At 61.5% G+C, this 55,707-nt stretch carries 52 protein-coding genes and 1 tRNA gene (2 of these 53 cut by a window edge); 28 read left to right on the top strand and 25 right to left on the bottom strand.

Going from position 1 to position 55,707, the window contains the following annotated elements; all coding sequences use genetic code 11:
- The 6 genes from ACWHRL_RS16875 to ACWHRL_RS16850 form a co-directional block, all read right to left on the bottom strand.
- Positions 1-84, bottom strand: the 5' end (the start) of a protein-coding gene (locus ACWHRL_RS16875) for an RES family NAD+ phosphorylase (RefSeq protein WP_447894575.1). Its footprint begins 381 nt before the window's first position; the window shows 84 of its 465 coding nt (coding positions 1-84); it begins with the start codon at positions 82-84; its stop codon lies beyond the left edge, outside the window.
- Entirely contained in the window at positions 81-530 is a 450-nt protein-coding gene (gene parS, locus ACWHRL_RS16870; RefSeq protein WP_447894574.1) for a type II RES/Xre toxin-antitoxin system antitoxin, read from the bottom strand. Before parS ends, ACWHRL_RS16875 begins: the two co-directional genes overlap by 4 nt.
- A gap of 114 nt (positions 531-644) precedes the next feature.
- Positions 645-1,565 carry a metal ABC transporter permease gene (locus ACWHRL_RS16865; protein WP_447894573.1) on the bottom strand — a complete coding sequence of 307 codons (921 nt, stop codon included), beginning with the start codon at positions 1,563-1,565 and terminating at the stop codon, positions 645-647.
- On the bottom strand, positions 1,562-2,653 hold the full coding sequence (locus ACWHRL_RS16860; RefSeq protein WP_447894572.1) for a metal ABC transporter permease: 1,092 nt from the start codon (positions 2,651-2,653) through the stop codon (positions 1,562-1,564). Before ACWHRL_RS16860 ends, ACWHRL_RS16865 begins: the two co-directional genes overlap by 4 nt.
- A 3-nt stretch (positions 2,654-2,656) precedes the next feature.
- A complete protein-coding gene (locus ACWHRL_RS16855; protein ID WP_447894571.1) occupies positions 2,657-3,439 on the bottom strand; it encodes a metal ABC transporter ATP-binding protein in 783 nt (260 codons plus the stop codon).
- A 12-nt stretch (positions 3,440-3,451) separates the two neighbouring features.
- Complete coding sequence (locus ACWHRL_RS16850; protein WP_447894570.1) at positions 3,452-4,423, bottom strand: metal ABC transporter solute-binding protein, Zn/Mn family; 972 nt, start codon at positions 4,421-4,423, stop codon at positions 3,452-3,454.
- A gap of 238 nt (positions 4,424-4,661) precedes the next feature.
- Here ACWHRL_RS16850 and ACWHRL_RS16845 point away from each other — a divergent pair, with 238 nt between their 5' ends.
- Complete coding sequence (locus ACWHRL_RS16845) at positions 4,662-6,032, top strand: diguanylate cyclase (protein ID WP_447894569.1); 1,371 nt, start codon at positions 4,662-4,664, stop codon at positions 6,030-6,032.
- 19 nt (positions 6,033-6,051) lie between these two features.
- Here ACWHRL_RS16845 and ACWHRL_RS16840 read toward each other — a convergent pair whose 3' ends face one another.
- Both ACWHRL_RS16840 and ACWHRL_RS16835 read right to left on the bottom strand, forming a co-directional pair.
- Positions 6,052-7,428: a PepSY-associated TM helix domain-containing protein gene (locus tag ACWHRL_RS16840; protein WP_447894568.1), complete on the bottom strand. Its 1,377-nt coding sequence runs from the start codon at positions 7,426-7,428 to the stop codon at positions 6,052-6,054.
- Between the two features lie 95 nt (positions 7,429-7,523).
- Positions 7,524-7,856, bottom strand: a complete 333-nt coding sequence (locus tag ACWHRL_RS16835; protein ID WP_447894567.1) for a DUF2946 family protein — start codon at positions 7,854-7,856, stop codon at positions 7,524-7,526.
- A 440-nt stretch (positions 7,857-8,296) separates the two neighbouring features.
- Between ACWHRL_RS16835 and ACWHRL_RS16830 the strand changes: the two genes are divergently transcribed.
- The 7 genes from ACWHRL_RS16830 (at position 8,297) to ureG (ending at position 13,702) form a co-directional block, all read left to right on the top strand.
- Positions 8,297-9,178: an urease accessory protein UreD gene (locus ACWHRL_RS16830; protein ID WP_447894566.1), complete on the top strand. Its 882-nt coding sequence runs from the start codon at positions 8,297-8,299 to the stop codon at positions 9,176-9,178.
- A gap of 24 nt (positions 9,179-9,202) precedes the next feature.
- Positions 9,203-9,505 carry an urease subunit gamma gene (locus ACWHRL_RS16825; RefSeq protein ID WP_447894565.1) on the top strand — a complete coding sequence of 101 codons (303 nt, stop codon included), beginning with the start codon at positions 9,203-9,205 and terminating at the stop codon, positions 9,503-9,505.
- Between the two features lie 115 nt (positions 9,506-9,620).
- Positions 9,621-9,941: an urease subunit beta gene (locus tag ACWHRL_RS16820; RefSeq protein WP_447894564.1), complete on the top strand. Its 321-nt coding sequence runs from the start codon at positions 9,621-9,623 to the stop codon at positions 9,939-9,941.
- Positions 9,938-11,650 carry an urease subunit alpha gene (gene ureC / locus ACWHRL_RS16815; RefSeq protein ID WP_447894563.1) on the top strand — a complete coding sequence of 571 codons (1,713 nt, stop codon included), beginning with the start codon at positions 9,938-9,940 and terminating at the stop codon, positions 11,648-11,650. The genes ACWHRL_RS16820 and ureC overlap by 4 nt, the downstream gene beginning before the upstream one ends.
- 196 nt (positions 11,651-11,846) lie before the next feature.
- Entirely contained in the window at positions 11,847-12,374 is a 528-nt protein-coding gene (gene ureE, locus ACWHRL_RS16810; protein ID WP_447894562.1) for an urease accessory protein UreE, read from the top strand.
- Positions 12,364-13,047, top strand: a complete 684-nt coding sequence (locus ACWHRL_RS16805; protein WP_447894561.1) for an urease accessory protein UreF — start codon at positions 12,364-12,366, stop codon at positions 13,045-13,047. Before ureE ends, ACWHRL_RS16805 begins: the two co-directional genes overlap by 11 nt.
- Positions 13,048-13,069: 22 nt before the next feature.
- On the top strand, positions 13,070-13,702 hold the full coding sequence (ureG, locus tag ACWHRL_RS16800) for an urease accessory protein UreG (RefSeq protein WP_447530201.1): 633 nt from the start codon (positions 13,070-13,072) through the stop codon (positions 13,700-13,702).
- A gap of 281 nt (positions 13,703-13,983) precedes the next feature.
- On the opposite strand, the gene ACWHRL_RS16795 is transcribed toward ureG, so the two are convergent.
- The 8 genes from ACWHRL_RS16795 to ACWHRL_RS16760 form a co-directional block, all read right to left on the bottom strand.
- Positions 13,984-14,226 carry a formate dehydrogenase subunit delta gene (locus tag ACWHRL_RS16795; protein WP_447894560.1) on the bottom strand — a complete coding sequence of 81 codons (243 nt, stop codon included), beginning with the start codon at positions 14,224-14,226 and terminating at the stop codon, positions 13,984-13,986.
- Positions 14,202-15,053 (bottom strand): formate dehydrogenase accessory sulfurtransferase FdhD, encoded by an 852-nt coding sequence (gene fdhD / locus ACWHRL_RS16790; RefSeq protein WP_447894559.1) that lies wholly within the window; start codon positions 15,051-15,053, stop codon positions 14,202-14,204. The genes ACWHRL_RS16795 and fdhD overlap by 25 nt, the downstream gene beginning before the upstream one ends.
- Complete coding sequence (fdhF, locus tag ACWHRL_RS16785) at positions 15,050-17,935, bottom strand: formate dehydrogenase subunit alpha (RefSeq protein ID WP_447894558.1); 2,886 nt, start codon at positions 17,933-17,935, stop codon at positions 15,050-15,052. Before fdhF ends, fdhD begins: the two co-directional genes overlap by 4 nt.
- Positions 17,932-19,488 (bottom strand): formate dehydrogenase beta subunit, encoded by a 1,557-nt coding sequence (locus ACWHRL_RS16780; protein WP_447894557.1) that lies wholly within the window; start codon positions 19,486-19,488, stop codon positions 17,932-17,934. Before ACWHRL_RS16780 ends, fdhF begins: the two co-directional genes overlap by 4 nt.
- On the bottom strand, positions 19,485-19,979 hold the full coding sequence (locus ACWHRL_RS16775; RefSeq protein ID WP_447894556.1) for a formate dehydrogenase subunit gamma: 495 nt from the start codon (positions 19,977-19,979) through the stop codon (positions 19,485-19,487). The genes ACWHRL_RS16780 and ACWHRL_RS16775 overlap by 4 nt, the downstream gene beginning before the upstream one ends.
- 240 nt (positions 19,980-20,219) lie before the next feature.
- The gene (locus ACWHRL_RS16770; protein ID WP_447894555.1) at positions 20,220-21,482 is read right to left on the bottom strand and encodes a TRAP transporter large permease; all 1,263 of its coding nucleotides are present in this window, start codon (positions 21,480-21,482) and stop codon (positions 20,220-20,222) included.
- Positions 21,479-22,012: a TRAP transporter small permease gene (locus ACWHRL_RS16765; protein ID WP_447894554.1), complete on the bottom strand. Its 534-nt coding sequence runs from the start codon at positions 22,010-22,012 to the stop codon at positions 21,479-21,481. Before ACWHRL_RS16765 ends, ACWHRL_RS16770 begins: the two co-directional genes overlap by 4 nt.
- 6 nt (positions 22,013-22,018) lie before the next feature.
- Positions 22,019-22,981, bottom strand: a complete 963-nt coding sequence (locus ACWHRL_RS16760) for a TRAP transporter substrate-binding protein (protein WP_447896192.1) — start codon at positions 22,979-22,981, stop codon at positions 22,019-22,021.
- Between the two features lie 362 nt (positions 22,982-23,343).
- On the opposite strand from ACWHRL_RS16760, the gene ACWHRL_RS16755 reads away from it, so the two are divergent.
- The 4 genes from ACWHRL_RS16755 to ACWHRL_RS16740 all read left to right on the top strand — a co-directional run bounded on the left by ACWHRL_RS16755 (position 23,344) and on the right by ACWHRL_RS16740 (position 28,146).
- Positions 23,344-24,729, top strand: a complete 1,386-nt coding sequence (locus ACWHRL_RS16755) for an FAD-binding oxidoreductase (protein ID WP_447894553.1) — start codon at positions 23,344-23,346, stop codon at positions 24,727-24,729.
- A 598-nt stretch (positions 24,730-25,327) separates the two neighbouring features.
- Positions 25,328-25,404: transfer RNA gene (locus ACWHRL_RS16750), tRNA-Arg, on the top strand.
- A 267-nt stretch (positions 25,405-25,671) separates the two neighbouring features.
- Positions 25,672-26,529, top strand: a complete 858-nt coding sequence (locus tag ACWHRL_RS16745; protein ID WP_447894552.1) for an alpha/beta fold hydrolase — start codon at positions 25,672-25,674, stop codon at positions 26,527-26,529.
- Positions 26,530-26,958: 429 nt separating this feature from the next.
- Positions 26,959-28,146: a diguanylate cyclase domain-containing protein gene (locus ACWHRL_RS16740; RefSeq protein WP_447894551.1), complete on the top strand. Its 1,188-nt coding sequence runs from the start codon at positions 26,959-26,961 to the stop codon at positions 28,144-28,146.
- A gap of 15 nt (positions 28,147-28,161) precedes the next feature.
- Here ACWHRL_RS16740 and ACWHRL_RS16735 read toward each other — a convergent pair whose 3' ends face one another.
- From ACWHRL_RS16735 to ACWHRL_RS16720, 4 genes are all read right to left on the bottom strand, one after another.
- Positions 28,162-29,082 carry a YihY/virulence factor BrkB family protein gene (locus ACWHRL_RS16735; protein ID WP_447530190.1) on the bottom strand — a complete coding sequence of 307 codons (921 nt, stop codon included), beginning with the start codon at positions 29,080-29,082 and terminating at the stop codon, positions 28,162-28,164.
- Positions 29,083-29,440: 358 nt separating this feature from the next.
- Positions 29,441-31,066 carry a BCCT family transporter gene (locus ACWHRL_RS16730; RefSeq protein ID WP_447530189.1) on the bottom strand — a complete coding sequence of 542 codons (1,626 nt, stop codon included), beginning with the start codon at positions 31,064-31,066 and terminating at the stop codon, positions 29,441-29,443.
- Between the two features lie 258 nt (positions 31,067-31,324).
- Positions 31,325-32,299 carry a porphobilinogen synthase gene (hemB, locus tag ACWHRL_RS16725; RefSeq protein ID WP_447530188.1) on the bottom strand — a complete coding sequence of 325 codons (975 nt, stop codon included), beginning with the start codon at positions 32,297-32,299 and terminating at the stop codon, positions 31,325-31,327.
- Positions 32,300-32,504: 205 nt separating this feature from the next.
- Entirely contained in the window at positions 32,505-34,799 is a 2,295-nt protein-coding gene (locus ACWHRL_RS16720) for a TonB-dependent siderophore receptor (RefSeq protein WP_447894550.1), read from the bottom strand.
- A 104-nt stretch (positions 34,800-34,903) separates the two neighbouring features.
- Between ACWHRL_RS16720 and ACWHRL_RS16715 the strand changes: the two genes are divergently transcribed.
- From ACWHRL_RS16715 to ACWHRL_RS16705, 3 genes are all read left to right on the top strand, one after another.
- Complete coding sequence (locus ACWHRL_RS16715) at positions 34,904-35,662, top strand: winged helix-turn-helix domain-containing protein (protein ID WP_447894549.1); 759 nt, start codon at positions 34,904-34,906, stop codon at positions 35,660-35,662.
- 162 nt (positions 35,663-35,824) lie between these two features.
- Positions 35,825-37,204, top strand: coding sequence for an MATE family efflux transporter (locus ACWHRL_RS16710; protein WP_447894548.1), 1,380 nt, complete (start codon positions 35,825-35,827; stop codon positions 37,202-37,204).
- 43 nt (positions 37,205-37,247) lie between these two features.
- On the top strand, positions 37,248-37,892 hold the full coding sequence (locus ACWHRL_RS16705; protein ID WP_447894547.1) for a TetR/AcrR family transcriptional regulator: 645 nt from the start codon (positions 37,248-37,250) through the stop codon (positions 37,890-37,892).
- Between the two features lie 35 nt (positions 37,893-37,927).
- Here ACWHRL_RS16705 and ACWHRL_RS16700 read toward each other — a convergent pair whose 3' ends face one another.
- Positions 37,928-40,624: a glycoside hydrolase family 3 protein gene (locus ACWHRL_RS16700; RefSeq protein WP_447894546.1), complete on the bottom strand. Its 2,697-nt coding sequence runs from the start codon at positions 40,622-40,624 to the stop codon at positions 37,928-37,930.
- Positions 40,625-40,673: 49 nt separating this feature from the next.
- The gene (locus tag ACWHRL_RS16695; protein WP_447894545.1) at positions 40,674-40,961 is read right to left on the bottom strand and encodes a hypothetical protein; all 288 of its coding nucleotides are present in this window, start codon (positions 40,959-40,961) and stop codon (positions 40,674-40,676) included.
- A 535-nt stretch (positions 40,962-41,496) separates the two neighbouring features.
- Between ACWHRL_RS16695 and ACWHRL_RS16690 the strand changes: the two genes are divergently transcribed.
- From ACWHRL_RS16690 to ACWHRL_RS16630, 13 genes are all read left to right on the top strand, one after another.
- Entirely contained in the window at positions 41,497-43,194 is a 1,698-nt protein-coding gene (locus tag ACWHRL_RS16690; protein ID WP_447894544.1) for a GspE/PulE family protein, read from the top strand.
- Positions 43,194-44,393 carry a type II secretion system F family protein gene (locus ACWHRL_RS16685; protein ID WP_447894543.1) on the top strand — a complete coding sequence of 400 codons (1,200 nt, stop codon included), beginning with the start codon at positions 43,194-43,196 and terminating at the stop codon, positions 44,391-44,393. The genes ACWHRL_RS16690 and ACWHRL_RS16685 overlap by 1 nt, the downstream gene beginning before the upstream one ends.
- 9 nt (positions 44,394-44,402) lie before the next feature.
- Positions 44,403-44,825: a type II secretion system major pseudopilin GspG gene (gspG, locus tag ACWHRL_RS16680; protein ID WP_447894542.1), complete on the top strand. Its 423-nt coding sequence runs from the start codon at positions 44,403-44,405 to the stop codon at positions 44,823-44,825.
- Positions 44,826-45,266, top strand: coding sequence for a pilus assembly FimT family protein (locus tag ACWHRL_RS16675; protein WP_447894541.1), 441 nt, complete (start codon positions 44,826-44,828; stop codon positions 45,264-45,266).
- Positions 45,263-45,631 carry a type IV pilus modification PilV family protein gene (locus ACWHRL_RS16670; RefSeq protein ID WP_447894540.1) on the top strand — a complete coding sequence of 123 codons (369 nt, stop codon included), beginning with the start codon at positions 45,263-45,265 and terminating at the stop codon, positions 45,629-45,631. Before ACWHRL_RS16675 ends, ACWHRL_RS16670 begins: the two co-directional genes overlap by 4 nt.
- A complete protein-coding gene (locus ACWHRL_RS16665) occupies positions 45,628-46,227 on the top strand; it encodes a type II secretion system protein GspJ (RefSeq protein WP_447894539.1) in 600 nt (199 codons plus the stop codon). The genes ACWHRL_RS16670 and ACWHRL_RS16665 overlap by 4 nt, the downstream gene beginning before the upstream one ends.
- Positions 46,224-46,937 (top strand): type II secretion system minor pseudopilin GspK, encoded by a 714-nt coding sequence (locus tag ACWHRL_RS16660; RefSeq protein ID WP_447894538.1) that lies wholly within the window; start codon positions 46,224-46,226, stop codon positions 46,935-46,937. The genes ACWHRL_RS16665 and ACWHRL_RS16660 overlap by 4 nt, the downstream gene beginning before the upstream one ends.
- Complete coding sequence (locus tag ACWHRL_RS16655; RefSeq protein WP_447894537.1) at positions 46,934-47,971, top strand: PilN domain-containing protein; 1,038 nt, start codon at positions 46,934-46,936, stop codon at positions 47,969-47,971. Before ACWHRL_RS16660 ends, ACWHRL_RS16655 begins: the two co-directional genes overlap by 4 nt.
- Positions 47,955-48,566 (top strand): type II secretion system protein GspM, encoded by a 612-nt coding sequence (gene gspM / locus ACWHRL_RS16650; protein ID WP_447894536.1) that lies wholly within the window; start codon positions 47,955-47,957, stop codon positions 48,564-48,566. The genes ACWHRL_RS16655 and gspM overlap by 17 nt, the downstream gene beginning before the upstream one ends.
- Positions 48,563-49,078: a hypothetical protein gene (locus tag ACWHRL_RS16645; RefSeq protein ID WP_447894535.1), complete on the top strand. Its 516-nt coding sequence runs from the start codon at positions 48,563-48,565 to the stop codon at positions 49,076-49,078. The genes gspM and ACWHRL_RS16645 overlap by 4 nt, the downstream gene beginning before the upstream one ends.
- Positions 49,075-51,345 (top strand): type II secretion system secretin GspD, encoded by a 2,271-nt coding sequence (gene gspD / locus ACWHRL_RS16640; protein WP_447894534.1) that lies wholly within the window; start codon positions 49,075-49,077, stop codon positions 51,343-51,345. Before ACWHRL_RS16645 ends, gspD begins: the two co-directional genes overlap by 4 nt.
- Before the next feature lie 319 nt (positions 51,346-51,664).
- Positions 51,665-53,293: a putative bifunctional diguanylate cyclase/phosphodiesterase gene (locus tag ACWHRL_RS16635; protein WP_447894533.1), complete on the top strand. Its 1,629-nt coding sequence runs from the start codon at positions 51,665-51,667 to the stop codon at positions 53,291-53,293.
- 37 nt (positions 53,294-53,330) lie between these two features.
- Positions 53,331-54,158, top strand: coding sequence for an alpha/beta fold hydrolase (locus ACWHRL_RS16630; protein ID WP_447894532.1), 828 nt, complete (start codon positions 53,331-53,333; stop codon positions 54,156-54,158).
- On the opposite strand, the gene ACWHRL_RS16625 is transcribed toward ACWHRL_RS16630, so the two are convergent.
- From ACWHRL_RS16625 to ACWHRL_RS16615, 3 genes are all read right to left on the bottom strand, one after another.
- Positions 54,137-54,613 (bottom strand): LabA-like NYN domain-containing protein, encoded by a 477-nt coding sequence (locus tag ACWHRL_RS16625; protein ID WP_447894531.1) that lies wholly within the window; start codon positions 54,611-54,613, stop codon positions 54,137-54,139. The genes ACWHRL_RS16630 and ACWHRL_RS16625 overlap by 22 nt on opposite strands.
- Before the next feature lie 62 nt (positions 54,614-54,675).
- Entirely contained in the window at positions 54,676-55,467 is a 792-nt protein-coding gene (locus ACWHRL_RS16620; protein WP_447894530.1) for an ABC transporter ATP-binding protein, read from the bottom strand.
- Positions 55,464-55,707, bottom strand: the end of a protein-coding gene (locus tag ACWHRL_RS16615; protein WP_447894529.1) for a FecCD family ABC transporter permease. It continues 794 nt past the right edge of the window; only the last 244 of its 1,038 coding nucleotides appear in the window; its start codon lies off the right edge, out of view — the gene reads right to left on this strand; it ends in the stop codon at positions 55,464-55,466. Before ACWHRL_RS16615 ends, ACWHRL_RS16620 begins: the two co-directional genes overlap by 4 nt.

The following is a 55,707-nucleotide window of genomic DNA, read 5'->3' as shown; positions in this document are numbered from 1 at the left end:
GCCGTAAAGCCGTGCGCCCTCGCCATCGAAGGCGGTCTCCTGGTACTTGCGCTTGACCAGCCTGTACGCCTGAACCTCGCTCACGCGGTCACTCCGTGCTCCAGCCGGCCAATCAGGTTCAGCACCGTTTGGTACTCGGCGGAGGTCGCGCTCATCTCCACCGGCCTGCGCCCGCCCAACCCTACATTGGGTTTGAGCAGCCAGGCGCGGGCGCTCTCGGCGTCACCTTCGAACAGATCCAGCGCCGCCTTGAAGAGTTCGGCAAAGCGGTAAAGCCGGTCGCTTTCCGCCATCTTGAAACGACCCGATTTGGCGCGGCGGCTCAGCGTGGCCGGGGGGATATCCACATAGCCTGCCAAGGCCTTTTGCTCGATACCCGATACCCTGGCAAGCTGAGGGTAAACCCGGTATTCCACGCCTTCATGCAACAGCTCATGCAGCTTGCGACCACGGGCGGGCAGGCCAACCTGCTGCCAGAAACCGGCAGCGAGCGCTTTGGGGGGCTGGTATTGGGTAAAGGACGTAGCCATTGGGTTTTCACTTGATATGTCTGTGGACTATCAAATGGTATAGGCGTGAACGTCGTTGCTGTCAAGCGATAGGCTTTGATCGCTCTGCCTGGCGCTTGGCGTTCCTGCCGTCTTTTATGAGGTCGGCGGCGGCTCCACCGGTGCTTGGCGCGCTCGGCGGCGCTTGAGCACTTGGGTAATCAGGCCATAACGCGGCCCGCCCAGAAAGGCGAGGATCAGAAACATGCCGGTCATCACCGCCATCATGCCGCCGATCGAGACGTTGAAATGCACGGCCAGGTAATAGCCGCTAATGCTCGAGGCGATCGAGATCAGCGCACCGATGACGAACATCATCCACAGGCGGTCGGTGAGCAGGTAAGCAGCCGATGCGGGCACGATGGCAAAGGCGATAAACAGCACCGCGCCCACGGCATCGAACGCCGCCACGGCGGTGGAGCTGGTCAGCATCAAAAGACCATAGAACAGGATCGTCGGCATGAAGCCAAAGGTTTTGGCCAGCGCGGGATCGAAGGTGGCGAGCTTCAGCTCCTTATAAAAAACACCGATAAAGGCATAATTGAGCAGCGTCATCACGCTCATCGACACCAGCGCCTGGGGAATGGGCAGCCCAAACATGTCGACGGTATCCAGCCAAACGAAGCCGATCTCCCCCAGCAGTACCGTGTGGGTGTCGATGTGCACGTCGTGGGCGTAGATATTGAGCAGCAGCACGCCGATCGAGAACAGCGCCGGGAACACCAGGCCGATGGCGGCGTCCTGCTTTACGCGTTTGGTGTTGGCGAGCGCCTCGGTGAGGAAGACGGTCAAAAGCCCGGTCAGCGCGGCGCCGATGAGCTGCACCGGCCCGCTTTGCTGCTTGGTGAGTATCCAGACGATGACGATGCCGAACACGATCGAATGGCTGATGGCATCCGACAGCATGCTGTTGCCGCGCAGCACCAAAAAGGTGCCCACCGCCGAAGAGGCGATGCCCACCATGGCGCCGACCAGAATGATCGGCAGGGCGGTGCTGTCGAGTAGCGCCTCGATCATGGAGCGACCTCCTCGAACGTGGCGACCACCTGCCGGGCCTTGGCTTGGCCGGAAGCGGTCAGCCCCCAGCCCGCCTCATCTTGCGAGTGGGCCAGATACCCTTGGCGCTTGAGCCGGGCAAGCGTTAGCCACGCGCTCAAGGACAAACGGTGTGGCGCGGGTCTGGCCGGGTGTTTATAAAGCGTGTAGAGCAGCTGCTGCTGTTGCAGCTCGGTTTTCTGGCGGTAGTGTTTCATCATTCCCCACAAAAGACCGCGGCCCGGGGCCAGTGCAAGCGACAGCAGCACGATGGCCGTAGCGGTCAGTACGATCAGCGGGCCGGTGGCGAGCCCGCGGGACAGCGTGCTGATCGTCGCCCCGGATACGCCGCTGACGATGCCCACCCCCGCGGCAATCGCCAGCATCGTGCCCAGGTGGCGGCTCCATTGCCTTGCCGCCGCTGCCGGGGCGACGATCATCGCCGCCATCAGAATCACCCCGACCATCTGCAAACCGACCACCACGGCGAGTGCCACCATGGCGGTGAGCGTGGCCTCGATGGCCGTGGCGGGCATCCCCAGCGTGCGGGCGTACTCGGCATCGAAGGTGACCAGCTTGGCCTGCTTCCAGAAGGCGGCGAGCAGTGTGAGAGTCGCCAGCGTTACGCCGCCCATCACCCAGAGATCCGAGCGCAGCGTGGCGGCGGCCTGGCCGAAGAGAAAGGCCTCGAGCCCGCCCTGGGAGGCGTTGCTGGTGCCCTGAATGTAGGTGAGCAGCACGATGCCGACGGCAAAAAAGAGGCTTAGGCACACGCCCAGGGCGGCGTCGGTTTTCAAGCGGCTTTTGCGGGTGAGCAGCAGCATGATGAGCGCGGCGAGCGAGCCGGTGGCAAGCGAGCCCAGCATGATGCCGCCGATGTCACGGCTGCCGGTGATGATGAAACTCAAGCATATGCCCGGAAGCGCGGCGTGGGAGATGGCGTCGCCCAAAAGGCTCTGGCGGCGCAGTACCGCAAAGCAGCCCAGCGGCCCGCTGATCAGGCCCAAGAGAGATGCGCCGATCACCACGTTTTGAAAGGTGTAGTCCGATAAGAGCGCGAGCCAGTCCATGGGTCAGGTCACTTTCGAGGCGGGAAACATCAATGATTCGCTGTCGCCCAGCAGGGCGATCTGGCCGCCGTAGGTCTGGCGCAGGTGGTCGATCTTGAAGACTTCGTCGGCCGGGCCGGCGGCGATCACCCGCACGTTCAAAAGCAGTAGCCAGTCGAAGTAGCTGCTCACCGTTTGCAGGTCGTGGTGGACGACGATCAGGGTTTTGCCCGCGTCTCTCAAACGGCGCAGGATATCGATGATCGCCCGCTCGGTGGTGGCGTCCACCCCGGCCATGGGTTCGTCCAGAAAGTAGACATCCGCCTGCTGCACCAGCGCCCGGGCCAGAAACACCCGCTGTTGCTGGCCGCCGGAGAGCTGGCTGATCTGGCGGTGGGCAAGCTCGCTCATGCTCACCATCTCGAGCGCCTCCATCGCCTCCTGGCGCTCTCTACGGCCCGGGCGCTTGAACCAGCCCAGGCGCCCGTAAAGGCCCATGGTCACGACATCCAGCGCGGTGGTGGGGAAGTCCCAGTCCACACTCGAGCGCTGGGGCACGTAGCCCACCCGCTTGCGCTGGGCCGCGTAGGGCTTGCCGTGCACCTTCACCTCGCCGGAAAGCGACGGCACCAGCCCCAAAAGACTCTTGATCAGCGTGCTTTTGCCCGCCCCGTTGGGGCCGACGATGCCCGCCATCACGCCCGCCGGGATATCCAGATCGATATCCCAAAGCACGGGCTGGTTGTGGTAGCTCACGGTCAAGTTGTTAATGCTGAGGGCCGGCTCAGCGCTTGCGGGTATTGCCATTAAGCGTGCCTTTTATCCCTGTTGGTCGAGCTGCCACTGGCTTGCCCACTCATCCAGCGTATCGGGCAGCGGGGCAAGGGTACCGCCCAGCGCCTCGACGATATGCTGGGTATTGCGGTAAAGCATGCCCATATAGGTGCCGTCGACGGTGCCCGTATCGCCCATGGCGTCCGAATAAAGCTCGCCGCCCACGCTCACCGTGTGGCCGCGCTGCTTGGCCGCGTCGATCACCGCCTGAATCGTGCGCGGGTTGATCGTGCTTTCGACGAACACCGCCGGCACGCCGCGCTCTACCACACTATTGGCCATGCTGCGGATATCGGCAATGCCGGTTTCGGTTTCGGTGCTGATACCCTGAATGCCTTCGACCTCGATGTCGTAGGCGCGGCCATAGTAGCTAAACGCATCGTGGGCGGTGACCAGCACGCGCTGCTGCTCGGGAATGCTGGCAATGCTCTCCTTGACCCATTCGTGAAGCGCCGAAAGCTCGCCCTGGTAGCGTTCGCTATTGGCCTCGATGGCATCACGACACTCAGGCCGTGCCTCTATCAAGGTGTCGCTCAGCGTAGGTACGATCTGCGCCCAGAGTGAGATATCCATCCACAGGTGCGGGTCGACGCCGTAGGCCCCCTGGGCGCTGATCAGTTGATCCTCGCTGATCGAGGCCGGGGCCACGGCCAAAGTCGGTGTGCGTTTGGAGAAGTTCTCCAGCACCGAGCCGAGCTGGCCTTCCAGCGAATAGCCGGAGTAGAGAATCTGCTCGGCGCCGCGCAGTAGCGCCACATCGCTGGCGCTGGCCTGGTAAAGGTGTGGGTCGACCCCCGGGCCCATCATGGCCTCGACGCTAACGCACTCGCCGCCCACCTGCTGGGCGACATCGGCAATCATGCCGATGGTCGCCACCACGTTCAGCGGCTCCTCGGCCAGGGCCTGCGAGCTTAGCGGCAAAAGCCCCAACGCCATGATCGCGCGTTTTAGTGCCATGGATACCTCCGGGCATCGAATGAAAAGAAACCGTGCATTGCACTGCGCAATTTATTTTACATGCAGTAAGAAGTATAGCCTTTGCTAAGTTTCTTGCCTTACAAAAATTATGTCAAGCCGCCGCGTCTTTCACCGAACTAAAAATGTGCGCAAACCATGATGTGGATAAAAAAACCTTAGGCGAATTTTTGTTAATGTCATCGTTTGGTCTAATTAATCTTAATTGGCGGGGTGGACGATGCGCTATAAAGATAAGTACCAGCTAGTGACCCAGTGGGAGACGCTTCAAGAGCGTACGCCCAGGTCGGTACGCCAGGCAGTGGCTCAACTGGTCTACGCCTATCATGGGCCGTTCGCCCACCATTTCTACCACACCATGATGGAGGACCCTCACGCCAAGCTTTTTCTGTCCCATGCCCAGGTCAAGCAGCGCTTGAATCCTTCGATGCAGCGCTGGCTGATTTCGATTTTCAGCGAGGAGCACGATGATTTACTGGCATTGGTGGAGCAGCAGGAGAAGATCGGCCAGGTTCATGCCCGGGTCGATATTCCGGTCAACCTCGTTCTTGGCAGTGCGCGCCAGCTAAAACAGGCTTTTTATCAGCGTATTGAAGATGACCTTTCCGCGGTGGGCTCAGCGGGCCGCGTCGCTATTTACGTTTCTGACACGATCGATATGGCCATGGAGATCATGAGCTACGCCTACTCGGTCGCCAGCGAGCGCAACGCGCGTACCGAAGAGGCGTACAAGCTCTTTACGCTCACGCAAAATATTGGCGATGAGCGCGAGCGGCAGCGTTCGGCGCTGCTCGATTGGGAGAATACGCTGATGTACGCCGTGGCCTCGCAGCAGCCAGTTCAAGCCATGTTGCCTCTTGCAAGCTCCGAGTTTGGGCTCTGGTATTTTCACAAGGCAAGCCACGTGTTCGAAGGCGTACCCGAGATAGGGAGCATCACCGGCTGCATCGAGCGGATCGACCACCAAACCCTGCCCGAGCTGGCCCGGCCGGAGGCAGACCAGCGCCAGGTAGCGCTTGCCAATATTCGTGACGGTATTCGCAGCATTTTGATGCTGCTGGACGACATGCTCAAGCGCGCCTCCCAGCTGGAGGCCGGGCGCGATAGCTTGACGCTGCTACTGAATCGCAAGTTCCTGTCGGTGGTGCTTGGCCGCGAAATCGAGCTTGCCCGCCAATCGAGTAAGCTGTTCGTTTTGTTGATGCTCGATATCGATCACTTCAAGTCGATCAACGACCGCTTCGGTCACGAAGCCGGCGACCACGTGCTGCAGCACGTAGCCGGTATCATGGAGCGCTCCACCCGCGGCGGCGACTATGTGTTCCGCATGGGCGGCGAGGAGTTTTTGATCGTGCTGGTCAATAGCTGCGCCGAGGGCAGCCGCCTGTTCGCCGAGCGGCTGCGCCAGGCCATTGCCAAGGAGTCCATGCTGGTCGGCGTCGATACGCTGCTCAACGTCACCGCAAGCTTCGGCCTCGCCTTGTACGATGGCCACCCGGACTACCAGCGCACGATCCAGCGCGCCGACGAGGCGCTTTATAAAGCCAAACACACCGGGCGTAATCGGGTCGTGATGGCGGATACCGGCTAGCTTGAACGTCCTGGCGCCTTCACGCTTGGCGAGATGTGAAACGGCGCTCCTGCAACGGGCGAACCAAAAACCAGTCGATGACCAGCATCACGGCAATCGCCGCACCGGTCAGCGGAAACAGCACCCCGCCGATTACCAGAATGGCGATGATGCCGCGAAAGGCGCGTTTATCTGTAGGCAGTGGCGGCACGCCGACGCCCCCTTTCGGGCGGCGTTTCCACCACATCACGCCGGCACTGACACATAGCCCGATGATGGCGATACACACCGCCAGAAACACCAGCTGGTTCGCCAGGCCGAATTCTTGGCCCATGTGGACGCTGATGCCGAATTCCAGCCAGCGCCCCAGCGCCCCGTAGTCTTTGTAGCTCATGTCCAGAAGCGGCTCGCCGCTGTACTGATCCAGATGCACCACGCGCTGCTGGCTTGAATCGTTGGGGTAGACCGAGCCCGTGTACACGCCGGTAGGGCTTCCCGGCAGGCTCACCGCGAAGCCGTCATGCAGGCCGAGCCTCTCGAAGGCCGCCACGGCCTCGTCCAGGCCGATACCCGCCTGGGCCGCAGCTGGAGTGGTCGCGTTGGATTCGGGGATGCGCGCTTGCTCCATCGACCAACTGGTGGGCGTTTGCTCGCTCAGGCGCGCCTCGGACATCGGCACCTCGACCCGCACACCGGCGGGGTAGCCAAAGTTATTGCCATTGGCCCACTGGTTCACCTGGCCGCCCCACACCCCGGACCAGGGCATCCCGGTGATCGCCAGAAACAGGATGAAGCCGCCGACGAACAGCCCGGTCACCGCATGCAAATCGCGCCAGAAAACCCGCTTTTTCGGCGTGCCGCGCACGCTGACCACACCGCCGTTGGCCTGGCGCCGGGGCCACCAAAGGTAAATACCTGTCAGCACCAGCAAAATCGCGAAGCCGCCGGTGATCTCGATAAGCTTGCGCGGCGTGGCGCCGAAAAACTTGAAGCTGTGCAGGGTGCGCACCGTCCACATGAGGGTGCCCTGGTCGTCCAGCGTGCCGAGCACGTTGGCGGTGTAGGGGTTTACATACACCGCCAGGCGCTCGTCTTGTGGGGTGCGCACGGTGATTTCCGCCGAGCTTTCCGGGGTGGCCGGGGCGGTGTATTTCAGCGCCGTGCCCGGCTGTGCTTCAAGCGCGGCGCTCACCAGCGCCGAGGGCGCAGCGGTGCTCGCTCGAGCCTCCACGCGTTTGACGTCGGCGTGAACGATGGCGTCGATCTCATGATGAAAGAGATAAAGTGCGCCGGTGATCGACAGCATAATCAAAAACGGCAGGACCAGAAGGCCTGCATAGAAATGCCAGCGCCAGACGGCGAGGTACATATCGAACGGCTTTTTCGCCGCCGACGGGGTAGTGGCGTGGGATGACATCACGGATCCTCGAGCGCCCGATTAATGGGCGCTTTGATAGCGACAAGCGCGTGGCGGTCAAAAGCCGTCAGGCGATCAGAAATAGAGACGAGTCGCTAGGCAGCCGGGGGTGCGCGGGGAGGTGCGTGACGGTAGTGATCGAGGGAGGCGAACCCCTGCAACGGCATTTGCGGCAAGGGGGCCTGGTGAATGAACGCCTGCCGGGCAATGGTGGGCAAAAGCGCGTGGGCAGAGGGGAACTGCTGCCAGATCGAGCAGTAGCCGCACTCGTGAAACCAGGTGAAGATCGGCTCGGATGGGGCTGTCGGCTGTCCGTCATGCCCCAGCCCTGAATGTTCGTGATGGTCGCCGTGGTGGGCATGATCATGCGCTTGAAGCTGTGAGATCAGCGGGCCCACCAGCAGCAACAGCATCGCCACCAGCGCCACATGAAGGGCACCTTGATACCAACGGCTATACGCGAAGCGCTGTAGGGATGAGAGTGGTGGCAAAGTAAACGATCCAGACAAGACCGGCTGCGGTCAGAGGTTTTCAAGCGCAGAATGAGACGACGCTATGGTAGCGCAAAAAGCCGTCTCTTGAAGCGGCTATGCCATGCTGGTTTGCCTCAACGTTCAACGCTCCGGGGCGCACTATTTTGGTGTTTTGACTGAATAAAAGCCCTATTTTGGTGCAATAAAAGCGCTTTAACGCCCCGCTCGAGCCGGACAGGAAGCCGAGGTAGCGCCATTCACCATTTTGGCGCACTCCTTGCATTTATAACGTCAAATGCCCTTCGCCGTCGGGCCGGGCAGCAACCGATTCTTTGATAGGCAGTGGTTGATCACGCTATGTTTTTGACGTCTTTTGCTTACTCGTTTGTGCCGCCATGCCTGTAACGCCCACATTCACGCCGGCACCGTCCGGCCACCGCTTCGATGCCGAGCGCCGCTGGGCGGCCTCGTTGGCGCTGCGCTTTGCTCATCGTGAAGGCGCCACGCGCCTAGTTCAGGCGCGCCACCAGGGGCCGCTTCGCGTGCAGCGGCCTTTCTACCCGGAAGGCCGCGGCCAAGCGTGCCACGTTTACGTGCTGCACCCACCCGGGGGCCTGGTCAGCGGCGATGCGCTGACCATTAGCGCCCATATTGAGCCCGGCGCCCACGCGCTTTTGACCACGCCCGCGGCCAACAAGCTCTATAAGGCGGACAGCCAAGGTGTGGCCTGGACCCAGCGTACCGAGCTCACCGTGGACGACGGCGCGGTGCTCGAATGGCTGCCCCAGGAGACCATCGCTTTTGATGGCTCGAAAGGCGAGCAGCACACCCATATCGCCCTTCACGGCAGTGCTAAATGCCTTGGTTGGGAGGTGATGGCGCTGGGCCGCCCGGCAAGCGAATTGCCGTTCGTTTCCGGGCGTATCGAGCAGCACTTTCGTTTGACCCAGGATGGCAAGCCCTTGTGGCTCGAGCGCCAGCCGCTGGACCCATTACACCCGCGCTTTGTGGGCCGCTGGGGCCAGGGCGGTGCCACCGTGCAGGCCACGCTGTGGGCGGTCGGGCTCGAGGATAATCAGCAAGCCGTCGAGGCGCTGCGCGAGGCGCTGCCGGATAGCCCCCACTGGGCGGCCACACAGCGCCACGGCGTGCTGCTGCTGCGTTTTCTGGGCCAATCACGTAATGAAGCCTGGGCGCTTTGCGAGCAAGCCTGGCGGCTTTTGCGCCCGCGCCTGATCGAGCGCGAGGCCCACACGCCGCGTATTTGGTTAACGTAATCTCTCTTTTAAGGACGACGCCCCATGGAATTGACCCCACGAGACAAAGACAAGCTGCTGCTGTTTTCCGCCGCCCAGCTGGCCGAGCGGCGCCGCGCACGAGGCCTGAAGCTCAACTACCCGGAAGCGGTGGCGCTGATTAGCTTCGAGATCATCGAAGGCGCCCGCGACGGCAAGAGCGTGGCGGAGCTGATGAGTTTTGGCCGCGAAATCCTCGGTCGCGAGGACGTGATGGAAGGCGTGGCCGAGATGGTCGATGAGGTGCAGGTCGAAGCCACGTTTCCCGATGGCACGAAACTCGTGACCGTCCACACGCCGATTGTGTGAATCGTGAATCTTGAATCGTGAGTAGTGCTTTGCGTATGCGTGAATCATGGGGTTGATACCACCACTCACCACTTACCATTCACTACTCACCTGTCACAAAAAACAGGAGAGCGCCATGATTCCTGGCGAATATCAGTTAAAAGAGGGCGATATCGAGCTGTGCGTGGGTCGCGAGCGCATCACGGTGGAGGTCGCCAATACCGGCGACCGGCCGGTGCAGCTGGGGTCGCACTACCACTTTGCCGAGGCCAACCCGGCGCTGGTGTTCGATCGCGACAAGACCCGCGGTTTTCGCCTGGACGTCGCCGCCGGCACCGCCATTCGCTTCGAGCCGGGCCAGACCCGGGAAGTCACGCTAATTCCGTTCGTTGGCAAGCGCGAGATCTACGGTTTTCGCGGTGACGTGATGGGGCCGCTGGAGGGAGACAAGCAATGACGACCAATAAAATCAGCCGCAAGGCCTACGCGGACATGTACGGCCCCACTGTGGGCGACCGCGTGCGTCTGGGCGACACCGAGCTCTGGATCGAAGTCGAGCGTGATGCCACCCACTACGGCGACGAAGTAAAATTCGGCGGCGGCAAGGTGATCCGCGACGGCATGGGCCAGAGCCAGCGCGTGGATGACGTGGTAATGGATACCGTGATCACCAACGCGCTGATTGTCGACTGGTGGGGTATCGTCAAGGCGGATGTCGGTTTGCAGAATGGACGCATCGCCGCCATCGGCAAGGCCGGTAACCCGGACACTCAGCCGGACGTCGAGATCGTCATCGGCCCGGGCACCGAGGTGATCGCCGGGGAAGGCAAGATTCTCACCGCCGGCGGTATCGACGCGCACATCCACTTCATCTGCCCCCAGCAGGTGGAAGAGGCGCTGATGAGCGGCGTGACCACTATGCTGGGCGGCGGCACGGGCCCGGCCACCGGCTCCAACGCCACCACCTGCACCCCCGGCGCCTGGCATATCGGCAAGATGCTCCAGGCGGTGGACGACCTGCCCATGAACATCGGCCTGCTCGGCAAGGGCAACGCCAGCCTGCCGGAGGGCCTGGAGGCCCAGCTCGAAGCCGGGGCCATGGGCTTGAAGCTTCACGAGGACTGGGGCACCACGCCGGCATCGATCGACAACTGCCTGAGCGTGGCGGAAAAATACGATGTACAGATCGCGATTCACACCGATACGCTCAACGAGTCGGGCTTTGTGGAGGATACGCTCGCGGCGTTCAAGGAGCGCGGCATTCACACCTACCACACCGAAGGGGCGGGCGGGGGCCACGCGCCGGATATCCTCACCGCCTGCGCGAAAGAGTACGTGCTGCCTTCCTCCACCAATCCGACGCGCCCCTACACGGTGAATACCATCGACGAGCATCTGGACATGCTAATGGTGTGCCACCACCTGGACCCGAACATTCCCGAAGACGTCGCCTTCGCCGATTCGCGCATTCGCCGGGAAACCATCGCCGCGGAAGACATTCTGCATGACCTGGGCGTGATCTCGATGATCGCCTCGGACTCCCAGGCCATGGGCCGGGTGGGCGAAGTGGTGTGCCGCACCTGGCAGACCGCCCACAAGATGAAGGTCCAGCGCGGGTTGCTGCCCGAAGACGAGCAGCTTGGCGCCGACAACCTGCGCGCCAAGCGCTATATCGCCAAGTACACCATCAACCCGGCGATCACCCACGGCATCGCGCACGAAGTGGGCTCCATCGAGGTCGGCAAGCTTGCGGATCTCGTGCTCTGGAAACCGGCATTTTTCGGCGTGAAGCCTTCCCTGATTTTGAAAGGCGGCATGATCGCCGCCGCCCCTATGGGCGACCCCAACGCCTCGATCCCCACGCCCCAGCCGGTACACTACCGCCACATGTTCGGTGCCTTTGGCCGCGCGGCGAGCCAGACCCGGCTCAACTTCGTAAGCCAGGCCTCGATCGACGCGGGCATCAAGGAGCGCCTGGGGCTGCAAAGCGCGCTATCGCCGTGCAAGAACGTGCGCGGCGTGCGCAAAAAGGACATGAAGCTCAACGACGCCTGCCCGGAACTCAGCGTGGACCCGCAAACCTATGAAGTGCGCTGCGACGGCGAGCTCCTGACCTGCGAACCCGCCACCGAGCTCCCACTGGCCCAGCGCTATCACCTGTTCTAGAAGCCGTCGCTAGCTAAAGCGACTCCTACGGGGGCACGGGCTCGCCCTTGTAGGAGCTGGATTCATCCGGCGATGGAAGGCGCTAGCCTTCCCTTACTTGCGGCGCCCCCTTAAAGAGGTCGCTAGCTAAAGCGACGCCTACAGAACAAGGGCTCATGGTAAAAACTCAATTGATTGGATGATCAAGAGGTCGATCATGCTGAAACTGATAGAACGTCTAGGTCCGATAGAAGAAAGCGCGGTCACTGACACGCTGACGCTGCCTTTCGAGCTGCGCATTCGCGGCCGCCTGAAGGCCGAAAGCGACGGCGGCCGGGCGCTGGGACTGTTTCTGGATCGCGGCCCGGTGCTGCGTAGCGGCGAGGGCTTGAAAGCCGAAAGCGGCGAGGTGATTCGCGTCTGTGCCGCTATCGAGCCGGTGGTCACCGCGCGCGTCTCCAGTGGCCTGCCGCTGGCGCGTCTCGCCTACCACCTGGGCAACCGCCACGTGCAGCTGGCGCTGGGCGAAGACGATCAGGGCGGCTGGGTGCGCTTCCCGCCGGATCACGTGCTGGAGGAACTGGCCACGCTACTCGGAGCGACGCTCGAACATGGTGAGGCCACCTTCGACCCGGAGCCCGGTGCCTACAACCAGGTGGGCGGGCATTCCCACGGCCACTCCCATGACCACTCTCAAGGGCATGCCCACAGCCACGACCATCACGATCACGCCCATGAGCACTGAGGCCAATGACGATCTGGCTCTGCTGGGCCTGATGCAACTGGTCAGCCCGGCGCTTCCCATCGGGGCCTTCGCGTTCTCTCAGGGGCTCGAAAGCGCCTTCGAGCTTGGCTGGGTGAGCGACGAGGCGAGTCTGGCCGCGTGGCTGGATGGGGTGCTGGAAGACGGCCTGACCCGCTGCGAACTGCCGGTCATCGCCAGGCTTTTCAAGGCGTTCGATGAAGACGACAGCACCGCCATAGCCGAATGGGACGCGTGGCTCGCCGCCACCCGGGAAACCTTCGAGCTGGCCGCCGAGGATAGCCGTTTGGGGGCGTCACTCAAGCGCCTGCTGGCAAGCCTCGAGCTGCTGCCCCAGGCCGGGCTTCTGCCCGAACAGGCCGGTTACGTGACGCTCTTTACCTACACCGCCCACCGGCGCGGGATTAGCCCGCGCCAGGCGCTGATCGGCTTTGGCTGGGCGTGGCTCGAAAACCAGTTGGCGGTAGCCTGCAAGGCGCTGCCCCTGGGCCACACCGCGGCCCAGCGCATCATCGAGCGGCTGCGCCCCGCGCTGGTAGAGGCGGTAGACGCGGCGCTGGCGCTGGAGGACGACGAGCTGGGGCCGATACTGCCCGGCGTGGCGCTGGCCAGTGCCCTGCACGAAACCCAATATTCGCGGCTTTTTAGAAGCTGATGGATCGATCGAGGAGAACGACATGACACACTGTTTACGCGTAGGGGTCGGTGGCCCGGTAGGCTCCGGCAAGACCGCACTACTCAAGCAACTCTGCCTGGCGCTGCGCGATCACTACGACATCGCCGTGGTGACCAACGATATCTACACCCGCGAAGACGCGGACTTTCTGCTCAAGCACGACGCCCTCCCGGCGGACCGGATTCTGGGCGTGGAGACCGGCGGCTGCCCGCACACTGCGATTCGCGAAGACGCCTCGATGAACCTGGCGGCGATCGACGACCTGCAGGCGCGCCACCCGGGTCTTGAACTGGTGATGGTGGAGTCCGGCGGCGATAATTTGTCCGCAACCTTCAGCCCGGAGCTTTCCGATCTCACGCTCTACGTGATCGACGTCTCCGCCGGCGACAAGATTCCGCGCAAGGGCGGGCCGGGGATCACCAAATCCGATTTGCTGATCATCAACAAGATCGACATTGCCGAGCAGGTGCACGCCTCACTGGAGGTGATGGAGAAAGACTCGAAGATGATGCGTGGTGAGCGGCCCTTCGTGTTCACCAATCTGTACGACGGTGTGGGCCTTGAGGAGATCATCCGCTTCATTCTCGACAAAGGGATGCTGGAGGAGCGCCGCGGCCAAAATGCCACGGCGTAAGCGGGTTTCAATACCGCTTCTCCCATAATAAAAAGGCCGCTCTGACCAGGCGGTTAAATGGTCAGAGCGGCCTAAAAGCGTGTGGTGCAGTCCTTGTCCAAACGGGCCATCCTTGGCCACCACACGCACACAGTGGACGCCACGGCCCTCAATCACCTTAACCCAGGTTATAAAGCGTATTTTATCGCCGGAATTAGTCGTTTCTTGAGGCTAAATAGTCGCTCACAAAGAAAAAAATGGCGCTTGAAGCTTTTTTGACGTTGTTGTTGCAAAGTAGGTACTCAGCTTGCCTGACGCTTATCGAGCCGGTTGGCCAATAGCGTTGCCGCCCGGTGAGCGGCCGGTGAAAGCCCGGTCTCTTCTCGTTGAAGGCTCTCCACCAGGCGCTTTTTCATGGCGCGGGCCCAGAAGGTTTCGAGATGGCGGCAGGTGGCCTCTGCGGTAGCCTCTTCGTCGCGCCCGCCGCCCAGGTTGGCGGCGATCTGGTTGATCATATGAATCAGGTTGTCGTCGTTGGCCGACATGACGCGTCTCCTTGAGGGTGCGCCGCGTTTGGGCGGTGGTAGATCACATGGCGGTTGCCGCGGGCGAAGCCGACGAGCAGCAAATTGGCCGCCTCGGCCTGCTTGACGGCGAGCGCCGTGGCGGCGGAGACGGCCACCAGCGCACCGATACCGGCGCTGGCGCACTTGTGCACCATCTCGTAGCTGGCCCGGCTGGAGACCAGCACGAAGCCATCCAGGAGCGGCGTTTCGCTTTTGGCCAGCGAGCCAATGAGTTTGTCCAGGGCGTTGTGGCGGCCCACGTCCTCGCGCACCCGCTGGATCTCACCCTTCGCGTTACACCAGGCCGCGCCATGCACCGCACCGGTGGCGGCTTTGAGCGGCTGGTGGTCGGCAAGGGTATCCAGCGCCTGGGCGATGGCGGCATCCTCGATGGCGGGCGCCGCTACCCTGGGGATCGGGCGAATCGCCTGGTCCAGCGCCTCGGTGCCGCAAAGCCCGCAGCCGGTGCGCCCGGTCATGCTGCGCCGGCGCTCTTTCAGTGCCATGAGCCGTTGGGTGGCGATGTCCAGGTGAACGGCCAGGCCGTGCTCTTCTTCTACGACCTCCCAGTCGTAGCACTCGTGAGGGTGCGCGATGATGCCTTCGGTCAGGCTAAAGCCTAGTGCCAAGTCCTCGAGCGCGTCGGGGCTTGCCATCATCACCGCGTGGGAGATGCCGTTATAAATCAGCGCGACCGGTACTTCCTGCGCCAGAGCGTCCCTGTCGTTATCGCCCTGCCAGCCATTGGCGTGGTAGCGCACCTCGACGGGCAGGTGCTCAATACTCGTTTCATGGCTGGCGCTCATGGCGCCTCCTGTTGCGCCTTCGCCAGATGGTGCTTCTGAGTCTGATCGAAGGAAGTAAAGCGCTGCTGCCAAGCGGAGGGCTGGCTTACTTTTTCTACCTGCACGGCGGTCACCTTGTATTCGGGGCAGTTGGTGGCCCAATCCGAGTTATTGGTGGTGATCACATTGGCGCCACTGCCGGGGTGGTGGAACGTCGTATAGACTACCCCAGGTTGCATGCGTTCGCTAAGCCGGGCGCGCAGCACCGTCTGCCCCGAGCGGCTAGTAATGCCCAGCCAGTCACCGTCGTTCACTCCGCGCACTTCAGCGTCACTGGGGTGCAGCTCCAGTACGTCTTCGTCGTGCCAGTGCTGGTTGTGGGTGCGCCGGGTTTGGGCGCCCACGTTGTACTGGCTGAGGATCCGCCCGGTGGTCAACAAAAGCGGGAAGCGGCGGTTGGCGCGCTCCTCGGTGGCGACGTACTCCGTGATCGCAAAGCGACCAAGTCCGATCGGGAAGCTGAACTCGTGCATGGTCGGCATGCCGAGCGGGTTGTCGTCGTTGCACGGCCACTGCAGGCTGCCGTACTGCTCGAGCTTTTCAAAGCTGACGCCTGCGAAGCTCGGCGCAAGCGAGGCGATCTCGTCCATGATTTCCGACGGGTGGGCGTAATTCATCGGATAACCCAGTGCGTTGGCCAGGTCCTGGGTCACTTCCCAATCCTGCTTGCCCGCCACCGGCGGCATTACCTTGCGCACCCGGTTGATGCGCCGCTCGGCGTTGGTGAAGGTGCCGTCCTTCTCCAAAAAGCTGGAGCCCGGCAGCAGCACGTGGGCGAACTTGGCGGTCTCGTTGAGGAAGATATCCTGGACGATCAAACAGTCCAGCGAGCGCAGCGCCGCCTCGACGTGCTGGGTATTGGGGTCGGACTGGGCGATATCCTCGCCCTGCACGTACATCGCCTTGAAGGTGCCTTCGATGGCGGCGTCGAACATGTTGGGAATACGCAGCCCCGGCTCGTCGTCGAGCTTCACGCCCCACACTGACTCGAAGCGCCCGCGAGCGGCGGGGTCCGCCACGTGCTGGTAGCCCGGCAGCTCATGGGGGAAGGAGCCCATGTCGCAGGAGCCCTGCACGTTGTTCTGGCCGCGCAAGGGGTTCACGCCCACGCCTTCCCGGCCGATGTTGCCGGTGGCCAAAGCGAGGTTGGCGATGCCCATCACCATGGTGGAGCCCTGGCTGTGCTCGGTCACGCCCAGGCCGTAGTAGATGGCGCCGTTGGGGACGGTGGCGTAGGTGCGCGCCGCCTGACGGACGGCATCGGCGGGCACGCCGGTAATCGCTTCACTTGCCTCAGGGGAGTGGCGCTCTTCGCTGATAAACGCGCGCCAGCTCTGGTAGGCCTCCGTCTCGCAGCGCCTGGCGATGAAGTCTTTGTCCTCCAACCCTTCGGTGACCACCACGTGGCCCAGGGCGTTGACCAGCGCGACGTTGGTGCCCGGGCGTAGCGGCAGGTGCTGGGCCTCAGCCATGTGCGGGGTCTTCAATAGATCGATGCGGCGCGGGTCGGCGACGATCAGCTTCGCGCCCTGGCGCAGGCGCTTGCGCATCATCGAGCCAAACACCGGGTGGGCGTCGGTAGGGTTGGCGCCGATGACGATGATCGCGTCGGACTTCATGACCGAATCAAAGGTTTGGGTGCCGGCGGATTCGCCCAGGGTGGTTTTCAAGCCGTAGCCGGTCGGCGAGTGGCAGACCCGGGCGCAGGTATCGGTGTTGTTGTTACCAAAGCCCGCGCGGATCAGTTTTTGCACGAGGTAGGTTTCTTCGTTGGTGCAGCGCGAGGAGGTGATGCCGCCGATGCTTTCACGGCCGTGCTCGGCCTGAATCGATTTCAGGCGCCCCGCGGCGAAGCCGATCGCCTCTTCCCAACTGACTTCGCGCCAGGGCTGGTCGATGGCGTCGCGAATCATCGGCGTGGTCAGGCGGTCCGGGTGCGAGGCGTAGCCGATGGCGAAGCGCCCCTTCACGCAGGAGTGGCCGTGGTTCGCGTCGCCGCCCTTGTAGGGCACCATGCGCACCAGCTTGTCGCCCTTCATCTGGGCTTCGAACGAGCAGCCCACCCCGCAGTAGGCGCAGGTGGTCACCACGCTTCTGTCCGGCACGCCCTGGTCGATCACGCTCTTTTCCATCAGCGTAGCCGTGGGGCAGGCCTGCACGCAGGCCCCGCACGAGACGCAGTCCGAGTCCATGAAAGCCTCGTTCTGGCCCGCCGAGACCTTGGAGTCGAACCCGCGGCCGTCGATGGTCAGCGCGAAGGTGCCTTGCACCTCGTCGCAGGCGCGCACGCAGCGCGAGCAGACGATGCACTTGCTCGGATCGAAGGTGAAGTAGGGGTTGGAGGTATCTTTTTCAGCTTCCAGGTGGTTCTCGCCCTCGAAGCCGTAGCGCACTTCGCGAAGCCCTACGCTGCCCGCCATGTCCTGCAGCTCGCAGTCGCCGTTGGCGGAGCAGGTCAAACAGTCCAGCGGGTGATCGGAGATGTAGAGCTCCATCACGCCCCGGCGCAGCTTGGCCAGGCGCTCGTTTTGGGTCGTCACCTTCATGCCTTCGACCACCGGCGTGGTGCAGGAGGCGGGCAGCCCCCGGCGGCCTTCGACCTGGACCGCGCAGAGCCGACAGGAGCCAAAGGCCTCGAGGCTGTCGGTGGCGCAAAGCTTGGGGATGCTGATATCGGCGAGGGCCGCGGCGCGCAGCACAGAGGTACCTTCCGGTACGCTGATAGTGACGCCGTCGATCTCGAGGTTGACGGCGGCGGCACCCGGGGTCGGGGAGGGTGTGCCGTAGTCCTTGCTGAAATCGACGCTGTTGGCCTGGCGCCGGGGATCGAAATGTTCAATCATGAGCGTTCTCCACTGGCCGAGCGCTGGAAGTCTTCAGAAAAGTGGTTCAGCGCGCTCTGTACCGGGAAGGGCGTCATACCGCCCATGGCGCAGAGCGAGCCATCCACCATCGTCTCGCACAAATCACCCAATAGCGTGAGGTTAGCCTCGCGGTTGTCATCGGCGCGGATGCGGTCGATCACCTCCACGCCGCGGGTCGAGCCGATGCGACACGGCGTGCACTTGCCACACGACTCCACCTTGCAGAACTCCATCGAGAAGCGCGCCTGCTCGGCCATGTCGACACTGTCATCAAACATCACCACGCCGCCGTGGCCGACCCCCGCGCCGACCTCGGCGAAGGTTTCGTAATCGAGCGGCATATCCCACTGGCTCTCCGGCAGGTAAGCACACAGCGGCCCGCCCACCTGCACGGCGCGCAGGGGCTTGCCGCTTAGCGTGCCGCCGCCGAACTCCTCCATCAGCGCTCGCAATGTGGTGCCGAAGGCAAGCTCGATAAGCCCGCCGCGCTTGACGTTGCCCGCCAGCTGCAATGCCAGCGTGCCGCGCGAGCGGCCCATGCCGTGGTCGGCGTAGGCCGCCGCGCCTTCGGCGAGAATAAACGGCACCGCGGCCAGCGAAAGTACGTTGTTGACCACGGTGGGGCGGCCAAACAGGCCTTCGATGGCGGGCAGCGGCGGCTTGAAGCGCACCATGCCGCGCTTGCCCTCCAGGCTTTCCAGAAGCGAGGTCTCTTCGCCGCAGATATACGCCCCGGCGCCCAGGCGCACCTCCAGATGAAAGGCGCGACCGCTTTCGCACAGGTTATCGCCCAGATACCCGGCAACGTCGGCGCGACGGATGGCCTCGTCCAATATCTCCTTGGCCAGCGGGTACTCCGAGCGCAGGTAGATATAGCCTTGGGTCGCGCCCACGGCGAGCCCGGCGATGGCCATGCCCTCGATCAGCATGTAGGGGTCGCACTCCATGGCCAGCCGGTCGGCGAAGGTGCCGGAGTCGCCCTCATCGGCGTTGCAGACGATGTATTTTTGATCGGCGGGCGCATCCAGCACGGTCTGCCATTTGATGCCGGTGGGAAACGCCGCGCCGCCGCGCCCGCGAAGCCCGGAGGCTTTTACTTCGTCGACGATGTCCTGGCCTGACAGCTTTAGCGTCGCCTCGAGCCCGGCAAAGCCGCGGTGGGCGCGGTAATCGTCAAGACACAGCGGGTCGGTGATGCCGATACGCGCAAAGGTCAGGCGCTGCTGGCGGGCGAGATAGTCGATTTCCTCCGTCAGGCCGAGCGCCAGCGGGTGGCTGATGTCGCCCTCGAGCAGGCCGCTATCGAGCAGCCCGGGTACATCGCTGGGGGTAACGGGCCCATAGGCAAACCGGCCCTGGGCGGTTTCCACCTCGACCAGCGGCTCGAGCCAAAAAAGCCCCCGGGAGCCGTTGCGAACAATGTCGATGCCTTCGTGGCGGGCGGCGGCCTCACGCTCCAGGCGCCGAGCCACGGCGTCGGCACCCACGGAGAGCGCGGTGGTATCGCGGGGAACGTAAACACGAATACTCATGCCATCACCTCCAGCGGCCGAGTTTGCAGCTCGTCGAGCAGTTCATCGAAGGCCTCCGGCGTTACCCGCCCGCGCACCTGGTCATTCACGCGAATCGACGGCCCGCAGGCACAGTTGCCCAGGCAGTAAACGGCTTCCAGGGTGATCTCCTGGTCCGGCGTGGTCTGGTGGTAATCCACCCCCAGCCGCGTTTTGGCGTGGGCTTCGAGCTTGCGTGCGCCCACGGACTGACACGCCTCGGCGCGACATATCTGCACGACGTGGCGCCCCGGCGGGGTGGTGCGAAAATGGTGATAGAAACTGATCACACCGTGTACCTCGGCGCGGGTCTGCTGGAGCGACTCGGCGATCAGCGGCACGGAGTCATTGGGGATAAAGCCAAAGCGGTCCTGGAGGGCATGAAGAATCGGCAAGAGCGCGCCTGGCGTGTGTTTAAGCGCGTCGATCTCGGCCTGTATCGACGGCGACGACCATTCTCGAGACTCGTTCATCAGGTCTCTCCCGGTGCTGATTGTTTATTATAAATATGCACGCTTATGCTTGTTTGAAACGGTCATTAAAAGGGCGTGCACCACGGTCAATGTCACGCTGGCATCAAGCCAACATTAACCTACGCCGCCAAGGGCCTGGGTATCTCATACCGGCACGTATGAAGCTTATTGCGCCAGGGGCGTGCCGTTTGGCACGCCCCTGGCGTCAGTGCGCATAAAGTGTGTGGAATACCTGGGCGGCTAGTTTCCCGACCACCCCATGAAAATGGGCACGTAGACCACCAAAAGCAGCACGCCAATCAGCCCGAGTAGATACGGGATGATCGCGCGAGTAATGCGCTCCAGCGGGAGCTGGGTGACCGAGGAGGCCACATATAAATTGATCGCCACCGGCGGGGTGATCATGCCAATCGAAAGCCCCACCACGATGATCAGGCCAAAGTGGATCGGGTCGATGCCAAGCTGTAGCACCAGCGGCAGCAAGACCGGCGTGAGGATGATCAGGGCGCTGGCAGTTTCGATGAATACGCCGGTGAGCAGAATCACCGCGACCACCAAGAGCATCACGACCAGCGGATCGGTGGAGAGCGACAGTACCGATTGGGCAATGGCGCCGGGCACCTGCCAGCTCGAAAGCGTCCAGCTCAGCACCGCCGACATCGCAATCACCAGCATGATGACCGCCGTGGTCATCGCCGAGCGGATCAGAAGCCGATACACCTGGGGCAGCGTCAAGTCGCGGTAGACGAACAGCGACACCAGCAGCGCGTAGTTCACCGCCACCACTGCGGCTTCACTCGGCGTAAAAATACCGGTGAAGATACCGCCCAGAATGATTATTGGGGTCATCAGCCCCCAACTGGCGGACTTGAAGGTGCGCCAGATCGTTTTGGGTGAAAGCGGCGTGCCCTTGGGGTATTGGCGCTTGTAGGCCTGGGTAATGGCAATGGCCATCAAGCCCAGGCCCATCGCCAGCCCCGGCAGAAAGCCGTTCAAGAAGAGGGTCGATACCGACTGCTGGGCGATCACCGCGTAGATGATCATGGGCACCGAGGGCGGGATCACCACCCCGATGGTGCCGCTGGCGGCGATCAAACTGGCCGCCGAAGCGGGCTCGTAGCCCTTGCGTTTGAGCTCCGGCACCAGGCTCGAGCCTACCGCGGCGGTGGTCGCCGCCCCGGAGCCGGAAATCGCGGCGAAGAACATGCCCGCCATGATGGAGACGATCGAGAGCCCGCCGCGCATAAAGCCCACCAGGGAGTCGGCGAAGCTCACCAGCCGCTCGCTCACCTTGCCCTGGGCCATCAAATCGCCGGCTAGAATGAACATCGGAATGGCGACCAGGGCAAACGAGTTGATGCCCTGAAACATCTGCTGGGTGACCACCATCAGCGGCACGCCGGCCTGGTAAAGCGCGTAGAGCGAACTGGCCCCAATGGCGAAGGCGATGGGTACGCCCAGCAGCATCAGCAGGAAAAAGAGCCCAAAAAGAAGCAGTGTCATGGCGTTTGCTCCCCCATCGGCTTTCTTGGCTCACCCTCGAGGGCGATCTCGAAAAGATCCACCAGCGCGTACCAGGCCATGCTCGCGGCGCTGATCGGCATTATCGCGTAGACGTAGGACATCGGCAGGCGCAGCGAGGCGGATTTCTGGAAACTCTGCACCTGCATGTAGCGATAACCGATCACGATCAGCGTGATCATGAACGCAATCACCGCGAGCACGGCGAGAAAGCGCGCTGCCTGGCGAAGCCGTGCGGGCAGCGCATCGACGGCGAAGGTCACGGCGATGTGGTGGCCGCGCTGAAAGGCTAGCGTGCCGGCCAGAAAGGTGATCCAGATCAGCAGAAAGCGCGCGACTTCCTCGGTCCAGCCCACGGCGGTGAACAGCACTCTTGATACGATTTGCAGCGTGATCACCCCGATGAGCGCGGCCATACCGGCGAACACGACGGGCTTGAGCACGGCGTCGAGGCCGCGCTCGATGGTTCTCAGCAATGAAACGGCAGCGTTCAATGACGATGTTAACGACATGACGGCTTACTCGAGCGCCTCTTGAATGCGCGGCAGGTAGTCGCCGAACTGCTCGCCGTACTGCTCGTAGATCGGCGCCACGGCCGCTTGGAAGGCCTCGATATCCGGCGATTCATTGATCTCCATGCCGGCTTCTTCCAGGGCGGTGAGCTGCTCGGCTTCCATCTCGGCGTTTTGCGCGCGCGCGTATTGGGAAGCCTCGCGGGCGGCCTCCTGCACCAGGGTTTGCGCCTCTTCGGGGAGCGCGTTCCACTTGGGCAGGCTCATCACGAACAGCGCCGGGGCGTAGATGTGGCGCGTCATGGTCAGGTAGTCCTGGGTCTCGGCCAGGTTGAACGCATGGATGGCGTTGATCGGGTTCTCCTGGCCGTCGATGGTGCCCTGCTGAAGGGCGGTCAGCGCTTCGGTCCAGGCCATGGGCACGGCGTTGGCGCCGAGTGCGCGGAAGGTATCCACGTAGACTTCGTTTTCGATCACGCGCAGGCGCAGGCCGTCCAGATCCGCCGGCTCGTTGATCGGGTGGCGGCTGTTGGTGATGTTGCGAAAGCCGCGCTCGGCAAAAGCCAGGCCTTTCAGGTTGACGTCTTCGAGCGAGTCGAGAACCTCCTGGCCGATCTCGCCGTCGAGTATTTCGTAAGCGGCCTGGGCATCGGGAAAGAGAAACGGCAATTCGAACACCGAGAACGCGTCGACGAAGTTGGCCACCGGCCCGTTGGTGATCAAACCCATATCCACGGTGCCGATCTGCATGCCTTCGAGCAGGGTGCGCTCGTCGCCCAGGCTTGCGTTGGGGAAGATCTCGACGTTGATCGCGCCGTCGCTTTGCTCGCTTAAAATCTCCTGAAAGCGGGTCGCGGCACTGTGGTAGGTGTCGTCGCTATTGACCACGTGGGCCAGGCGCAGCGAGGTTTGCGGGAGCTCGGCGCTGGCCGTGCTGGTAAAACCCAAAAGCCCTGTGGCGGCGATCATGAGCGCGCCGCGCAGGTGGGCCAGGGGGGAGCTGAAAGAGGGAGAAGAGGTTGGATGTTCCACGAGATATCCTTGGGTGAGTCGCTTTTTTAGTGATTGGCGGGCGTATTATAACGGCGTGCGTGCTCTACCATAGCGGTTTTGGCGCGCAATTCCCCGCCTGAAAGGGCGGTATTAGCCAAAAGAACACTATGGTCCCCGGGCGCTTGAGCGGGGCTTGTGTTGGCGGTAGCCTGCATACCCCCCCATGCTTGCCGGCCAGGCTTTCGCGCTTATACGGTTAGGGGTGGTTTTATATACGCCATAGCTAAATTAAAAACAGGCGGACCATCGCGTCAGGGCCCGCCCTCAAGGTTGAGATCATGGACACGTTGATTAACGAGCTCGAGAACATCGTTGGTAAAAAAGGCGTTTTGCTGGGCGACGACGTTGCCCAGCGCAGCGTCGACTGGTTCACCAAAGCCCCTTGTGAAGCCAAGGCGATCATTCGCCCGCAAAGCACCGAGCAGCTCAGCCAGGTGATGGCCGTTTGCCATGGCGCCAAGCAGGCGGTGGTGACCCACGGGGGCTTGACCGGCGTGGTGCACGGCGCAGTGGCCAGCCCCAACGAGCTCGTCGTGTCCCTCGAGCTGATGAACAAGATCGAATCGACGGATGCGGTGGGCTCGACCATGCAGGTGCAGGCCGGCGCCACGTTGCAAAGCGTGCAGGAAGCGGCCGAGGCGATCGACATGCAGTTTCCGCTCGACCTGGGCGCGCGCGGCTCCTGCACCATTGGCGGCAACATTGCCACCAACGCCGGCGGTATCCGGGTGATTCGCTACGGCATGATGCGCCAGCAAGTGCTCGGCCTGGAAGCGGTGTTGAGCGACGGTACCGTGGTCAGCTCCATGAACACCATGCTCAAGAACAACGCCGGTTACGATTTGAAGCAGATGTTCATCGGCAGCGAAGGGACGCTGGGTATCGTCACCCGCGCGGTGCTGCGCCTGCAGCCGATGATGCCCAGCGAGCAGACCGCGCTGGTCGCCGTACCCTCGTTCGAGGCGCTCACCGGGCTTTTGAAGCTTGCCTCCAAAGAGCTCGCCAACAGCCTGAGCGCCTTCGAGGCGCTTTGGAACAATCACTACGCGCTGATGACCAGTGAGGCCACCAAACACGCCGAGATTCTCGCCGGCGACTCGCCCTTTTACGCTATTATCGAAACCCTGGGGTCGAACGAGGAGCAGGACGCCGAGGCCTTCGCCGCAGTGCTCGAAAGGGCGCTGGAGGAGGAGTTGATAACGGACGCGGTGCTTGCGAACTCCAGCACCCAACGCCAGGGCATCTGGGACATTCGTGAAGACATCGAAACCCTGGTGTACGAGCTCAACCCGATGTTCTCTTTCGATATCAGCCTGCCCATCGCCCATATGGACGAGTACGTCACCACGCTCGAAGAGAAGCTGAAAGCGCAGTGGCCGGAGACCGCGCAACTCGTGGTATTCGGTCACCTGGGCGACGGCAACCTGCACATCATGATCACCGTGCGCGATGCAAGTCCGCATAGCCGCCGCGACGTGGAAGAGCAGGTATACGGGGCGCTTGCAAAGTACCAGGGCTCGATCTCCGCCGAGCACGGCGTGGGTCTGGAAAAGCGCGACTACCTGGCGCTCTCCCGCTCGCCAGAAGAGATCGCACTGATGAAGCGCATGAAGCAGGCGCTCGACCCGAAGGGGCTTTTGAACCCGGGCAAGGTGCTCGCTTAAGCGTATCCTGTGATGCCAAAAGCCGCCCCGTGGGGCTAATGCCGATCAGTTAAGCTTGGCTATTACCTGTGGGGCGGAGCTTTAGCTCGCGACGGGTGGCTTGGCCAGGGCGCCTGACGGCGCCATTCGCCGAATTGTCGGACCACCGCTGAAGCGGGCTCCACGACAACGAAATCTTGCATCCATCCCTTGTAGGAGCAGGCTTCAGCCAGCGATGCAGCGCAACGCGCTGCTGGGGTTGGTGGTGATGGCAACCAAAAGTGCCGTCGCCACCGAAGGGCGGCTATCGCCGCCATCGCCCAATGGAATTGGGCTCCTACAATGGAGTCGTGCCCCATCCCTCGTAAGAGCAGGCTTTAGCCAGCGACGCAGCGCAACGCGCTGCTACAATAGATTTACCGCTCGTTGTGGGTAGGCAAAAGCCTTAACTGATCGGCATTACCCCGTGGGGCGGCTTTTTAGTGCGGGCGGCCAAGCGGGGTTTACTCGGCCAGCGCCTCGCGAATGCGCGGCAGGTACGCGCCCAACGGTTCGCCGTACTGTCCACCGCTTCCCGGCTGGACAGCGCCCGCCCACAAAGGTAGGATACGCCCCCTACGCGCCCGTAGCTCAGTTGGATAGAGTATCGGCCTCCGAAGCCGAGGGTCGCAGGTTCGAATCCTGCCGGGCGCGCCATCCAGACTTCTCAAGCCTTCCAGTCAGTTCCCCCGTAGACGAAAAAAACAGCAAAATCAGCGGTTTTTGTCCCGCGATTTGCTAAGCGTTCCTGCCGAATACAAGCCCGTTTGTGGTATAGAACAGAGTGTAGAGTCACCCGAATAGTCGAGCCTCTCTGGCGTGTAATATGCACAGCCAAGCGTCGGCTATCCTGTCTCCTGGCGAGCAATCCGTGACCTGAACGTCTACGCTGAAACGTTTCGCCACGTGGGCAAAGGGGGCGTGATGTTCGAGGGATTCAAGTTGGAGACGGTCGAGCTGGCCGAGGCGACGTTGAGAGTAAGACATGGCGGCTTGGGGCCGCCGGTGCTGCTACTGCATGGCCACCCTCGAACCCACATGACCTGGCATCGCGTCGCTCCGCTTCTGGCGGCGCATCACACCGTCGTTTGCCCTGATCTTCGAGGCTTTGGGGAATCCTCCAAGCCCGTGGATACGCCGGACCATGCCGGCTCCTCCAAACGCGCCAAGGCGCGGGACTGCGTCGAGCTAATGCGCCACCTCGGCTTCGACCGCTTCGCCATCGTTGGCCATGACCGCGGCAGCTACACCGCCTTTCGTACGGCGATGGATCATCCCGAGGTGATCGACAAGGCCGTCATGCTCGACGGCGTACCCATCCTCGAGGCGCTGGAGCGCTGCGACGCGCGCTTCGCGACCGAGTGGTGGCATTGGTTCTTCTTCGCCCAGCTCGACAAGCCCGAGCGCGCCATTCTCGCCGACCCGGATGCATGGTATGGCGGAAGTCGTGAGGCGATGGGAGAAGCGTCCTTCGCGGACTTTCGCCGGGCCATTCACGACCCAGCGACCGTTCACGGTATGGTCGAGGACTACCGGGCTGGCTTGAGCGTGGACCACCTCCACGACCGGCGGGACCGCGAACAGGGCAAGCGCCTCCAGTGCCTGGCGATGGTGCTGTGGTCGCTGCGTGACGATCTGGAGCGGCTTTACGGCGACGTGCTCGAAGTCTGGCGCCCATGGACGACCTCGGTGGAGGGACACGGCCTCGACTGCGGCCACCACATGGCCGAGGAAGCACCCGAGGCGCTGGCGAGCACCCTTCTCGACTTTTTGGGACGGTAGACGTATCAGCCACTTGATGCTCGTCTGGCGTGTTCTCGGGTCAAACGCATCATGACGGTTAATTTGAGTGGTTTTTAAACGGCTAATTTAGACATTGCGTCAAGTGAGGATAGGTTTTAATTAATTCTTGAAGTATCGCTTTGGGTTATTACTATTGTTTAAGTGCGCCTGCTGCTTGCAATCTCGGCACCTGGTTGCAAGGTGCTGGCAGGGCCGCCTCGCCCAACCGAAAGGGCCTTGCTCAGTTCGCCCGGGAGGGGCCAGCGGCGTAGATCTCAGGAGTGTTCACTCTTTTTAAGTTAACAGTTGCTTCATTTTAATGCGTTAAACATTACTCTCGATAAAGTTTTTATTTTCGGGGTTTTTAGCCCTCCTTTTACGAGTGACGATTAGTCAGCCTTGGTTATCGAAGGTTTTAAAGGTACGCGGATGCAAAATAGTATTAATGTGTTTGGTTGTACTATCTACTTAATGTTGATGATTCTTTTTTTATGGGTTAGCTATGTGCCCGGTACGAAAAGTGGGCCTGGGTGGTGGTGCATGGCGCTGCTTTTTGCACTACTTTCCCGCCTTTCACTTTTTTACATAGCCCCTACTTTACAAAACGAGGTAAGCGCGGTTCTCTACTTCGCATTAGGTGCTATAGAAAAGCCTCTTTTAATTCTTGGGCTTATCAGATTTTTAGACTTAAATCGCAGTGTCTTGGCCATTTGGTTTATCGCCGCTTTTTTAGAGATATGGTTTTTTTCGGTTTGGTTTTTCGATTTATCCATTTGGTTGTTGAGACCGTTAGGCGCCGCGTTTTTCTGCTTGACGATGCTTTATGTTTCTATTATTTGCTTTAAAAATAGAAGGGCCTTCCCTGGCGGCGTTATGTACGGGATCTCCTTTTTTAGTTTGGCTTTTTCGATTAATTGGATGCTGGCTTACCCTATCTTTGCGCACTACCCTGGCTGGGGCGCCTTCGTACTCATAATCACCTCTGTGAGTAAGATGGGGTTGTATCTATTTCTACTGGCGGGCGTGTTTCTCTCCTTTAAAGCGAGGCTGGAGCGTGCCGAAGCCGAAGCGCTTCATTTGGCCTATTACGATGCGCTGACGGGCATGAATAACAAACTCTATTTGGACGGTATTTTTGATTATATGGTCAGCTCTGCCGAGCGCTCCGGAACGCTACTCGCCGTTATTTTTATAGACCTCGATGATTTTAAACCGATCAATGACTCGGCGGGTCATGAGGTGGGCGATAAAGTGCTTGCCAAAGTAGCGAAACGAATAACCGGCTGCGTAAGAGCGACGGATGTCTGCGCTCGTTTGGGCGGTGATGAATTCGTGATATTAGCGGCTCACTTGGATAAACCAGAACAATCGGTTCTGTTGGCTGAGAAGCTGATAAAAAACATCAGCCGAAATATCAGGATAGCGTCGAAGGACTATCGCGTTGGGGTGAGTGTCGGCATATCGCTTTATCCTCTCCATGGCCAAGACCTCTCAACGCTGATGGCCCTCTCTGACAAGGCGATGTATGAAGTGAAAAAACGCGGAAAAATGAGCGTCTCTCTTTATAACGGGGGGAAGCTTAAGCGAAAACGTGAAACCACACATTGCCATCGATAGCGGGTGCATCAATTCTCAATCCACCCGGCTAATCGCCTCGCGGTCAGGGTCCACATACCACACCAGGCCAAGGCGCGAGTTGCGCTCCAGGTCGGCGATGACCTGGGCGCCCAGCAGTAAAATGATCGCGCCTACTTCAAGGCTCAACAAAACGATGATCAGTGCCGCTAAAGAGCCGTACACTGCGTTGATGAACGATAGATGGGTAAAATAATAGACCAGAAAGAGCCTGACACCCTCCCATAAAAGCGCTGCCACGAAACCGCCCACCACGGCTCTTCCGATAGCGATCTTGACCACTGGCAATATCTTGTAAATCGCACTGAAAAGCAGGAATACGCCGAAAAAGCTGAACAGGTTCAGGACGGGCTCTGAAAGGCCCGCCAGGGGGAGTTCCTGGGCGAACAGCGCAAGTGCCAGCGCATTGAGCGAACTGGCCAGTGTCACGACCAATGTGAGCGCCATGAGCCCAGCGCCCAGCACCAGCATGAACGCGTAAGGTAGCACCAGCGAGACCCAGGTACTGCGCCGGGGGCAGTCCGGGGCATGGAAAATGAACGAAAGGGCATCTTCGAGCATACGAAAGGCAAACGAGCTAAGCAGTAGAAGTATCGGCAGGCTGAGAATGCCGATCACGTCGCGAGAGTCGAGTAGCCCGCGTACCGCGTCCATCACGACATCGGCATGGGCCGGGGCAAGATGGCGGGCCTGTATCGCCAACACGTTCAGCAGGTGCTGCTCGTCGACTACGCGGGTGGACATGACCCCCAGCAATGCAAAAAGCGGCACGACGGAGAGCAAAATATTGTAGCCCACGCCGCCGGCCAGCAGGATGCCGCGATTTTTCAAAAAGTGGCACAGTACCCGCCAGGCAAACGATGCCAAGCGAGGGAGCAGAAGGAGAACGCCACTGACGAATGTGCGGTTGTGGGCCATCGCGCGCTACGCTCCTTATACATCGGGGGATATCGGGCTTTGCATTGACCGGCCATTCGAGAAGCCAGTAAAACGCCACTGTCTTCAAGAAAGTGGCGCCTTTCGTATCTTACCCTGATTCGCCCGGGAACGCGTTAAAGTGCTGAAACCCAAGGTGGGCCTGCTGCGTCATCGAGTAACGGGCAGGCAGGTGCTTTAGGCTCTGTCTGAAAAGTGCCTGCGCTCGACAATACGGCGTTAAAAATTGGCTCGCGCGCGAGTCCGATCAAAATACTCATTTACATATGTAAACTCCGTTTTTTCGCCAATTTTTGCCTTGTCTTGTCTTCGCTCGTCGACTTTTCAGACAGACCCTAGGTTACTCTTTCGGGTTGAGCTCGCTTTGGCTGGGGGGTGCTTTGACCGTCACTTCGTGCAGATTTTCCTGGGAGAGCGCGCGGTAGAGGGAGAACATCATGGCGAATACCAAAAGGAACATGGGTAGGCCGACCACGGTAACCACCTCCTGCAGCGCGGTGAGCCCGGCATCGCCCGCCAGCACGATGAGCATCGCTGCCAGCACGCCTTCGGAGACTCCCCAGAATACCCGCTGATGCCAAGGGCCTGGGTCCGGGCTTCCGGTGCACAGCATATCGACGACCAACGAGGCGGAGTCCGACGAGGTGGCAAAGAAGATCGCCACGATCACGACCGCCAGGCCCTGAATAAGCGTGGCGGCGGGGAAGTTATCGAAAAACGCGAACATGGCCAACGGAATACTCTCGCTTACCGCCGCAGATAGCGTACCGGCCTGCTCGCCCAGCGCCTGGCGTGCTTCGGGGCCAATGCCGTCGATCTCCATGGCCGACCAGCCAAAGATGGCAAACCACACCAGGGTAAACATCGACGGAGCGAACAACACGCCCAGCACGAACTCGCGAATGGTCCGCCCGCGGGAGATACGTGCCACGAAAATCCCGATGAAGGGGGACCAAGTCACCGTCCACGCCCAATAGAACACGGTCCAGCTGCCTTGCCAGCCCCAGTCGACGCCGTTGCCGTCGTAGCTTGCCAGGGTGTCGTTCCAGAACGCCAGCGGCAGCAGGTTGGTCACGTAAAGGCCAAAGGTCTCCACGACCGCGCGCAGTAAGAAGACGGTGGAGCCGGTAAACAGCACGAAGATCATCAGCCCCACGGCCATACCGATATTAATGTTGGAGAGCCGCTTGATACCGGCGTCCAGGCCCGCCACGATCGAGCCGACCGCCACGGTGGTCAGGACGGCGATGATGACGACCTTCGTAAATACGGCGTCAGGAATACCGAAAAGCTCGGTAAGTCCTGCGTTGATCTGTTGCGTGCCCAGGCCAATCGAGACCGACACGCCGAACAGCGTCCCCAGGATCGCGGCGATATCGAGGGTTTTGCCAATGGGGCCGTAAATCCGGTCGCCGATGAGCGCGTAAAAGACCGAGCTGAAACGCATCGGCAGATCATAGCGGTAGATAAAGTAGGCAAACGCCAACCCCGGCATGGCGAAGATGGCCCAGGTATGAAGCCCCAAGTGGTAGATGGCAAAGCTCATCGCGTCGTCGGCGGCTTCTACCGTGAACGCCTCGACCCCCGCGCGGGGCGGGGTCGAAAAGTGGGAAATGGGCTCGGCGACGCCCCAAAACATCAAGACCGTCCCGATACCACCGGCAAATAGCATGGTGAACCAGGAGAGATTGGTGTAAGTGGGCTTGGCATCATTCCCGCCCAGGCGGATGGCGCCGTAGCGGCTCATGGCCAGCCAAAGTAGAAACACCACCCAACTCGATACGCCGAAAATGAACAGCCAGCCAAGGTTGGTCACGATCCATTCACGGCCGGCACCGAAGGCGTCGCCAATGGCCTCGGGAGCGATCAGCAGCACGATCAGAAAAACCACCATGATCCCGGCCGAGGTGAAAAATATGAAGGGGTCGGTTTTTAATCCCAGCTTCCCTGCAAGTGCATTCAACATCTTTTTGCTCCCTGTATTTCTTTCAACATAGGAGCTATTGGCTTTTAGCGCCAAAGCAAAGCGTGCCGGGGCGGTTCGTTTTTCTTCGCCTGTCGAGTGCCCGCGACCCTTTTTCGGGTTCCCTTTCAGGTTCACGGGCCGGTACCACGCCGCCCAGGGCGGCGACTTCACGCCACGCCGGCGCACCGTGCCATGGCGTGGCGTGAAAACGGCGGCCCGTTAGCTTTGCGTTGAGTGGCTACCGGGCAACGCTTGCGCCTACAGCCCTTCTTCCAGCAGTTGGGGTGCAAAGTAGGTCATGATGAGATCCGCGCCGGCCCGGCGCATGGCGCCCAGGGTCTCGCGCACGACGGCGGATTCGTCGATCACGCCCTGCGCGGCCGCGAACTTGATCATCGCGTACTCACCGCTGACCTGGTACGCCACCAGTGGCAGTAGGCTTTGGCGGCGAATATCGGCCATGATGTCCAGATACGCCAGCGCCGGTTTGACCATCAAAAAATCCGCGCCCTCGGCTTCATCGGCCAGCGACTCGTTGAGCGCTTCCCGGCGGTTCATCGGGTCCATCTGGTAGGTCTTGCGGTCGCCTTTTAGCTCGGTACCCGCGGCTTCGCGAAACGGGCCATAAAGCGCCGAGGCAAACTTGGTGGAGTAGGCCATGATGGGGGTATCAGAAAAGCCCGCTTCATCGAGGGCTGCGCGGATCGCCGCGACCTGGCCGTCCTGGGCGGCGGAAGGCGCAATGATGTCGGCGCCGGCCTTGGCCGCCTGTACGGCCTGAACGCCGAGGTTTGTGATCGTGCGGTCGTTATCGACGGTGTTGCCCTTCAGGATGCCGCAGTGCCCGTGGGTGGTGTATTCGCAAAAGCAGATATCCGGAATCACCACTAGCTCCGGCGCGGCCTCCTTGATGGTACGCACCATGCGCGCCACCATGCCGTCTTCCTTCAGCGCGTCGCTGCCGGTTTCGTCCTTGTGATGGGAAATACCGAACGGCATGATGCTTCTAAGCCCCAGCGCGCTCAGGCGCCTGGCCTCGTCACCCAGCTTGCTTTCCGGCACGCGGTACTGGCCGGGCATGCCTTCGATCGGCGTGTACTCGTCGGTCTCCTCCTCGACAAAAATGGGGTAGACCAGATGTTCGGCGCGAAGCGAGGTTTCACGCACGATGGTGCGAAGCGCGTCGTTTGAGCGCAAACGACGAAGACGGGCCTGGGGAAACTGGGCCGGCATGAGACCTCCTGATGAGAGTGGAAAAGACGTTCCAGTTCTCAGTATAACGCTGTGCGCAAGGCCGGTCAGGGTATCAATCTCATGAAAGGATGCTATTGAAGGACACGCCTACCCAAGGGCGTAGAGAAGGCTGCCAGAGGAAGGCAAGACCCCATGCCGGCGTTTGACTGGCATGGGGGGAGCGCTCGATGAAAGCGCGGCGGGCTTAGAACTCGGTGCGCAGGGTGAGCGTCGCGCTGCGCGGCGTGCCGTAGACGGCACCGGCGTAGAAGCCGAAGTTGTCGTAGTAGGTTTTGTCGAAAAGGTTATCGACGTTGAGGGTGACGTTGGTCGCGTCTGTCACGTCGTAACGCGCCATGGCGTTCACGGTGGCGTAACCTGCCCAGTTGGCGGGCGTGGAGCCGGTGCTGATGCCGTCGACGGGCTTACCGGCGGGATTGGAGATTGCATCGATACTGCTCTGCGCATAGACACCGGTACCGAAGGTCCAGCGATTCAACATACCCGCCGGCGCGTAGGTGGTGTGGAGCTTGAGCAGGTGGGAGGGGTCGCTGCGCCCGTCGGAGTCGACGCGACGAAAGTGCAGGTAGGTGTAGCCGCCGTAAACGTTCCAGTTCGGTGTAATGGCGCCGGCAATCTCCAGATCCACGCCGTCGGTTTCGTTACCGGTGCCGGCGCGGTAGGCCTGGTTGCCGTCTGGTGTGAGGTTGGCGCCGTCGAGCACGGCGCTGTTTTCCTGGCGGGTGCGGAAGTACGCCGCGGAGGTGTTCAGGCGGCCGTTGAACCACTCGCCCTTCACACCGGCCTCGTAGCTGTCGCCGTCGATAGGCTCGACCGTGTCACCGCTAACGGTCTGGCTGCTTTGCGGGGTGAAGATGTTGGTGTAGCTTGCGTAGAGCGAGTGGTGGTCCGTGAGGTCATAAACCAACCCCGCATAGGGGGTGAACACACCGGTTTCGCGGCGGGTGGTGGTGTCGCCGGAGGCGGTTTCGTTTTCGGTTTTATAGTAGCTGGTACGGCCCCCCAAAATGACGGACAGCGGTTCGGTGACGCTTAGCCGCGTAGAGGCATACAGGCCGCGCAGGTCGGTTTCGGTGGTGCTGAGCTGGCCGGTTCGCGCGCCGCTCAGGCCGATGTCGCGGTCGACGCCGTTGCGCCAATCGGTGATCGGCAGGCCATTGGCGTTGCGGTACATACAGCCTTCGGAAAATTCGGACATCGTGTTGCTGGACAGCGTGCAGTCGTGATCATACGTGCGTGAACGGGTGCGGCTGTCGCTATAGCCCACCGCCAGAGCATGACGGCGGCCGAGCAGATTATAGGCACCTTTCAGGTCGATACTGGCAGAGCGCTGGCGTGTCTCGTTGTCGTTGCGCATCCCGTTGAGAATGGCACCGCCACCATCTTCTTCCCAATAGCCGTTGTAGGTGCCACTTACGGGCCCGCGGTTTACCTTGCCCAAGGCAAGGTTGCTCAGCGCATCGGTTTCACTTTGGGCGGCCTGGACTTCGACGCTCCAGTCATCGTTGAAACGGTGCGTCAGCGAGGCGAAGGCGGTGTTGGTCTCTTGCTCGGCGTAGCTCCACTCTGGTACCAGGTTGGTGCTGCGCGAAAGATCCGTGCGGCGGCCGTTGGCGAACCAGATGGGTACGTTAGCGCCCCAGCCCGCACCGGAGGTTTTGTTGTACTCGTACTGATAGCCCAGGCCGAACGTGGTGTCGTCGCTTACATCGAATTCGAAGTTGGCCAGCGCCGCTCGGTTGCGGTTGGATTCGTGATCGCGAAAGCCATCGCCTTCGCCCTGGGTGACGACGAAGCGCGAGCGAACACTGCCATCCTCGGTGAGCGGCAGGTTCAAGTCCGCCCCGGCCCGGGCGTTGTCCCAGCGCCCGTAAGAGACGTAGGCGTTGCCGCCGAACTCCGTGCCCGGGCGCTTGCGAATCAGGTCGACGGTGGCCGAGGGGTCGCCGGTGCCGCCCAGCAGGCCGTTGGCGCCGCGCACGATATCCACGCGCTCGTAGAGATCCAGGTTCAGAGAGTTGCCGCCACCCGCGAATCCGGTGTCGCCTGGAAACTGTAAGCCGTCGATCTTCCAGTTGCTGATATCGTAGCCGCGGGCGCGGAAGGCGTTACGCACACCCACTTCCGATTTGTTGGAGGTAATGCCCGGAGTAAGCTCTAACGCATCCTCCAGGTTGACCACTCGCCGGTCGTCCAACTGCTGGCGGGTCACGCTGGTCACCGATTGCGGCGTCTCCCGGGGGGAAAGATCCAGCCCGGCGGAGCTGCCGGTGTCGGAAACCGTGTAGCTTCTGCTCGGGTCACCCTGGTAGCGGGCCTGGACCGTGATGGTGTCCATCTCGACGTTGGCCAAGCTTTCAGAATCGGTTTGAGCTAACGCGCCACCACTCAACAGGCCGGCACTAACAGCGGCGGCGATAGCGAGGGGCTTTTTTGACCATTCAGCGGTATCGAGTGAGGGGGGATGAACACCGAGCATCTAAATGTCCCTTAAAATAATAATGATTAGTATTTACGATATTAGAAGCCGCGATTATATTAGCGCTTTGGTTTAAGAAAGTTTTGGTCTATGAGGCGTATGTAATGGATTGTTTGGCAGCGAGCTCACCCACTACATCAAGCACCGGCCGCCAAGTTGAATGCGACGTCATTCTGGTGGTGGACAATGATGAGGACAGCAGCGCCCAAGTGTGTCGCTACCTGGCAGGCGTAGGGTATCGCACGCTTAGGGCGGCCAGCGGCGACGAGATGTGGGAGAAGCTCGATGACCGCGTGGCGCTGGTGCTGCTGGAGCATCTGCTGCCGGGGGAGGATGGGCTAAGCCTTTGCCGAAGCTTGCGCTATCAGAACAAGACGCCGGTGATCATGACCAGCGCCCGGGGGGCGTCGGCGGAGCGCATCATCGGCTTGGAAATCGGTGCCGACGACTACCTCTGCAAGCCCTTCGACTTCCGCGAACTGCTGGCCCGCATTCGCGCCGTACGTCGGCGGGTGGCGCAAGGCTTCGCGCCGGCGCCGGCCGCACAGGAAACCGAGCGTTACTTTGCCGGTTGGCGTTTGGATCTGCGGCTGCGTCGGCTCCATTCCCCTACTGGGCGTGTCTGCGATCTTACCCGGTCGGATTTCATGGTGCTGGAGGCACTTAGCGAGACGCCCAACCAAATCATCAGCCGCGATGAGCTGAGCCGTCATGCCCTGGGGCGGGAGTATTACCTCAATGACCGCTCGGTGGATGTCTGCATCAGCCGTCTGCGTCATCGCCTCGAAGACAACGCGCGCAAGCCTCGCCTTATTCGTACCGTACGCAATGAAGGCTATCTACTCGAATTGGCGACGACGTAAAGCAGGCATCCGCATCAAAGCGCCGCGTTATTCTCTGCGTATTATTCCGGCGAAAGCCCCGCCACCCTTCTTGCCATGAAGGCAGCGGGTTATCATCGCGCACGTCCCGTCAAGCGGTGACGTTTTCAGTGATGCAACGCTCGTGGCGGGAATCCGGTTGTTATGCATAAAGCAGGCGCGTTATTTACGCGGGGGCCTATCGGCCGCCACGTGAAGGAGATGGCCATTACCAGCGGGCTAAGCCTGTTGGCGCTATTCTTGATCGAGATCCTGACGCTTACCTATGTGTCGCTACTGAAAGATGAAGAACTAGTGGCGGCGGTAGGCATTGGTAAGCTGTTGATGTTTTTTAACACCATCGCGGTCACGGGTATCGCGATCGCCGCTGGCGGGCTCATCTCCCGGCGGGTGGGGCGGGGGCTTCAGGCGTCACTGCCGCCGTTGGTGACGCACGTGTTGATACTGGCCGTGGGGGTTGCGGTACTGGTGGCGGCCATCGAGGGCTACTACCTGGACCATTTTATCGCCTGGCTGGGGGAAGGTACCGCCAGCGCATCGGTTCGCCCGTTTTTATGGATGGCGCTCATGTCGTCGGTGCTCATGGCGATTACCCACACCTGCGCCCAGGCGCTGCGTGCGGTGGGCCATAGCCGCCAGGCGCTGAGTCTGTTTTTGGTGGCAGCGGGTGTGCTGGCGATCGTGGACCCCGTCCTGATCTTCGTGCTGGAGCTCGAGCTTATCGGCGCGGGCATTGCCATGATCATGGCCGCCGGTGTCGCTGGCGTGTACGGGCTTTACCGCGTCAAACGCAAGATAGGGCTCGCTTCGCGTATTCATTGGCGTCTGTTGAAACATCACGGCCTGCACATCGGCCGGGTGACGCTGCCTTATACGCTGGGTCACCTGGCGATGCCTTTTACCATTACCTTCGTCATGGGCCAGCTAGCGGTTTTCGGGGTGTCGGTGATGGCGGGAATGGCGTTGATGGACACCACCTTGCAGGTCGCGTACTGCCTCTATTTTGCGCTACCCGGTGCGCTCGTGCCGGTCTTTGCTCAGCATCTCGACGCGCACCTGAAGTGGCGGCTCAAGGCGGCGCTAGTCAGTGCCATCGAGCTGGTCGTCGTTTACGGGCTTTTGGCATGGTGCGCACTGTTGGTCATCGTGCCCGTGCTTGCCACCGTCTTTGGGTTATCCACACCGGGACGCCATTTGCTGGATGATTTGAGCGCGTTTGGCCCCGGGCTTTGGCTGTTGATGGGGCTGGATTTTATTGCCGTTGCCATCTTCGTTACGCTCGAGCGTACCGGGTGGGTGATGTTCTATGCATGGCTAAGGGCGAGCCTGGGTACGGTGCCGTTCGTCGTGTTGGGGGCCAAGTACTTTGGCGCCAGCGGTGTCATCCTGGGCATGTGGCTGGGCAACGCCGGGATAGCCCTGATCTCGATTACGACTGCCGTACTGCTGGCACGGCGCCACTTTAGGTGCCACTTCACGCAGGCACACCAGAACCACGACGCAAAGCGCGTCAAAGTACCATGACGTTGACCATATTCATCAAGTAACAAAAAAAGGGGGGGAGATTATGGGGGGACAGGGGGAAAAGGCGTGCGTAGACGATACGCCAGCGACCAAGCGTCGCCGGGCGCCCAAGGGGGAAATGCGCCGCGCGGCGCTGCTCGATGCGGCCACGAAGGTATTCGCAAAGCACGGCTATGCAGCGTCGTCGATGCGGGATATCGCCACCATTGCCGGTATTACGACCGTCGGATTGCTCCACCATTTTCCTAATAAGGTGGCGCTTTTAGAGGCGTTGCTGGAAAGACGCGACCGGCGGATCACCGAACGGTTTTCCGAGCTCGAAATCCTGCCGACCCTCGAAGGGTTCATCGCCTTCGTCAAGATGAGCATGGGGTTCAGCGTGGAAAGTCATCAGGAGTGTCAGGCGGCGATGTTCATCAACATCGAAAGTCTTTACGAGCAGCATCCAGCGTATGACTGGTATCGCGAGAAATTCGACACCATTCACGGCCATGCTCGCGCGCACCTGGAAACCTTGATCGAAGCGGGGGAGGTGCGTGCCGATACCGATGTCCGAGCCGTCACGGTCGAGCTTTTTTCGGTCATGGATGGGCTACAGATTCAGTGGCTACGCAATCCGGATGGCGTAGACGTCATGGCGACACTCGATGGCTATCTCGAGCGTTTGGCAGGGAGTATTCGCCAATAAGGGGCAGGCTCGAGGTCGAGCCTGCCCGCTTGACGTTAGTAAGCCTGGCTTGCGCTTATCTGAACGGCATCACGCACGGGTGACGGTAGGGGGTTGCTGTCACGCGTGGTCAAACGCTCCGGCATCAGCGTGGTCAGGGTACTCTGAAGCGGCAGATGCGCGGAATCCTGGCCGACACGGATCGTGAAGGCACCGGCATCGACGTCCCAGCTCGCGGTTTCATCGACGTAGTAGGAAAGCGAACGTGCATTCAGCGGGATGCTCACGGCCCGGCTTTCCCCCGGCTCCAAATACACCTTGGTAAAGCCCTTGAGCTCTTTTTCGGGGCGGTCGACTTGGGGCTCGATCGGCTCTACGTAGAGCTGGGCCACTTCGAAACCGGCCATGTCGCCGGTGTTGGTCAGCGTGAACTCGGCGTTCACGGTGTTACCCGGGGTCATGACGTTGGACGAAAGAGACAGGTCCGAGTACTCGAACGTCGTGTAGGAAAGACCAAACCCGAAGGGGTAGAGCGGCTCTTCACGTTTCTGGTCGTAACCGCGATAGCCCAGGTAAAGCCCTTCGCCGTACTCCATGTCGACGAGCGCGTTTTCACCGCGATACGCCGCCGGGTCAGAGTAGTAGGGGTAGCTTGGGTTGTTCTCGATGGCCTTGTCGATCGAGATCGGCAGCTTGCCCGATGGGTTCACCTGGCCGTAAAGAATCTCCGCCACTGCCTGACCACCTTGTTGGCCGGGGAACCATGCGTGGAGCGTAGCCCCCACCTGGTCGGCCCAGGGCTGCATGTCGGATACACCGCCACCATGCATGACGACGATGGTGTTGGGGTTGGCCTGGGCGACGCGCTCGACCATGGTGCCTTGCTGATCCGGCAGGGCATAGGCGATATCGGAGCCTTCACCTTCATCTTCGTAGTTGGTACCCACGGCCACCACGACTGCGTCGTAGTCGGCCAGGTTCTCCGGCGGCGCCAGCGACGCCCAGCTCAGTTGAAGACCTTTCAGACTACCCAGTACCGGCATGAAGCTGTCGCTTAGACGACGGTATTCGAGCCGCACCGTATACTCTTCACCCGCTTCGAGGTCGGGCACCTTGACCGAGGAGGTCAGCGCGTTGACCACATCGGACGAGTAGGGCTCGCCATCGTTTTCCAGTACCAGCTCATCGTCGATCCAAAGCTTGACCGCGCCATCCATGCGAACCTTGAAGGCGTGATCACCCGAGATCGTCGGTTTGATCGTGGAGGTAAACCGTGCAGAGAAACTGCCCGGCGTGGTGTCGATGTCGGTGTCGGCAAGCGAAGACGAGGCTTGTTCGGTGATGTTCTGTTGGGTCAGCCAGTTGAAGTTCACCCCGGGTTCGACGCGTGTAACGGCAGGGGAGCCGGACAGGTCGGCATTCGAGAAGAACTCGGCTTGCACGCCCGGGGAGCCGCTGTCGTCTTCATCGCTTGACGGCTGATACCAGACCGAGGTTTCCGGGTCCAGCCCCATCGAAGTGAGGTAGGTCACATTGGCCGGGCTTTCGGCAAGATGCTGAAGACCGTCCATCTCGGTGACGTAATCGTTGGGCTTCGCATTCGACGTACCGAAGGGCGAGGCCGGCGGCTGATACGCCATGTCGCCAATGACTGCGATATTCGCCGCGGGGTCAAGCGGCAACAGCGGCTGGCCGTCGACGGTATTTTCGTTGCGTAGCAAGACGATGGCTTCACGGGCCATGTTGAGCGCCGCGGTGATGCCGTACTCGGGATGATCGAGCGGTTGCGCCGTATTGAGGTTTTCCTGGAAGTCGTAATTGACGATAGCGCGCAGGTTACGCTTGACCTTGTCGTCGATCACGCTTTGATGAAGCTGACCGCTCCAGATGTAGGGCAGCAGTTTCTGTTCGTTGAACTGTAACCCCGACGGCATATCGATATCGGTGCCTGCCCAGGCGCCTTTGAACGCATCATGAATGGAGTTGAAGTCGCTCATGACGTTGCCTTGAAAGCCCCACTCGCCCTTGAGGATTTCGGTGATCAAGTGGTGGTTTTCACAGGCGTAGTGATCGTTGATTTTGTTGAAACCACACATGATCGAGGCGATATCGGCGTTTTTGACCATGGACTCGAAAGGCGGCAGGTAGAGCTCGCGCAGCGTGCGCTGGTCGGCAATGATGTTGACGTTCTGGCGGTTGGCTTCCTGCTCGTTGGCCAGGTAGTGCTTGCCGCTGGCCTGAATGCCCTGGGCCTGAATGCCGTTGACGATGGCAGGCGCCAGGACCGAACCCAAAAAGGGGTCTTCGCCGCTGACGAACTCCGCGTTACGACCGCCAAAGGGGGTGCGGTAAAGATTGACGGTGGGCGAGAGCATCTGCTGGCCGCCGGCGATTCTGGTTTCATAGCCGATGGCCAGGCCGAATTCCTGAGCACGCTGGATGCTCCAGGTCGCCGCCAAGCCGGATTGCGCGGGGTACTGGGCGCCAAAGGTGGCGTCGTTGACATGCACTCCCATGGAGGCGTCGTAGGCCACGGTACCTTCGATGCCCCATTCCGGCAGGCTGGGGATCATGCGACCATCGTCAACCCGCGTGAAGTTGATCTTCTGCGACTGGTTCATGTTATCCAGAATCGAGCTAACGCGGGCTTCCACTTGCTGCCAGCGTGTCGGTTCATCCGCGATCAATAAAGCCGGTTGTAATACGCTAACCGCAAGCAGGCCAAAGCCAACGGTGTGTTTGATGGGTATCACGGGTCAAATCCCTCTGGAATATAGGTAGTGGTTGTACATCAAGGCACGCTTATCGATCTGAGCGATCAGAGGCCTGGTCGGGCGCATCGCGGGTGTCCACCGGCGCATCGTAGAAGCTGCCCGATTGGGCGGCGCGCGCCGGTAATTTGTCGGCGCCGGTGAGGCGGTCGCGGCGCTCTTCGTATTCGGCGCGAAGATCCTGAAGGCGTTTTTGCTGCGCACTGTCGGTCGTCGAGGGAGCGGTTTCTGACGCATTAGGCGTCTCGGAACCCGCGAGCGCAGGCAGCGAGACAGCCAAAAGCGCCGCATACATCAAGGCACGCAATGAATGATTCATGAGTAAGGTCTCTATCGTTTGATGGCGATGCGCAAAGGCTCTTGGTTTATTTGAGAGCCTGCATATGTTTGGTCGGCGAGATAAAAAGTTCAAGTCCAATAAAACGTTTTTTAGTCAATTAGCGATCGCGCATTATAGGAGTAATAAAATAGCGTTATCAAGAAGTGTCGTTTTTAATTTTTCACTATTTATATTTAGCTATTGGGTTAATTTTATAATTTTATTGCTAATAAAATATATATATTGGCATTTAATTCTAGTTTTAAGGCGTTTTTTGAATCTTTTTGTTTATATGCTAAACATATCTGTTGTTAGGTTTTGCGCTGTGTTAAGCTGGCAAGATATATTAAAGGCTCATTGTCTTATTTGGTTTTCCTCGTGGTTTATTTGCCTGGTAGTGCGTGGTTTTATGCGAATTTAAATTGCCTGTTCAATAGTTTCTATATTGATTCTTTGCTACCTACGTTGATTGTTCAACAACGCCTGGATTGAGTTTCAGGCGTTTGTTTTTATTAACGCGATAAAGATGTCGTTCATGCCATTGGATACCCTCACCGCGCACGAAGTATGTCACTGGTTGGTCGAGGCTGGCGCGCTCGAGCCTGCCGACATCGCGCGTGCCAACCGGCTGGGCGCGGCGCAGGGGGAGGACGGTGACAGCCTGCGCACGCTATTGCGCCTGGGCGCGGTCAAGGACGAGGAGATGGCCGACGCCTATGCGCACTTGTTGGACCTGCCCAAGTGGGCCCAGGCCGACGACGTGACGGTGGATAGCGACATGCCTGCCAGTACCGAGCGCTTCGCGCGCCATTACGGTGTGCTCAGCGTGGGCGAGAGGCCGGATGCGCTAAGCGTGGTCGCCGCCGTTCCGGTATCGGCGTACGCTGTCGCCGCACTCGCCTACCAGGCGGGCAAGACCGTCTCGCTCTATATCGCCACGCACAGCGAAGTGAACGAGCTCATCGAGCAGGCCTACAGTACGGGGCGTTCGGCCATGGGCGCCTTGATCGAAACCCTCGATGAAAATGCGTCGGCCCAGGATGATATCGAGCAGCTCAAGGACATGGCCTCCGAGGCGCCGGTCATCCGTATGGTCAATCTCATGTTGCAGCATGGCGTCGACCGTCGTGCCTCGGATATCCACGTCGAGCCGTTCGAAAACCAACTCAAGGTGCGTTATCGCATCGATGGCGTGCTGATCGAAGAGCAGGCACCGCCGGCGGGCTATGCGGCGGCGGTGATCTCGCGCTTGAAAATCATGGCCCGGCTGGATATCGCCGAGCGGCGGTTGCCCCAGGATGGCCGCATCATGGTACGTATTCAGGGGCGTGAGCTGGATCTTCGCGTGTCCACCGTGCCCACAAGCTTTGGTGAATCCGTGGTGATGCGCTTGCTGGATCGCCAAACCGTCAGCCTGGATTTTGCAAGCCTGGGGATTACCGGGGCTACCCTGGAAGCGATTCAGCGCCAGCTGGCCCGCCCTCATGGGGTTTTTCTGGTCACCGGGCCTACCGGTTCGGGCAAAACGACCACGCTCTACACCGCGCTTTCGGGACTTAATACCGAGGAGCGCAAGATCATCACCGTCGAGGATCCGGTCGAGTATCAGCTGCCCGGCATCAACCAGATCCAGGTGAAGCCGTCCATCGGGCTGGATTTCCCCCAGGCGCTGCGCTCCATCGTGCGCCAGGACCCGGACGTCATCATGATCGGGGAAATGCGCGATTTGGACACGTGCCGGATCGCGGTGCAGTCCTCGCTGACCGGGCACCTGGTGCTATCGACCCTGCACACCAATAGCGCGGCGGCGAGTATCACCCGCCTGCTGGACATGGGCGTGGAGAGCTACCTGCTGGCCTCGACCCTGCAAGGGATTCTTGCCCAGCGGCTGGTGCGCCGGCTGGACCCGGCGACGCGCATCGCCTTCGAGGCCCCCCAGGCACTCATCCAGCGCCACCGGTTGGATTACTACACCACCGAACGGCCGATCATGCTCTATCGCCCCAACGAAGAGAGCCCCGGCGGCGGCTACCACGGACGTAGCGCCATTACCGAACTGCTGGTCATGGACGAGGAGCTTCGCTCACTGCTGATGCGCCAGGCCGACGCCGACACGCTGGAGGCCGCCGCGCGCCAAAAAGGCCTGGTCACCCTGTACGAAGACGGCTTGCGCCAGGCGCTTGCCGGCGTGACCTCGCTGGATGACGTCTTGCGCGTTACGGGGGGCGATTGATGCCGCTCTACGCCTACCGCGCCCTGGACGCCGAGGGCCGCAAGCAAGCCGGCGAGCTGGACGCCGCTGACGAAGGCCGCGCGGCGCTCGAACTGCAGCGCCGCGGCCTGCTGGTATTGAGCCTGCGCCGCGGCAGTCAGTGGCTGCGGCCACGTCAGGCCCCGAGTGTGTTCAAGCGGGCCCAGCTGGTCCGTTTTACCCAACAGCTGGCCACCCTGGTCGGGGCCGGTCAGCCCCTGGATAAAGCCCTGACGACGGTACTCAAGCAGGTGCGCAGTGCTCGCCCGCGCGCCTTGCTCGAGCAGGTAAGAGACGAAGTCAAAGCCGGGCGGCCGCTGTCCGACGCCCTCGAGCAGCACCGCGAGACGTTTTCACCTTTCTACGTAAGCCTGGTGCGGGCCGGCGAGGCGAGCGGTGTGCTGGGCGTGACGCTCGGCCAATTGAGCCACTACCTCGAGCGCAGCGAGCAGTTGCGCGGTGAGGTGATTAACGCCTTGATCTACCCGGCTTTTTTGGTCGTCGGGGTGGTCGGCTCCATCGCCCTACTGTTGGCCTACGTGGTACCGCAGTTCGTGCCCATTTTCAATGATCTGGGGGTGCCCGTTCCCTGGATCACCCAGGCCATTCTGGCCATGGGCGGCTTTATCAATACCTGGGGGCTGGTGCTGTTGGTCACGCTCGTGGCGTTGATGGGGCTTGTGATCGGTGGGCGTCGCCACCCGGGCTGGCGCTATAAGCAGGACCGGCGGCTTCTTAAAAGCGTCGTCACGGGCGGGCTCATCCAGCGCCTGGAAACCGCGCGACTGGCGCGAACCCTGGGCACCCTGGTGGGCAACGGCGTCACGCTACTTTCGGCGCTGAACATTGCCCGCGATGTCAGCACTAACCACGCGCTGCGCGCCCACATGCGCCACGCCATCGACGACGTCAAGCAGGGCCACCGCTTTGCTACGGCGATCGCCACGGACGCACTGCTGCCCGAGCTTGCCGTGCAGATGGTCGACGTCGGTGAAAATACCGGAACGCTTGGCGACATGCTGATCAAGGTCGCCGATGTGTTCGATCTCGAGGCCAAACGTGCGATCGACCGCGCGCTGGCCGCCCTTGTCCCCACGCTCACCATCGTCATGGCCGTCGTGGTGGCCGCTATCATGCTCGCCATCATGCTGCCGCTGATGAGTCTGACCAGCAATATCTAGGAAAACCGCATGACCTCAATGAAACGTGTCAAAACGCGCCAGTCCGGCTTCACCCTGCTCGAAATGCTGGCCGTGATCGTGCTGCTGGGCATCGTGGCCACCATCGTCGTGACCCAGGTGGGGGGCAACGTGGACAAGGGGCGCTACGGGGCGGGCAAGGCACAGCTGGCCAGCCTCAGCATGAAAATCGAAAGCTACGCGCTGGACATGGGCACGCCGCCGGAGAATCTGGACGCGCTGATCAACAAGCCCGAAGGTGCCAGCCAGTGGATGGGCCCCTACGCCAAACCGTCGGATATCAAGGATCCGTTCGGACACGACTTTGGCTACCGCTACCCCGGTAATCACGGCACCTTCGACTTGATCTTTTACGGTCAGGACGGCACGCCCGGCGGCGAGGGGTACAACGCCGACCTGGGCAACTGGGAATAAATGCAGCCTTCGGCGCCGCGCCAAACAGGCTTTACGCTTTTTGAGCTGCTCGCGGTCATCGTACTGGTCAGTATCGCGGTCGCGGTGCTGTCCGGGGGCCTGGGCCGCGGCCTGCAAGCCGCCCAGGAGCGCAGCGCGGTGACGGCGATGATGACCGCTTTGAGCCGTGCCCGGGTGCAGGCCATCAGTAGCGGCCAGCCGGTGCGTGCGACCTTCGATTTGAGCGCGCGCCAGGTCGTATTGCCCGAAAAGCGCTCGACCGCCTGGCCCGACACGCTGGAAGTACAGCTCCACACGGCTAAAAACCTCGGCGCCGCGTTCGAATTCTACCCGGATGGTGCCTCCACCGCGGGGCATATCGAAATCAAGCGCGGGCAGGCGCAGTGGCGAATCGATATCGCCTGGCTTACCGGGCGCGCCACGCTAACGGCCCTGCCATGAGGGCGGCTTTCAAGTGCCAGCGTGGCTTTACGCTGCTCGAAATGCTCGCCGCCATCGTGGTGCTCGCCATTGGGTCGACGGTGCTACTGGGCGCGTTTGGCCAAAGCGCGCGGTCGCTCTACCAGGTCGAGCAAAGCGACCGCGCGGCACTGGCGGCCCGCTCCATTTTGGACAGCATCGAAGGCCAGGTACTCGAGGTAGGAACGCATCGCGGCAGCTGGGACGGGCTCGATTGGGAGCTCGACGTATCCCTGGAGGCCCAGGGCGCGCTCGACCTTTACCGGCTGGATCTAACCCTCACCCAAGGCGCCAGGCGTTCGCATTACAGCACGCTGCGACTGCGTGGCTCGGGGGCAACGCCATGAAGCGCCAGGCCGGGTTCACGCTTTTGGAAGTGTTGGCCGTCATCAGCCTGATGGGGCTGCTGCTGGGGCTGGTGGGCACCGCCGTGGTGTCCGCCAATAAAGCGGTCTCGACGGCACAGCGCACCAGCGCTCACCTGGAGGATATTCGGGCCACCCAGCGCTTTTTAAGGCACGCCATTGGCCAGGCGCTTCCGCTCAGCGTCGAAAGCGACAGGCAAACCCGCGGTGTGAGTTTTCAAGGCGAGCCCGCGTCGCTGATGTTCTACGCGCCGTTGCCCGCCTCGCTAGGCGGCGGGCTCTACCGACAGCGCATAGTGGTCGAGGACGAAAAACTGAAGGTCCACCTGGCCCAGCTCGAGGGACAAATGCTCGCGCCCTGGGGGGCGCCGCAGCCGCTGCTCGATGAGGTCCTGGATGCCCACTTTCGCTATCGCGGCCGCTCGCCGCTGGGCGAGCGCACCGAATGGCTGGAGAGCTGGCCCTGGCCCGACCGGCTGCCCCAGGCGGTGCGCATCGAGCTTCGCTTGAAGGGCACCAAGCCTTGGGTGATGCAACAAATCAACGTGCGCCTCGATCTTTCCGGGGAGGGGGCATGAAAACACAACGCGGGGTCGCGCTACTGCTTGCGCTCTGGGTGTTGGCGCTGGCAAGCCTACTGCTGGGAAGCCTGGCGGTGTCCGTTCAGCTGCAGCAGCGCCAGTCGCTTTGGCAGCGCGACCAGACCCAGGCGCTGTTGGCCGCCGAGGCGGGCCTGGGGCTGGCCGTGGCCGGGCTGATGCAAAACGAAGGGCGCTGGCAGGCCGATGGCGAGGTCCAGCAAGTGCCGTTCGCCGGCGCAGAGCTTGCCATCAGCGTGCAAAGCGAGCGCGGAAAGCTCGACCTCAACGCCGCCCCCAAGGGTGATGTGGAAAAACTCATGGCTGCCTGCGGGGCCAGCGGGCCCCAGGCCGAGCGCATCGCCACGGCACTCGAGCGCCGACGGAGCGACACGCCCCTGCGCCTGCTCGAGGAGTTACGTGCCCTGCCCGAGGTGAGCTATGCGCTTTATGAATGCGCCCAGGCCCATGTCACGGTCTGGTCCGGCAATCCGCAGCCCGACCCGGTGCTGGCGAGCCCCTGGCTTGCGCGGGTGCTTGGCCTGCCGCGTCGCCAGGGCGAGCCGATCGATGCGGGCCAGATCGTGACAGTGACCAGCGCCGCGACGCTCCCCAGCGGCTTTCATTCTCGTTTAACGGTAACGCTTGTAATGCTCAACACACTAACCGCCGGCGCCAAGCCCTATCGCGTATTGAGGTGGCAGGAGTGACCCGGCGTTGGGCGCAGTACACGGCGTCTTTCAGCGCCCTTGCCAGCCAGGCAAGGCAGCAGTGGCGGGAAAGTACCGCGCGGCGCTGGCTGCACCTGTGGCTTGACGAACTCGCCGGTCTATTGCCCGCGCCGATCACCGCCCGTTTGGGCAAGCGTGAAGAGGCGCAGCTTCTCGGCTGGCCGCTGCCGGAGACGGTCGACTGTGAGCGTCCGGCCATCCTGGTGCTCCGTACCGAGCAAGTTTTGGCGCAGCGTATACGTTTGCCGAGCGTGGCGGCGCGCAACCTGCACAAGGTACTCCGGTACGAACTCGACAAGTACACCCCCTACCCCGCCGAGCAGGTGCATTTCGTGGCGCGGGTGGTGGGCAAGCACGAGGGCCAGGCGGACATCGAACTGGTGGCGATCGCCTGGACGCATCTCGACGCGATTTTGACGGCGTGCCGCGAACGCGGGCTGCCCCTGGCGACGCTGGATGTTCAGAGCACCACCGGCGAGCGCCGCCGGCTCAACCTGCTGCCGGCCAGTGCGCAGAAAGGAGTGGCGCGGGCCGGCGTGGTCAATCGCTGGCTTTGGGCCTGCGCGCTGGCCGTGTGCGTCGCGATTCCCTCGCTTTATATCCATCAGCGCCAGCAGCAGCTCGACGCCATGGGCGAAGTGGTGGCGCATCAGCGCCAGCAGGTGCGCCACCTTCAGCAAGTGCGCCAGCAGCTCGATGAAACGGTCGGCGCCTCCCGGTATTTGGCCAACCTCAAGGCGCGCCGCCCGACCGTGAGCCGGTTGCTTGCCGAGCTCGCCACGTGTCTTGGCGAGCAGAGCTGGATCAGCGAGTTGGAAGTGCAGGACGGGATGAACGTGACGTTCTCGGGGCAAAGCCCGCGGGCAAGCGCGTTGATCGCCCATGTCCAGACCTGTCCAAGCCTGGAGCAGGTCCAGTTCCAGGGCGTCATCCGGCCCGACGACACCACCGGCCAGGAGCGCTTTTCCATCAGTGCACGGCTTCAGGAGGATAGCGATGCGCCCGCTGACTAGCCGCGAACGTAAATTTGCCGCCATAAGCCTGCTGGCGCTTTTGCTCTGGGGGGCCTGGTATGTCGTGATCGAGGTGCCTTTTTTGGCGCCTCTTCGCGAAATGGCGCAGCAGCGCAGCACCCTGCAAACACAGCAGCGCCACTACGCCGAGTTGATTGCCCAGGGCGAAGGGCTCGAGGCGGCGCTGGCCGCGTCCCGAAACGATCCGGCGCTCGATAACCGGCTGCTCGCCGGTGAGGATCCGAACGCCGTCGCGGCGGATTTGATGCAGTTGGCCATCGACCGGATCGCCGAGCACTCGGATCAGGGGCCCGGGTGCGAGGTTACCCAGCGTATGCCTATCGTTGCGTCTGACGATACGCCCGACGGGCCCTACCGGCAGGTGAAGGTGAGCCTTTCCCTCGACTGCGCCATCGAGCCGCTGGCGAAGATTCTGTATGCGTTCGAATACGGCCAGCCGGCGCTGTTCGTCGATCAATTGAACGTTCATCGCGCCTCGAGCGCGCCGGCGACCGGCGGGCCTGGGCGTTTGGAAGTGAACCTGCTGCTGCGCGGTTACCTGCAAAAGGCCGGCACGCAAGGGGGGCAGGCATGAGGATGCGCTTCTCTACCCAGGCGTTAGGGCTTGCCAATGTCCTGTTGCTGGCGGTACTGGCGTGGATCTTTTACACCCCCGCCAAGCCCCAGTGGCTGCCCGCCGACGCGCCGGAAGCCAGCCCGGCCAGCGTGGCGCCGTTAGAGGCGCGCGCGGATTTGGCCTCGGCGCGCCGTTCGATGGTCTGGACTCAGCCGATCTTCAGCCCGGACCGCCAAGCCGACCCCGACCGCCAAGCCGTGACTGCCGACCCGCTTTCAAGCTTGACGCTGGCCGGCATCTTTCAGGAGGGGGATGTACAATGGGTCTACGTCGATGAGCCAGGCCAGGCGATGACCAAGCTGAATCGAGGCGACACCCTCGATAACGGTTGGACACTCGAACACCTCACCCCCCGCAGCGCCACCTTCGTCCGCCAGGGGCAGACGCAGACCTTGAGCCTGCCGATGCTACGCCTGCCGCCGCCTTCCAGGGCGCCCACTCTTACTTTGCCGCGTACCCCGACACCATGATTTCAAAGCACGACACTCCTGCCTCGCTTTCACTAACGCGCACGACGCTGGTCGGGCTGGTGATGGCCATTTCGCTCTCCGCCTGTACCACCACGCCCCGGGAGCTAAAAACCGACCAGGCGTTGATGCGCGAAGCATTAAGAGGTGCCGATTACCCGGCGCCCGTCGCCGAACAGGCGCCGCCGGCCTCCCCGGCTACCTCGTTGGAGCCCACCCAGCGCGCGGGGGCCAATCAACGGATCATCGAGGGCAACCAGCGCTTCGTTAACACCGCTCAGGGCGCTGCCAGTAACGCACCGGCCAGCGAAGAAGGCGACATCGTCTTCAACTTCACCGACCAGCCCATCGAGGCGGTCATCAATAGCGTGATGGGCGACCTTTTACAGGAGAACTACAGTATCGCCCAGGGCGTGGACGGCACGGTCAGCTTTTCGACCTCCCAGCCGGTGAATCGCCAGGAGGCGCTGTCGATACTGGAAACGCTGCTTTCCTGGACGGACAACGCGATGATCGTTCAGGACGGCCGCTATGTGGTGCTGCCCGCAAGCCAGGCCGTGGCCGGTAAGCTCGTGCCGGACATAGCCGTGGCGCAGCCCGCAAGCGGGCTCGCTGCACGGCTTTACCCGTTGGACTACATCGGCGCGGTCGAAATGCAGCGCCTGCTTCAGCCGTTCGTGCGCGACAATGCGTTTCTACTGGTCGACCCCGCGCGCAACCTGATCAGCCTTTCCGGTACGCCCAGCGAGCTTGCCAATTATCAGGACGTGATCGACACCTTCGACGTGGATTGGCTCAAGGGTATGTCGATTGGCGTCTATGAGCTCGAGCGCGCCTCGGTGGGCGAGCTCATGCCCCAGCTTCAAAGCCTGTTCGGCCCGGATAGCGGCACGCCGCTTGCGAACATGGTCGACTTCATGCCCAACGAGCGGACCAACTCGATCGTGGCCATCTCGGCGCAGCCCGACTACCTGCGCGAAGTCGGTGAATGGATCCGCACCATCGATCAGGGGGGCGGGAACGAGCCACAAATGTACGTTTATGACGTGCGCAACATGAAAGCGGTCGACCTGGCGCGCTACCTGCGTGACATCTACGGTTCGGGTCAGATCGAAGGCGATACACCGGCGCAGGTGGCGCCCGGTCTTCAAACGACCACGCTGTCGAGCTTGGCCAGCACTAGCACGAGCCCTGGCCTTGACCAGGGGCAGGGAATGCAGAATAGGCCCAGCGCCGAGCAGGATAACGACGACGGTGGCGCGCCAACCCAGCCAACAGATAGCCAGGTAGGCGGGGGCGCAAGCGGCCAGGGCGACGCGCGTAGTCTGGTCCAGTCGGTACGCATTACGGCCCAGCAGAGCAGTAATCAGCTGCTGGTACGCACCCGGCCTGCCCAGTGGCAAGAGATCGAGGCGGCGATCAAGCGCCTGGACCAGCCGCCGCTGCAGGTTCAGATCGAAACGCGCATTCTCGAGGTTCGCCTGGCGGGGGATCTGAGCCTGGGGGTTCAATGGTACCTGGGCCAGCTGGCGGGTAACGCCTCCAATGCCTCGGCCGTCAACGCCAGTGGCAGCCAAGGGGCGCTGGGTGCCGGCGGGCTTGGCGCCGGCAACAGCTCGTTTTTCTACTCCTTCGTCAGCGATAATCTTCAGGTGGCGCTGCGCGCGCTGGAGACGCGTGGCTTGACCCAGGTGCTGTCCGCGCCGTCGCTGGTCGTCCTCAATAATCAGGCCGCGCAGATTCAGGTAGGCGACAACATCCCGATTAGCCAGACGACCGTCAGCACGACGAACTCGGACACGACCCTGAGCAGCGTCGAGTACGTGCAAACCGGCGTGATTCTCGATGTAGTGCCGCGCATCAACCCGGGCGGGCTGGTGTATATGGATATTCAGCAGCAGGTCAGCGATGCCGACGCCAGTGCGACAACGGCCGACCAGTCCAACCCGCGTATCTCGACGCGCTCCGTTGCCACCCAGGTTGCGGTGCAGAGCGGGCAAACCGTTTTGCTGGGCGGGCTAATCAAGCAAAATAACCGCGAGTCCGAGACGCGGGTGCCGGGTCTTTCGTCTATTCCAGTACTCGGCCGCTTGTTTGGCAGTGAGTCGCGGGGCCAGGATCGCACCGAGCTGATCGTGTTGATCACCCCTCGCGTGGTCAATAACCCCGTGCAGGCCCGCCAGGTAACGGACGGCTACCGTCAACAGATGCAGCTACTGCGCGCGCGCATGCAAGAGAGCAGCGCCACGCAAGCACCGGTAGATCCCTAGACTTCGCCTAAACGGCCAGCGCGGGAGAAGCGCTGGCCGTCTGTCGTTTCAAGCTCAGCGGCGGGCACCTAAAAAGTGGCGGGTTGGCCGAGTGAAAAAACCGGGAAAAAACCAATAAAATTTGGGCTTATTAGGGGGGCGTGGTATAGAAATATGCCGATAAACAAATGTTAATAATATAACTCGGTTAAAATACGGTTTTTTCAGTGCGTTCATAAGGTTCACGATGTACACACCCGGCCCGCTATCGTTCGATGAGTTCCCCGTGGGATGTATGGTTACCGATGATAGCCGCCGGATCCTCTATAGCAATCAATATATGAGCGACCAGTACGGCTATGCGTTCGAGACGCTGCAAAACCGGGATCTGTTCGAGTTATTCAGTAAAGCGTCCCAAGTGCTGATCGAAACCTTCGTGGCGCCCGCCCTGGCACGCGATGGCCAGTGCGAAGAGATCCGCTTGTCGCTGGTTCCCCCTTCCCAAAAAAGCCAACCGGTAATCATGAGCGTCGTTGCCGATAGCGCTAACGCGCGTCTTTTTTGGAGTATCGCGAACGCGAACCGCTCGGAGCAGATGTTCATCGAGCTAAAAAAGACGCAGCAACTGCTGGAACAGAAAGTGACTCAGCTGCGCGCGCTCTCAAGCGTCGACCCCCTTACGGGGCTTCCCAACCGCGCCGCGCTCAGCCGGCATCTCGATCGTCAAATTGCCGCGCTGGGAGGGGGCTTTGCGCTCGCCTTCATCGATCTGGATGGTTTTAAAGAGATCAACGACCGGTACGGCCACGAAACCGGCGACAAGGTGCTGCAGCACGTTGCCAAGCGGCTGACCGACACCCTTCGCCACAAGGATATGGTCGCCCGTTTCGGCGGCGACGAGTTCGTCGTGGTGCTGGATGGCTATTTCGATCAAGCGCTTGCTCAAAGCCCGCTTTATCGGCTCATCGACCGCCTTGCAGAGCCGGTTTTCGTGAACGACGTTTCGCTCATATTCTCGGCCAGTATCGGGCTTACGCTCTACCCGCAAGCCAAAGCGTTGGAACCCGACCAGCTGATTCGCCAGGCCGACCAGGCCATGTACCAGGCCAAGGTCGCGGGTAAAAACCGGGTATGTTTTTTCGATATCGACGACGAAGAGGTGCAAAAGGAGCGCCACGCCGAGCTCGTGGCGATCGACCGGGCAATGGCCGCGGGGGAGTTTGTGCTGTTCTATCAGCCTAAAATCAATATGCGCACGGGTAGGGTCGTGGGCGCCGAGGCGTTGATACGTTGGCACCACCCAGCGCGGGGGCTGGTCGGCCCCCAGGAATTTTTGCCGGTATTGAGCAATACGCCCAACGGGGTGCGGCTAGGATACTGGGTCATTCGCCAGGCGCTTGCCCAGCTAAGCGCCTGGCAAAGCCAAGGCCTGGAGACGGTAGTGAGTGTCAATATCGACGGCTACCACTTCCAGCACCCCTGGTTTTTACAGGAGCTCGGCACGATACTGGCGGATTTTCCCGAGGTGGCGAAACGCTGCCTGGAGCTCGAGGTGCTGGAAACCAGCGCCATCGACGATATCGACCAGGTGGCGCTGGTGATCAGCGCGTGCCGCGCCCTGGGGCTGCAGGTATCGCTGGACGATTTTGGCACCGGCTACTCGTCGCTTAGCCACTTAAAAGAGCTGCCGGTGGATACGCTCAAAATCGATCGCAGCTTTGTCCAGAACATGCTCGAAAGCCGGGGGGATCTGGCTATTTTGAAAGGGGTGATCGGCTTTGCCCAGGCGTTCGAATTCGGCGTCATTGCCGAAGGCGTGGAGACCCTTGAGCACAGCCGGGCGCTTTTGGAACTGGGCTGCGAAATAGGCCAGGGTTACTTCATTGCCCGCCCCATGCCCGCCAGCCACTTCCCCGGGTGGGTCGCGGCGTGGGCGCGAGACGCGTTTCAAAGAAAGTACGGGGATTAAAGTACGGGGATTAATGTTTCAACCAGGAGGAAGCGGTTTGTTAACCAAAGCGGGCGTCATGGCGCGCAACAATATTACCGTGGTGGGCGAGGGCACCCAAACGCTCATGTTGGCCCACGGGTTTGGCTGCGACCAGCAGGTATGGCACTACCTGCTGCCGGCCTTGAAAGAGCGCTATACGCTGGTGCTGTTCGACTACGTAGGGTCCGGGCAGTCGCAGCTAGCGGCGTTCGATATGAACCGTTACGCAACGCTCGAGGGCTACGCCCGGGACGTCATCGAGATCATCGAAGCATTGGATTTGAACGAGGTGCACTTCGTCGGCCATTCGGTCAGTGCCACCATCGGCCAACTGGCCGCGCTCGAAATACCCGAGCGCTTCGCCAGCCAGCTGATGATCTGCCCCTCGCCATGCTTTTTGAACCGGCCGCCGGATTATCACGGCGGCTTCGAGCGTGAGGATCTGGAAGAGCTTCTGGATTTGATGGAGCGTAACTATATCGGCTGGGCCCACTATCTGGCGCCGCTGATCATGGGCCCGGAAAGCTCCGAGAAGCTCATCGGCGAGCTCTCCGAGAGCTTCTGCTCCACCGACCCGGTTATTGCCAAGGTATTCGCCCGGGCCACGTTCTTTGCAGACTACCGGGCGGTGCTGCCCCGCGTGCGCCACCCGGCGCTGCTGCTACAAAGCCAGGTCGATACGCTTGCCAACCCGGAGGTGGGCCGCTATATGCACGCGCATATGCCGGACAGCACGTTGAGGGAGCTGCCAAGCGTGGGCCACTGTATTCACATGACCGACCCGGAGACCGTGGGCCTGGAAATCAACGCCTGGCTCGACCGCTACGTGCGCAACAGCGCCTGATCGATAGGGATGAAGGCGCTGGCCGCCTGGATCAGCGAGGCGGCGGTGAGCGGGGCGACGCCGTATACTTCGACGCGTTTACCGTGAACCCGGCGAATTTTTTCCGCGAGCAGGTCGAAGTCGCCGTCGCCGGAGACCAGCACGATCACATCGGCAAGCGGGGCGTGTTCGATGGCATCGAGCGTGATGCCGACATCCCAGTCGCCCTTGGCCGAGCCGTCGGCGCGCTGGATGAATGGTTTCAACTTTACCTCGAAGCCGATGCGGCGAAGGATGTTCTGAAACTCGCGCTGTTTGGCGTCGCCCTTGTCGATGGCGTAGCAGTAGGCCGCCGTTACCTCGCGATTCGCGCTAACCCGCCGCCAGAACGCATGGTAATCGAAGTGTTTACCAAACGTGTCGCGCACGGTGTAGTAAACGTTTTGGGTATCCACAAAAATGGCGACGGTGGTCATGGGCGTGGGCCCTTTTGCGCGGTGCAGGGGCCGCCAAACAGTCGGGTCAGTCGTTGGGGCATCTAATGAATCCTTTGAAAAGCGATGAGCGGCGCGCCGCCCTCCGGGTCGTCCACCAGGCGGGCATTCACGGCAAATAGCGTGTTCATGAGCGCCGGGGTGAGCACCTCGGTGGGCGTGCCGAGGGCCACGATGCGCCCGGCTTTCATGGCCAGCACCCGATCACAATGCAGCGCGTGTTGCAGGTCGTGTAGCGCGACGACGGCGGTGATCGGAAGCCGTCGAATGAGTTCCAGTATGGCGAGCTGGTGGTGAATATCCAGGTGGTTGGTGGGTTCGTCGAGCAGCATCAGCGTGGGGTTTTGCGCCTGCGCCCGGGCGATGTGCACGCGTTGGCGCTCGCCGCCGGAAAGCGAGCTCCACTCGCGGTGGGCCAAATCGAGCATTTCGACCGCGTGCAGCGCCTGGTCGACGGCGGCTTCGTCCGCGTCGCGCCAGCCGCCCAGCCGCCCAAGCCAGGGCGTGCGGCCAAGCTCGACCGCGTCCCGGGCGGTGATGCGCTCGTCGGTGTCGGCCTGCTGGGCCACCAGCGCCATGCGTTGGGCAATCTGGCGCCGGCTCATGCGGGCAAGCGGCGTGCCGTTGAAGCGTACCTCGCCCTGGGCGGGCGTCAAAAGCCCAGCCAGCAGGCGCAGCAGAGTGGATTTCCCCGCGCCGTTGGGGCCGATCACGCCCAGCGTCTCCCCCGGGCGAATGTCCAGATCCACATCGTCGACGATAAGCCGTCCCTGAACCGACCAGCTAATGCCGCGGGCGCTAAGGAGCGGCTTGGAAGGCGCGGCCGCTGCGTTCATCGTCGCCCCCGAACCATCAGGTAGGCAAACGCCGGGGCGCCGACCAGCGCGGTAATCACGCCAATCGGCAGCACCTGGCCGGGGATCACCACCCGGGAGACGACATCGCAAAGCACCATGAACAGCGCCCCGCAGAGCGCGGTGGCGGGCACCAACTGGCGGTGACGCACGCCCACCAAAAGACGGCAGGCGTGAGGAATCACCAGACCCACGAAGCCGATTGCACCGGTGATCGAGACC

The organism is Vreelandella sp. GE22, assembly GCF_968212445.1.
The sequence above is the reverse complement of the archived record's forward strand: the minus strand, read 5'-3'. Positions and strand labels throughout refer to the sequence as shown.

Excerpts from the sequence above, each read along its gene's own strand:
- ACWHRL_RS16645 (WP_447894535.1), top strand. The coding sequence starts at position 48,563 with ATGAGGATGCGCTTCTCTACCCAGGCGTTAGGGCTTGCCAATGTCCTG.
- ACWHRL_RS16850 (WP_447894570.1), bottom strand. The coding sequence starts at position 4,423 with ATGGCACTAAAACGCGCGATCATGGCGTTGGGGCTTTTGCCGCTAAGC.
- ACWHRL_RS16865 (WP_447894573.1), bottom strand. The coding sequence starts at position 1,565 with ATGATCGAGGCGCTACTCGACAGCACCGCCCTGCCGATCATTCTGGTC.
- ACWHRL_RS16660 (WP_447894538.1), top strand. The coding sequence starts at position 46,224 with ATGAAAACACAACGCGGGGTCGCGCTACTGCTTGCGCTCTGGGTGTTG.
- ACWHRL_RS16740 (WP_447894551.1), top strand. The coding sequence starts at position 26,959 with ATGCAAAATAGTATTAATGTGTTTGGTTGTACTATCTACTTAATGTTG.
- ACWHRL_RS16855 (WP_447894571.1), bottom strand. The coding sequence starts at position 3,439 with ATGGCAATACCCGCAAGCGCTGAGCCGGCCCTCAGCATTAACAACTTG.
- ureC (WP_447894563.1), top strand. The coding sequence starts at position 9,938 with ATGACGACCAATAAAATCAGCCGCAAGGCCTACGCGGACATGTACGGC.
- ACWHRL_RS16830 (WP_447894566.1), top strand. The coding sequence starts at position 8,297 with ATGCCTGTAACGCCCACATTCACGCCGGCACCGTCCGGCCACCGCTTC.
- ACWHRL_RS16635 (WP_447894533.1), top strand. The coding sequence starts at position 51,665 with ATGAGCGACCAGTACGGCTATGCGTTCGAGACGCTGCAAAACCGGGAT.
- hemB (WP_447530188.1), bottom strand. The coding sequence starts at position 32,299 with ATGCCGGCCCAGTTTCCCCAGGCCCGTCTTCGTCGTTTGCGCTCAAAC.
- ACWHRL_RS16775 (WP_447894556.1), bottom strand. The coding sequence starts at position 19,979 with ATGAACGAGTCTCGAGAATGGTCGTCGCCGTCGATACAGGCCGAGATC.
- ACWHRL_RS16720 (WP_447894550.1), bottom strand. The coding sequence starts at position 34,799 with ATGCTCGGTGTTCATCCCCCCTCACTCGATACCGCTGAATGGTCAAAA.
- ACWHRL_RS16675 (WP_447894541.1), top strand. The coding sequence starts at position 44,826 with ATGCAGCCTTCGGCGCCGCGCCAAACAGGCTTTACGCTTTTTGAGCTG.
- ACWHRL_RS16695 (WP_447894545.1), bottom strand. The coding sequence starts at position 40,961 with ATGAATCATTCATTGCGTGCCTTGATGTATGCGGCGCTTTTGGCTGTC.
- ACWHRL_RS16760 (WP_447896192.1), bottom strand. The coding sequence starts at position 22,981 with ATGATCGCCGCCACAGGGCTTTTGGGTTTTACCAGCACGGCCAGCGCC.
- parS (WP_447894574.1), bottom strand. The coding sequence starts at position 530 with ATGGCTACGTCCTTTACCCAATACCAGCCCCCCAAAGCGCTCGCTGCC.
- ACWHRL_RS16715 (WP_447894549.1), top strand. The coding sequence starts at position 34,904 with ATGGATTGTTTGGCAGCGAGCTCACCCACTACATCAAGCACCGGCCGC.
- ACWHRL_RS16735 (WP_447530190.1), bottom strand. The coding sequence starts at position 29,082 with ATGGCCCACAACCGCACATTCGTCAGTGGCGTTCTCCTTCTGCTCCCT.
- ACWHRL_RS16730 (WP_447530189.1), bottom strand. The coding sequence starts at position 31,066 with ATGTTGAATGCACTTGCAGGGAAGCTGGGATTAAAAACCGACCCCTTC.
- fdhF (WP_447894558.1), bottom strand. The coding sequence starts at position 17,935 with ATGATTGAACATTTCGATCCCCGGCGCCAGGCCAACAGCGTCGATTTC.
- ACWHRL_RS16620 (WP_447894530.1), bottom strand. The coding sequence starts at position 55,467 with ATGAACGCAGCGGCCGCGCCTTCCAAGCCGCTCCTTAGCGCCCGCGGC.
- gspM (WP_447894536.1), top strand. The coding sequence starts at position 47,955 with ATGCGCCCGCTGACTAGCCGCGAACGTAAATTTGCCGCCATAAGCCTG.
- ACWHRL_RS16805 (WP_447894561.1), top strand. The coding sequence starts at position 12,364 with ATGAGCACTGAGGCCAATGACGATCTGGCTCTGCTGGGCCTGATGCAA.
- ACWHRL_RS16825 (WP_447894565.1), top strand. The coding sequence starts at position 9,203 with ATGGAATTGACCCCACGAGACAAAGACAAGCTGCTGCTGTTTTCCGCC.
- ACWHRL_RS16770 (WP_447894555.1), bottom strand. The coding sequence starts at position 21,482 with ATGACACTGCTTCTTTTTGGGCTCTTTTTCCTGCTGATGCTGCTGGGC.
- ACWHRL_RS16820 (WP_447894564.1), top strand. The coding sequence starts at position 9,621 with ATGATTCCTGGCGAATATCAGTTAAAAGAGGGCGATATCGAGCTGTGC.
- ACWHRL_RS16710 (WP_447894548.1), top strand. The coding sequence starts at position 35,825 with ATGCATAAAGCAGGCGCGTTATTTACGCGGGGGCCTATCGGCCGCCAC.
- ACWHRL_RS16845 (WP_447894569.1), top strand. The coding sequence starts at position 4,662 with ATGCGCTATAAAGATAAGTACCAGCTAGTGACCCAGTGGGAGACGCTT.
- ureG (WP_447530201.1), top strand. The coding sequence starts at position 13,070 with ATGACACACTGTTTACGCGTAGGGGTCGGTGGCCCGGTAGGCTCCGGC.
- ureE (WP_447894562.1), top strand. The coding sequence starts at position 11,847 with ATGCTGAAACTGATAGAACGTCTAGGTCCGATAGAAGAAAGCGCGGTC.
- ACWHRL_RS16765 (WP_447894554.1), bottom strand. The coding sequence starts at position 22,012 with ATGTCGTTAACATCGTCATTGAACGCTGCCGTTTCATTGCTGAGAACC.
- ACWHRL_RS16685 (WP_447894543.1), top strand. The coding sequence starts at position 43,194 with ATGCCGCTCTACGCCTACCGCGCCCTGGACGCCGAGGGCCGCAAGCAA.
- ACWHRL_RS16840 (WP_447894568.1), bottom strand. The coding sequence starts at position 7,428 with ATGTCATCCCACGCCACTACCCCGTCGGCGGCGAAAAAGCCGTTCGAT.
- ACWHRL_RS16745 (WP_447894552.1), top strand. The coding sequence starts at position 25,672 with ATGTTCGAGGGATTCAAGTTGGAGACGGTCGAGCTGGCCGAGGCGACG.
- ACWHRL_RS16755 (WP_447894553.1), top strand. The coding sequence starts at position 23,344 with ATGGACACGTTGATTAACGAGCTCGAGAACATCGTTGGTAAAAAAGGC.
- ACWHRL_RS16795 (WP_447894560.1), bottom strand. The coding sequence starts at position 14,226 with ATGTCGGCCAACGACGACAACCTGATTCATATGATCAACCAGATCGCC.
- ACWHRL_RS16780 (WP_447894557.1), bottom strand. The coding sequence starts at position 19,488 with ATGAGTATTCGTGTTTACGTTCCCCGCGATACCACCGCGCTCTCCGTG.
- gspG (WP_447894542.1), top strand. The coding sequence starts at position 44,403 with ATGACCTCAATGAAACGTGTCAAAACGCGCCAGTCCGGCTTCACCCTG.
- fdhD (WP_447894559.1), bottom strand. The coding sequence starts at position 15,053 with ATGAGCGCCAGCCATGAAACGAGTATTGAGCACCTGCCCGTCGAGGTG.
- ACWHRL_RS16670 (WP_447894540.1), top strand. The coding sequence starts at position 45,263 with ATGAGGGCGGCTTTCAAGTGCCAGCGTGGCTTTACGCTGCTCGAAATG.
- ACWHRL_RS16860 (WP_447894572.1), bottom strand. The coding sequence starts at position 2,653 with ATGGACTGGCTCGCGCTCTTATCGGACTACACCTTTCAAAACGTGGTG.
- ACWHRL_RS16625 (WP_447894531.1), bottom strand. The coding sequence starts at position 54,613 with ATGACCACCGTCGCCATTTTTGTGGATACCCAAAACGTTTACTACACC.
- ACWHRL_RS16705 (WP_447894547.1), top strand. The coding sequence starts at position 37,248 with ATGGGGGGACAGGGGGAAAAGGCGTGCGTAGACGATACGCCAGCGACC.
- ACWHRL_RS16690 (WP_447894544.1), top strand. The coding sequence starts at position 41,497 with ATGCCATTGGATACCCTCACCGCGCACGAAGTATGTCACTGGTTGGTC.
- ACWHRL_RS16665 (WP_447894539.1), top strand. The coding sequence starts at position 45,628 with ATGAAGCGCCAGGCCGGGTTCACGCTTTTGGAAGTGTTGGCCGTCATC.
- gspD (WP_447894534.1), top strand. The coding sequence starts at position 49,075 with ATGATTTCAAAGCACGACACTCCTGCCTCGCTTTCACTAACGCGCACG.